This window comes from Cupriavidus sp. GW822-FHT03E04 (assembly GCF_058801495.1).
In genome coordinates, this window is record NZ_JBXANI010000013.1 from 227,163 (window position 1) to 273,222 (window position 46,060).

Sequence of the window (46,060 nt, forward strand, 5' to 3'; positions counted from 1 at the left end):
TCCTGCTCAATAGCAACCAGGCCATGCTGCTCGTGGTGCTGATTGCAGCGTGGAAGCAGATCAGCTACAACTTCCTGTTCTTCCTGGCCGGCTTGCAGAGCATCCCTAAATCGCTGATCGAGGCAGCCGCCATCGATGGCGCGGGGCCTTGGCGCCGGTTCTGGTCGATCATATTCCCGTTACTGTCGCCGACCACGTTCTTCCTGATGGTGATCAACGTGGTGTACGCCTTCTTCGACACCTTTGCCATTATCGACGCGGTGACCCATGGCGGCCCCGTCAACGCTACCAATACGCTGGTCTACAAGGTCTACCAGGATGGCTTCCGCGGACTCGATATCGGCGGCTCGGCCGCGCAGTCGGTTGTGCTGATGGGGATCGTGATTGTTCTCACGGTGGTGCAGTTCCGCTACGTGGAACGCAAGGTGCAGTACTGAAGGATTGGCAAAATGGTAGAACGACGACCCTTTCTAGATTTTCTCTCGCACCTGATGCTGGTGCTGGGCGTAGTGGTAGTGGCTTTCCCCGTCTATGTCACGTTTGTTGCCTCGACGCTGACAGCCGAGGAGGTGCTGCAGGCACCGATGACGCTGCTGCCGGGCAGCCATTTTCTGGAGAACTATCGCACCGTGCTGGTAGCCGGCGTGGGCAATGCCGCCTCGCCTGTCTCCACCATGATGTTGAACAGCTTGATCATGGCGCTGGGCATCGCGCTGGGCAAGATCACGATCTCGATCATCTCGGCTTTCGCGGTGGTGTACTTCAAGTTCCCGCTGCGCAAGACCTTCTTCTGGATGATCTTCATCACGCTGATGCTGCCGGTGGAAGTGCGGATCCTGCCGACCTACAAGGTGGTGTCCGATCTCGGCATGCTGGACAGCTACTTCGGCCTGACCATCCCGATCATCGCCTCGGCAACCGCGACCTTCCTGTTCCGCCAGTTCTTCCTGACCATTCCGGATGAGCTGGCCGAGGCCGCGCGCATCGACGGCGCGGGGCCGCTGCGCTTCTTCAAGGACGTGGTGCTGCCGCTGTCCAAGACCAGCATCGCGGCGCTCTTTGTGATCCAGTTCATCTACGGCTGGAACCAGTACCTGTGGCCGCTCCTGATCACCACGCAGAAGTCGATGACGCCGGTGGTGGTGGGGGTCACGCAGATGATCTCCCGCTCCGGGGATGCCGCGACCGACTGGAACCTGGTGATGGCCACCGTGATGCTGGCCATGGTGCCGCCCGCGATCGTGGTGGTGCTGATGCAGAAGTGGTTCGTCAAGGGCCTGGTCGAAACCGAAAAATAAGCGGGCGGGGCGGGGCGCTCATAGGATGACGTGCCCGCCACGCTTGCCCAGCGAGAAAGAATAGCAATGGCAAAACTGTCGCTTCGCAACGTACAGAAGACTTACGCCGGCAACGTCAAGGTTGTGCACGGCATCGATATGGAAATCAACGACGGCGAGTTCATCGTCATCGTCGGCCCCTCGGGTTGCGGCAAATCCACGCTGCTGCGCATGGTGGCCGGGCTGGAGGCCATCAGCGGTGGCGAGGTGCATATTGGCGACAAGGTCGTCAATCACCTCGAGCCCGCCGAGCGGGACATCGCCATGGTGTTCCAGAACTACGCGCTCTACCCGCATATGAGCGTGTACGACAACATGGCCTACGGGCTGAAGATCCGCGGCATGGACAAGAGCGAGATCGAGCAGCGCGTCAAGCACGCCGCCGGCATCCTGGAGCTGGCGCCGCTGCTCGAGCGCAAGCCGCGCGCGCTGTCGGGCGGCCAGCGCCAGCGTGTGGCCATGGGCCGCGCGATCGTGCGTGAGCCTGCCGTGTTCCTGTTCGACGAGCCGCTGTCCAACCTCGACGCCAAGCTGCGCGTGCAGATGCGCCTGGAGTTGAAGGAGTTGCACCGCCGCCTGCGCACCACCAGCATGTATGTGACCCACGATCAGGTCGAAGCCATGACGCTGGCGGACCGCATGATGGTGCTCAATGGCGGGCGCGTGGAGCAGATCGGCACGCCGCTGGAAGTCTATGCACGCCCGGCCAGTACCTTCGTGGCCAGCTTTATCGGCTCGCCGCCGATGAATCTGGTTCCGGTGGCGCGGACCAATGGCGGGCAGGGCGAAGCGCAGATGCGCGTGGAGCAGAAGCCGGGTGCCCAAGGCGTACCCGCCACCCTCGGCCACTTGCCAATGGGCCTGCACCTGCCCGAGCGCGCGCTGCTCGGCCTGCGTCCGGAGCATATCGAGCCGTGTGCGGCGCATGAGGCGATCGCCGAGATCGAGGTCCGCCTGGTCGAGGCGCTTGGCGCCGACTCCTATGCGTATGGCACACTGGGCGGCCAGCCGGTAGTGGTGCGGCTGGACAGCAATATGCCTGTGCGCAGCGGCGATCGCCTGCCGATCACGGCCACGGCCGAGCACCTGCATTTCTTCGACGCCGATTCCGGCAAGCGCATCGAGGCCTGACATGACCCTAGCCGCCTGGCCCTATCCGCGCCATGTCGCCCATCGTGGCGCGGGCAAGCTCGCACCCGAGAACACCCTGGCGGCATTCCGCCACGGGGCATCGTTTGGCTACCGCATGTTCGAGTTCGACGTGAAGCTGTCGGGCGACGGACGCCCGGTGCTGCTGCACGACGCCACGCTGGACCGCACCACCAACGGCCAGGGGCGGGCCGATGCGCTGACGCTGGGCGAGATCGCCATGCTGGACGCGGGCAGCTGGCACAGCCCTGCCTATGCCGGCGAACCAGTGCCCACGCTGGCGGCGATTGCTCGCTATACCCGTGCCAACGGCTTCTTCGTCAATATCGAGATCAAGCCCGTGCCCGGCGCGGAATGGCGCACCGGCGCGGCGGTAGCCCTCGACGCGCAGGCACTGTGGGCCGGCAGCGATGTGCTGCCGCTGCTGTCGTCATTCTCGGAAGAGTCGCTGGAAGCGGCCCGCAAGGCCGCGCCTGGCCTGCCGCGCGCGCTGCTGCTGGACAAGCTGCCGCCCGACTGGCTGGAGCGGCTGCGCCGGCTGGACTGCGTGGCGCTCGATGCCAACCATCGCGAGCTTACCGCCGAGGTCATCCAGGCGGCCCATGCGGCCGGTTTCCGGGTGGCCTGCTATACCGTCAATGACCCGGTGCGCGCGACGGAACTGCTGACTTGGGGGCTGGACACACTGATTACCGACGCGGTCGACCTGATCGCACCGCGTCAGGGCTAGTCCGCCCGGTGGTGCCGGCGCGGCCTGTTCATGCAGGCTGCGCCAACGCTTCGCGCACCGCATCGTCCACGCTCCAGCCGCGCCATATTTCCTCGGGCAGGGCGGGGTTGCGCGCATGCGCCAGCAGGTCGCGCACCTCGTCCTTGACCCGCGCGAGCCGTAGCGGCATGCCGTGGGCCTTCGCGAACACCGCCAGTTCGCCCAAGGCTTCAAGGGCAGTGCCGTCGAGGTCCGACGATTCTTCCAGGCTGAGTATCAGGCCGTACTGGGGATGCTCGCGCGCCAGCGCCTGGCGCACGGTGCCCAGCACGCTATCGACGTTGCCGAAGAAAAGCGGTACCTCCGGGCGCGCGATCAGCAGTCCCTTGGGCGCGGTGGCCTCGGGGTGGCGCGCCGTGTCGACGAAGTCGTGGCCATCGGCCCAACGCCCCAGCCAGCTCACCTGCGGGCGCGACAAGCGCTGCAGCAGCATCGCCAGGCTGACCCCGATTGCCAGCAGCAGCCCATGCAGCACGCCCAGCAACAGCACGCCGGCAAAGGCGGTCACCGCGACCAGGCGGTCGCGCCGCCAGTCGAAATAAGGCTTGAGGCTGCCCGGGTTTAGGCTGTGCCCGACCGCGCGGATCACGATGGCCGCGAGTACCGGTTCTGGCGTGTGCGAGATCCAGGGGAGCAGGGTGCATACCGCGGCAAAGACCACGGCACCCGCAATCAAGCCGGCACGGCGGCTTTGCGCGCCGGCTGCTTCGTTAGCCGAGGTGCCGGAAAAACCCGCGCCCACCGGCATGCCCTGGAACAACCCCGAAGCGAGGTTGGCCAGCCCCAGCGCTGCCAGGTCGCGGTTGGGCGAGACGATGTCGCCGTGGCGCATGGCAAAGGTGCGGATCGAGCCGTAGCTCTCGGCGTACAGGATCAGGGCCAGCGCGGCGGCCAGTTCGCCCACCCGCATCCAGTCGGCCGTGCTCAGTTCCGGCACCCGTGGCGCCGAGAACTGCAGGGCGATGTTGCCGACGGCTGCCACGCCATGCGCCTGGGTCCAGCCGCTGAGGTCGAGCATGATGCCGGTGGCGATGACCAGTAGCGCGCCCGGCATGGCGCGCCAGCGCGCGAACACGTGCAGCAGCGCCAGCGCAACCAGTGCCACCGCCGCGCCTGCCAGGTTCCAGTGGCGCCAGCTGGCGAGCAGTTCCCAGGCCAGGCGCAGGAAGTCGCCGTGCGCCGGATGCACGTCCAGGACCTTCGGGCATTGCTTGAGCACGATGGTCAGCGCCAGTCCCAGCGCGAAGCCGCGCAGCACCGGCTTGGCGATCAGGTTGGAGATCGCCCCCAGGTGCGCCAGCGATGCCAGCAGGAACAGCACCCCCGCCAGCAGGATCACGGCGGCGCCGAGGGCGATGCGCAGTCCGGCGTCGCCCTCGGCGGCAGCCGTGGTGGCTGCCAGCAGCACCGCGGCAGACGACGAGGTGGCCGAAACGATCGCAAAGCGGCTGCTGCCAAGCAGGCCGTAGACCAGCAGGCCTGCGAACAGCGCGATCACGCCGGCTTGCGGCGGCAGCCCGGCAATGCCGGAATAGGCCACGGCCTCGGGCAGCAGCAGCCCGGCGATGGCCAGGCCGGCCACCAGGTCCGCGCGCCATGTGGCGGAAGCGGCGCCCGACGCCGCGGCGTCGGCGGTGGGGGCGGGCATCATTGACGGGGCCGGGCGCTGGCCCGCAGGGGGTGTGGCAAGAGATGCACGGATCGCTCCTTTGGTTTCCGGCTCCATGCTATCGAACGCATGGGTTTCGTCATCTGCTTCGGGAGGTGGTCTTGGCCGCTTCGCAACACTGCGGATCGGCCCGCGCGCGTTACGGCAAAATTCCCTCGGCTCACGCGGCAAACGTGCTATTCTTATGCGAGTGAAGACTTAGGTCCTTCCACGCACAACTGACCCTTTCAGGGCGACTGAACAGATCGGCACCCGCTGCGGTGCCGTTTGCATAATGATGCATTTAATGTGTTTCAGTTGCTGCCCAGAAAGAGTTGTTTGCAATCCGCTAACCGGTCAAGCCGTGTCGCGGAAGGTTGATGAACCCGCTTTATTCCGGCATTCCCGGATAATAGTGAGCGCCCCATGATGCAGCAGTATCAGAGCAATTCGTACCTCTTCGGCGGCAATGCCCCCTATGTAGAAGAGCTGTACGAGGCCTACCTCGAAAATCCCTCCTCGGTTCCCGATAACTGGCGCGCGTACTTCGACGCGATGCAGAACGTGCCGGCTGTCGATGGCTCCAACGCCCGCGATATCCCCCACGCTCCCATCGTCGCCTCGTTCGCAGAGCGCGCCAAGGCGGGTCCGATCAAGACTATTGTTGCCTCGGCCGACTCCGATATGGGGCGCAAGCGCGTCGCTGCCACGCAGCTGATCGCCGCCTACCGCAACATCGGTTCGCACTGGGCAGACCTGGATCCGCTCAAGCGCCAGGAGCGTCCGCCCCTGCCAGACCTCGACCCCGCGTTCTACGGCTTCTCCGAAAGCGATCTCGACATCGTCTTCAACGCCAGCAATACGTATTTCGGCAAGGAATCGATGAGCCTGCGCGAGCTGCTCAACAACCTGCGCGAAACTTACTGCAGCAGCATCGGCGCCGAGTTCATGTACATCAGCGACCAGGCGCAAAAGCGCTGGTGGCAAGAGCGCCTGGAAACCACGCGTTCCAAGCCGGTGTTCACCCTCGAAAAGAAGAAGCACGTGCTCGACCGCCTGACCGCGGCTGAAGGCCTGGAGCGCTTCCTCCACACCAAGTACGTTGGCCAGAAGCGCTTCTCGCTGGAAGGCGGCGAAAGCTTCATCGCTGCCATGGACGAACTGATCCAGCACAGCGGCAGCAAGGGCGTGCAGGAAATCGTGATCGGCATGGCCCACCGCGGCCGCCTGAACGTGCTGGTCAATACACTGGGCAAGATGCCGGCTGACCTGTTCGCCGAGTTCGAAGGCAAGCACGTCGATGACCTGCCGGCCGGCGACGTGAAGTACCACAAGGGCTTCTCCAGCGACGTCTCCACCGAAGGCGGCCCGGTCCACCTGTCGCTCGCCTTCAACCCGTCCCACCTGGAAATCGTCAACCCGGTCGTCGAAGGCTCGGTCAAGGCCCGCCAGGAACGCCGCGGCGAGCCCGCAGGCCATGCGGAAGTGCTGCCGGTGCAAGTGCACGGCGACGCGGCATTCGCAGGCCAGGGCGTGGTGATGGAAACGCTGAACCTGGCGCAGACCCGCGGCTACGGCACGGGCGGCACGATGCACATCGTGATCAACAACCAGATCGGCTTCACCACCTCGGACCCGCGCGACTCGCGTTCCACGCTGTATTGCACCGACGTCGTCAAGATGATCGAGGCACCGGTGCTGCACGTCAACGGCGACGATCCCGAAGCCGTGGTGTTCGCCATGCAGTTGGCCGTGGACTTCCGCATGGAGTTCAAGAAGGATGTCGTGGTCGACATCATCTGCTTCCGCAAGCTGGGCCACAACGAGCAGGACACGCCGGCCGTCACCCAGCCGCTGATGTACAAGAAGATCGCCCAGCACCCGGGCACGCGCAAGCTGTACGCTGACAAGCTGACCGCGCAGAACCTGGTGGCTGCCGACTTCGGCGACCAGCTGGTCAAGGAATACCGTGCCGCGATGGACGCGGGCAAGCACACGGTCGACCCCGTCCTGTCGAACTTCAAGAACAAGTTCGCCGTGGACTGGATGCCGTTCCTGAACCGCAAGTGGACCGACGCCGCCGACACCGCCGTGCCGGTGACCGAGCTCAAGCGCCTGGCCGAACGCATCACCGCCATCCCCGAACACCTCAAGCTGCACCCGCTGGTCGAGAAGGTGGTGAAGGATCGCGCCAACATGGGCCGCGGCGACCAGCCGCTGGACTGGGGCATGGGCGAGCATCTGGCCTTCGCCTCGCTGGTGGCTTCGGGCTATCCTGTGCGCATCACCGGCCAGGACGCCGGCCGTGGCACCTTTACCCACCGCCACTCAGTGCTGCACGACCAGAACCGCGAGCGCTGGGATGCCGGCAGCTACGTGCCCCTGCAGAACGTGTCGGAAAACCAGGCACCGTTCACGGTGATCGACTCGGTGCTGTCGGAAGAGGCTGTGCTCGGCTTTGAATACGGCTTCTCCACCGCCGAGCCGAACGCACTCGTGATCTGGGAAGCCCAGTTCGGCGACTTCGTCAACGGCGCCCAGGTGGTGATCGACCAGTTCATCTCCTCCGGCGAAGTGAAGTGGGGCCGCGCCTCGGGCCTGACCCTGATGCTGCCGCACGGCTACGAAGGCCAGGGTCCGGAACACAGCTCGGCGCGCATCGAGCGCTTCCTGCAGCTGTGCGCGGACCACAACATGCAAGTCTGCCAGCCGACCACCCCGGCCCAGATCTTCCACCTGCTGCGCCGCCAGATGATCCGTCTGTTCCGCAAGCCGCTGGTGATCATGACGCCGAAGTCGCTGCTGCGTAACAAGGAAGCGGTTTCGCCGCTGTCCGACCTGGCCAAGGGTCACTTCGAGACGGTCATCCCCGATCACGAAGAGCTGAACGCCAGCAAGGTCAAGCGCGTGATCATGTGCTCGGGCAAGGTCTACTACGACCTGGTCAACACCCGCAAGGAACGCGGCGCTACCGACACGGCCGTCATCCGCATGGAACAGCTGTATCCGTTCCCGCACAAGGCAGTGGCAGCCGAGCTGAAGAAGTACCCGAACGCCAACGAAATCGTGTGGTGCCAGGACGAGCCGCAGAACCAGGGTGCCTGGTTCTTCGTCCAGCACTTCATCATGGAAAACATGGCAGAAGGCCAGAAGCTCGGTTACGCGGGTCGTCCCGCCTCGGCATCGCCGGCGGTGGGCTACTACGCCAAGCACAACGAGCAACAAAAGGCGCTGCTGGATGCGGCGTTCTCCAAGCTCAAGGGCTTTGTCCTGACCAAATGATCGTGGCCAGCATGGCGGCGCGCGCGAAGAGCGCGCACCGCCATGTTTTTTGCCACCTGCCTTAAGCAAAAACGAATACATCAAGGAAATTCCAACCATGGCTATTGTTGACGTCAAGGTTCCGCAACTCTCTGAATCGGTTGCAGAAGCAACCATGCTGAACTGGAAGAAGAAGCCGGGCGAAGCTGTTGCCCAAGACGAAATCCTGATTGAAATCGAGACCGACAAAGTCGTGCTCGAAGTGCCGGCTCCGTCGGCTGGCGTGCTGTCGCAGATCATCCGCAACGACGGCGATACCGTGGTTGCCGACGAAGTGATCGCCAAGATCGACACCGAAGCCACCGCTGGCGCCGTCGCTCCCGCCGCTGCCGCACCGGCACCCGCTGCCGCTGCCCCGGCCGCCGCAGCTGCTCCGGCAGCAGCCGGCGCCGTGGCCATGCCTTCGGCAGCCAAGCTGATGGCCGAAGGCGGCCTGTCCGCTGGCCAGGTTGCAGGCACGGGCAAGGATGGCCGCATCACCAAGGGTGACGTGCTGGCCGCGACCGCCGCACCCGCTCCCGCACCGGCCGCCAAGGCAGCACCGGCTCCGGCCGCTGCCAAGCCGGCGCTGCAGCAGGTTTCCGCCCCGATGGACTTCGCCGCCCTGGGCGACCGCCCGGAAGAACGCGTGCCGATGAGCCGCCTGCGCGCCCGTATCGCCGAGCGCCTGCTGCAATCGCAAAGCACCAACGCGATCCTCACCACCTTCAATGAAGTGAACATGAAGCCGGTGATGGACCTGCGTAACAAGTACAAGGACCGCTTCGAGAAGGAACACGGCGTGAAGCTGGGCTTCATGTCCTTCTTCGTCAAGGCCGCGGTTCACGCGCTGAAGAAGTTCCCGCTGATCAACGCATCGATCGACGGCAACGACATCGTCTATCACGGCTACTTCGACATCGGTATCGCGGTGGGCTCGCCGCGTGGCCTGGTGGTGCCTATCCTGCGCAACGCCGACCAGATGAGCCTGGCCGACATCGAAAAGAAGATCGCTGAATTCGGCGCCAAGGCCCGCGACGGCAAGCTGTCGCTGGAAGAGCTGACCGGTGGTACGTTCTCGATCTCCAACGGCGGTACCTTCGGCTCGATGCTGTCGACGCCGATCATCAACCCGCCGCAATCCGCGATCCTGGGCGTGCACGCCACCAAGGACCGCCCGGTGGTGGAAGACGGCCAGATCGTGATCCGTCCGATGAACTACCTCGCCATGTCCTACGACCACCGCATCATCGACGGCCGCGAAGCCGTCCTGGGCCTGGTCGCCATGAAGGACGCGCTGGAAGATCCGGCACGCCTGCTGCTGGACCTGTAATCATCTGCAAAGCCTGAGGTCTTGCCCGCATTTCCTCCGCCGCGCCTGTCATCGGGTGCGGCGCTGGCGGGCATGACGGACCGAAGAGTTGAAAGCGGCCTGGCGGGCGACGTTGCCCCGCCGTGGCTGCAAAAGGAATCTCCATGAGCAAACAATTCGACGTGCTGGTGATCGGTGCCGGCCCCGGCGGCTACATCGCCGCCATTCGTGCCGGCCAGCTGGGCCTGAATGTGGCCTGCTGCGAAGGCAATGCCTACGACGATCCCAAGGACGAACCGCGCCTGGGCGGCACCTGCCTGAACGTGGGTTGCATCCCCTCCAAGGCATTGCTGGCATCCTCGGAAGAGTTCGAGAACGTACAGCATCACCTGGGCGACCACGGCATCACGGTTGGCGATGTCAAGGTCGACGTGGCCAAGATGCTCAAGCGCAAGGACGATATCGTCGGCAAGATGACCAAGGGCATCGAGTTCCTGTTCCGCAAGAACAAGGTCACGCTGCTCAAGGGCTACGGCAAGTTCGTCGGCAAGACCGCCGAGGGCTTCCAGGTCGAGATCGCCGGCAAGGCAGGTACCGAAGTCGTGACGGCCAAGCAGGTCATCGTCGCTACGGGTTCCAAGGCGCGTCACCTGCCGGGTATCGCGGTGGACAACGTGCTGGTCAGCGATAACGAAGGCGCGCTCAAGTTCGCCGGCGTGCCGAAGAAGCTGGGCGTGATCGGCGCTGGCGTGATCGGCCTCGAGCTGGGTTCCGTGTGGCGCCGCCTGGGTGCCGAAGTGACCGTGCTGGAAGCGCTGCCGTCGTTCCTGGGCGCCGCCGACGAAGGCGTGGCCAAGGAAGCGCAGAAGCTGCTGACCAAGCAAGGCCTGAAGTTCAGCCTGGGCGTGAAGGTCAATGAAGTCAAGACCGGCAAGGATAACGTCACCGTCAGCTACACCGACAAGGACGGCGCTGCCCAGACCCTGGAAGTCGATCGCCTGATCGTGTCGGTTGGCCGCGTGCCCAACACCGACAACCTCGGCCTCGACGCCATCGGCCTGGCGGCCGACCCGCGCGGCTTCATCGAGGTGGATGACCACTGCGCGACCAAGGTGCCGGGCCTGTGGGCCATCGGCGACGTGGTGCGTGGCCCGATGCTGGCCCACAAGGCAGAGGACGAAGGCGTGGCGGTTGCCGAGCGCATCGCCGGCCAGAAGCCGCACATCGACTACAACTGCATTCCGTGGGTGATCTACACCTTCCCGGAAATCGCATGGGTGGGCAAGACCGAGCAGCAGCTCAAGGCCGAAGGCCGCGAGTACAAGTCCGGCCAGTTCCCGTTCATGGCCAACGGCCGTGCACTGGGCATGGGTCATTCGGATGGCTTCGTCAAGATGCTGGCCGATGCCAAGACCGATGAGATCCTGGGCGTGCATGTGGTTGCCGCGAACGCGTCGGACCTGATCGCCGAAGCCGTGGTGGCGATGGAGTTCAAGGCTGCCAGCGAAGACATCGGCCGCACCTGCCATCCGCATCCGTCGATGTCGGAAGTCATGCGCGAAGCCGCACTCGCTGTCGACAAGCGCCAGCTCAATATGTAAGGCATAAGCCTTCGTATTGTTGAGTACCGGCGCGCCGCTCCAGCGGCGCGCCGTTTTCGCTTTCGGGGCGGCAGGGGCAGATGGCCCTGTCACGCGCCTCGATCCTCATTCAAGCCGGCGCCTCCCGGCATCCAGCGCAAGCAGTCAGCATGAACGTCCGTGAGTACTACGAGCAGGAACTGAAGCAACGTGGCTACACCACCGACCCCGCGCAGTTGCGCGCCGTCGAGCGCCTGCAGCAATGCTATGACGAGTGGGTGGCCTACAAGAGCCGGCGCAACAGCACGCTGAAAAAGCTGCTGGTGCACCCGGACGTGCCCAAGGGCGTGTACCTGTGGGGCGGGGTCGGCCGCGGCAAGTCCTTCCTGATGGACAGCTTCTATACCTGCGTACCGGTGGTGCGCAAGACTCGGCTGCATTTCCACGAATTCATGCGCGAGGTGCATCGCCAGCTCGAAGAGCTGCGCGGGCGCCCGGATCCGCTGGACGAACTGGCCAAGCGCATCGCGCGGCGGTTCCGCCTGATCTGCTTTGATGAGTTCCATGTCAGCGACGTGGCCGATGCGATGATCCTGCACCGCCTGCTGCAGCAGATGTTCGAGAATGGCGTGCAGTTCGTGATGACGTCGAACTACCGGCCGGACCTGCTGTACCCGGACGGCTTGCACCGGGATCGCGTGCTGCCGGCCATCGCGCTGCTGCAGCACAAGCTCGACGTGCTCAATGTCGATGCCGGCATCGACTACCGCAAGCGCGCGCTGGAGCAGGTGGAGGCGTATCACACGCCGCTGGGACCCGAGGCCAGCTCGGCCCTGCGCCATGCCTTTACCGGTATTGCCGGCGTGGCCGACGAATCCCCCATCCTGCATATCGAGCACCGCGAACTGCGCGCGCTGCGCAAGGCGGGCGGGGTGGTCTGGTTCGATTTCAATACGCTGTGCGGTGGCCCGCGCTCGCAGAACGACTACCTGGAGCTCGCCACCGAGTTCCACACGGTGATCCTCTCCGACGTGCCCAGGATGACGCCGCGCATGTCGTCGGAGGCACGCCGTTTCACCTGGCTGATCGACGTGTTCTACGACCACAAGGTCAAGCTGCTGATCTCGGCGGAAGTGCCGGCGGATGAACTCTACACCGAAGGCCAGATGGCCAACGAGTTCAGCCGCACGGTGTCGCGCATCATCGAGATGCAGTCGCGCGAATACCTGGAAGCGCCGCGCCGTACGGTCGACACCTCTCTGACCTGATGCCCTGCGCAGGCGGCGCGCCGTGCGCCGTCTGGCCACCCGCTTGATCTGTATCAAGGCGGCTTGCCACCGGGACTCTTACCATGCAGATGGTAAAAAAGAGTCCCGATGCCGACTTCCCCAGCCCCAGCCTATTCCGCCCGGTCCCTGCCCAATCCGCCGCCTGCACGCGCAAGCGGCGTGCCTGCGGCCGCCGGGCGTGCGGGCTGCTTCCACTGCGGACAGCCGCTCGTGGCCGGCGAGCCGCCCTTGCATGCCAGCATCGACGGCGAAGAACAGGCGTTTTGCTGCGGTGGCTGCCAGGCCCTGGCGCAGACACTGCACGCAGCCGGGTTCGGCCATCTCTATGGCGACCAGGCCCGCTTTGCCCGGCCGATCGACGACGCGGCGCGGCGCGAGGCCGAGCCTGTCTGGGCCGCCTACGACACCGAGGAGTTACGGGCCCAGTTCGTGCGCCCGCTGGACGAACGTCGGGCCGAGATCACGCTGGCGCCGGAGAATATCCGCTGCGCCGCCTGCGCCTGGCTGATCGAGCAGCACCTGGGCAGCCTGCCCGGTGTGGAATCGGTGATCGCCAACGTGGCCACGCGCCGCGTGGTGGTGCGCTGGCGCGCGGCCGAGCAGCCGGTCTCCGCCTTGCTCGCTGCGCTGGCGGGGATCGGCTACCTGGCGTGGCCGTTCGAGGTTTCGCGCTCGGACCGGCAGGACCGTCATGCGCGCCGTGGCCTGCTGATGCGCATGGCGGTGGCCATGCTCGGCATGATGCAGGTGATGATGTACGCATGGCCCATCTATACCCATGAAGCCACCATCGATCCGGGCCAGTTGCAGCTGATGCGCTGGGCCAGCCTGGTGCTGACCTTGCCTGTGGTGCTGTACTCGGCCTCGCCGATCTTCGCTGGGGCGTGGCGTGGGCTGCGGCAGCGCCACCTGGGCATGGATGTGCCGGTGGCGCTGGGCGTGGGGGCGGGCTTTATCGCCAGCACCGTGGCGACGCTACGCGGCACCGGCGAGGTGTACTTCGATTCCGTCACCATGTTTGTCGCGTTCTTGCTGCTGGCGCGCTACCTGGAGTTGCGCGTGCGCCAGGCATCGCGCAGTGGTGCCGAGATGCTGGCGCGGCAGTTGCCCGCCACCTGCGAGCGCCTGCGTGCCGAGGGCGGCGCGGGCGAGCGGGTGCCGGTGGCACGCCTGCGCGCTGGCGACCTGATCCGCGTCAAGGCGGGCGAGGTGGTACCCGCCGATGCCACGGTGATCGCCGGCGCAAGCGAGCTCGATGAATCCATGCTGACCGGCGAGAGCCGGCCGGTGCCGCGCAGCATCGGGGATCCCGTGCTGGCAGGTTGCTTCAACACCGCGAGCCCGCTTGAGTTGCGCGTGGCCAAGGTAGGGGCGGGCACCCGGCTGGCGGAGATCGTCGCCGTGCTGGACCGCGCGCTGGCCGAGAAGCCGCGCCTTGCCACCGTGGCCGACCGCGTGGCGGGCTGGTTCGTCGCCATCTTGCTGGTGCTGGCGGCCGTCACCGGCGCCGTCTGGTGGGCCTGGATCGATCCCGCGCGCGCGTTGCTTGTGACGGTGGCGGTGCTGGTGGTGAGTTGCCCGTGCGCGCTCTCGCTGGCCACGCCGGCGGCGCTGGCCGCGGCCGGGGCCGCGTTGTCGCGCCGCGGCTTGCTGCTCACGCGCGGCCACGCGCTGGAGACCCTGGCCAGCGTCACGGACGTGATGCTCGACAAGACCGGCACGCTCACGCAGGGGCGTTTCGCACTGGTGCGCACGCAGTCCAGCGGCGATGCCGATGCCGCTACCTGCCTGCGCCTGGCCGCGGCCATGGAACGCTCCGGCGAGCACCCGATCGCGCGCGGCATCGTCGACGCCGCGCAAGCCCAAGGCCTTGCGCACGAGACGCTCGCCATCGACGGCATGCGTAATGTGCCGGGGCAGGGCCTTGAAGCCGATCTGGATGGGCAGCGTTACCGCCTTGGCCGGCGCGAGTTCGTGGAGGCGCTGTGCGAGCACGGCAGCGCCGCCAGCTGGCACGCAGAACTTGCCGGCAGCGAGCGCCGCGGCGCCACGCTGGTATGGCTGGGCAGCGCCGCCGGTGCGCTGGCGGTGTTCGAGTTGGCCGATGTGGCGCGTGAGCAATCCGCGCGCTTGCTCAGCGAGTTGCGCGCGCTCGGCGTGACCTGCCATCTCGTCTCGGGCGATACGCCGGCCACCGTCGGCTGGTGGGCCGATCATTTCCAGATCCCGCGCCGCGAGGGCGGTGTCACGCCCGAAGGCAAGCGCGAGTACGTGGCGCGCCTGCAGCGCGGCGGCGCCGTGGTGCTGGCGGTGGGCGACGGCATCAACGACGCGCCGGTGCTGGCGCAGGCGCAAGTCTCGATCGCCATCGGCAGCGGCGCGCCGCTGGCGCAGGCCGGCGCCGACGCGGTGCTGACCCATGGCCGCGTGGCGGAGATCGCGAACGCGCTCAAGATGGCCCGCCGTGCGCGCAGTGTGGTGCGCCAGAACCTCGCCTGGGCCTTTGCCTATAACGTGATCGCCATTCCGCTGGCGGCAACCGGCTATGTCACCGCCTGGATGGCGGGCATCGGCATGTCGGTGTCGTCGCTGCTGGTGGTAGCCAACGCCTGGCGCCTGCTGCGCGCCGGCAAGCCCGGAGATTGACGCCATGGACATGCTCTACCTGCTGGTGCCGATGAGTCTGGTGCTGGTCGCGGTGATCGCCGGCGCGCTCTGGTGGGCGCTGCACGCCGGGCAATACGACGACCTCGACCGGCCCGGCGAGGCCATTCTGCTCGACAACGATAAGCCCTGAGTGATCACGGCAATGCGGCCGTGCCCGTGCGCGGCCGCGTTGCCGTGTGTGCGGATGTGAGACGCCGTTGCACCTGAGTTCCCATGCTTTCCGGTGCGCTTGATACAGATCAAGACAGCTTGCGCGCGCTTTTCCTACAGTCACAACATCAATTCATGTTTATCCAATCTGGGGGTCTGAATGGCTGTCACCGCCGCGTATTCTCGCGCCGACACCTTCAATTACGGCGTTGTGCGGCAGTTTGCCGTCATGACGGTAGTCTGGGGGATTGTCGGTATGGCCGTAGGCGTTCTGCTCGCGGCACAGTTGATCTGGCCGGAGCTTAATTTCAACACGCCATGGCTGTCGTTCGGACGCTTGCGCCCGCTGCACACCAATGCGGTCATCTTCGCCTTCGGCGGCAGCGCGCTGTTCGCTACTTCGTACTACATCGTGCAGCGCACCTGCCAGGCGCGGCTGTTCTGCGGCCCACTGGCGGCCTTCACGTTCTGGGGCTGGCAACTGGTGATCGTGGCCGCGGTCATCACGCTGCCGCTGGGCATCACCAGCTCGAAGGAATACGCCGAGCTCGAATGGCCGATCGACATCCTGATCACGCTGGTCTGGGTGGCTTATGCCATCGTGTTCTTCGGCACCATCATGAAGCGCAAGACCCGCCATATCTACGTGGCCAACTGGTTCTTCGGCGCGTACATCCTGACCATCGCCATCCTGCATCTCGTCAACAACGCCGAGATGCCGGTGGGCATGTGGAAGTCCTACTCGGCGTATGCCGGCGTGCAGGACGCCATGGTGCAGTGGTGGTACGGCCATAACGCGGTGGGCTTCTTCCTGACCACCAGCTTCCTGGGCATGATGTATTACTTCATCCCCAAGCAGGCCGGCCGCCCGATCTATTCCTACCGCCTGTCGATCGTTCACTTCTGGGCGCTCAACTTCACCTATATGTGGGCTGGTCCCCACCACCTGCAGTTCACCTCGCTGCCGGACTGGGCGCAATCGCTCGGCATGGTGTTCTCGCTGATCCTGCTGGCGCCTTCGTGGGGCGGCATGATCAACGGCATCATGACCTTGTCGGGTGCCTGGCACAAGCTGCGCACCGATCCCATCCTCAAGTTCCTGGTGGTGGCGCTGTCGTTCTACGGCATGGCGACCTTCGAGGGCTCGATGATGTCGATCAAGACCGTCAACGCGCTGTCGCACTACACGGACTGGACCATTGGCCACGTGCACTCCGGCGCGCTGGGCTGGGTCGCGATGATCTCGATCGGTTCGCTCTACTACCTGATCCCGCGGCTCTTTGGCGAGAAGGAGATGTACAGCGTGCGCCTGATCGAGCTGCATTTCTGGATCGCTACCATCGGCGTGGTGCTGTACATCGCCTCGATGTGGATTGCCGGTGTGATGGAGGGCCTGATGTGGCGCGCCACCCAGCCCGACGGCACGCTGACCTACGCCTTCGTGGAAGCGGTCAAGGCCAAGTACCCGTTCTACCTGATCCGCTTGCTGGGTGGCTTGTGCTTCCTCTCAGGCATGCTGCTGATGGCATACAACGTGGCCAGGACCATCATCGGCAAGCCTGCCGTGGATGCACTGATCCCGACCAGCGTTTCCGCCTCCGCCCATTGATCATTCCAGGATAGAAACGATGTCCGAAAAACGAAGCTTCTTTACGCACGAGACCCTGGAGAAGAATATCGGGTGGCTGATCATCTGTACCATCCTGGTGGTCAGCATCGCCGGGCTCGTCCAGATCGTGCCGCTGTTCTTCCAGCACTCCACCACCGAGCCCGACGCGGGTATCAAGCCGTACTCCGCGCTGCGCCTGATGGGCCGCGATATCTATATCCGCGAGGGCTGCGTGGGCTGCCATTCGCAGCAGGTGCGCACCTTGCAAGGCGATGTCGAGCGCTATGGCCACTACTCCACGGCGGGCGAATCGGTCTACGACCATCCCTTCCTGTGGGGCTCCAAGCGTACCGGTCCCGACCTGGCGCGCGTGGGCGGACGCTACTCCGATGACTGGCAGCGCATCCACTTGCGCAATCCGCGCGACGTGGTGCCCGAATCGGTGATGCCGTCCTACCCGTGGCTGGAGAAAACGCCGTTGCAGACCAACGATGTCCGCGACCGCATGCGTGCGCTGCGCCGTCTCGGCGTGCCGTACACCGACGCCGAGATTGAGCAGGCGCCTGCCACGCTGGCCGGCAAGACCGAGGAAGACGCGATGGTCGCCTACCTGCAGGAGCTTGGCATCGCCAAGCGCAATGTGCGTGTCGATACCGCGGCTGCCGCGCAGCCCGCGGCCACGCCGGCCAAGGAGTAAGCCATGGCAATGATCACCGCGTTTTCCACCGTGGTCTCGATGGCTGCCTTCATTGCCATCTGCTGGTGGGCCTGGTCGTCAGGGCGCAAGGCCGCCAACCAGGAGTCGGCCATGCTGCCGTTCGCCTTGCCCGACGAGCCGCTGGCCGCACGCCAAGACGCCAGGCCCGATGCCGGCCACCGCGTCGCGCGTCATGCCGGCGGCGCAAACAACACCAAGCAGGAACACTGAGTCATGAGCGACTTCTTCACGGATTTCTGGAGCTACTACATTGCCGCCATCGCGCTGGTCGGCATCGTCTGGTGCGTGTGGCTGCTGTTTTCCCAGCGCAAGGTCACCAAGATTGTGGGTGCGCCCGAGGACACCGGCCACGTGTGGGACGGCGACCTGCGCGAGCTGAACAACCCGCTGCCACGCTGGTGGATGTGGATGTTCCTGCTGGCATGCATCTTTGGCCTGGGTTACCTAGTGCTGTACCCCGGCCTGGGATCCTACGCCGGCGTGCTCAAGACCTCCAGCCGGGTTGAGCTGGAGGCGCACCGCCAGGCGGCCGAACAACTGCAGCGCGAGGTCTATGGCAAGTACATGCAGATGGACGTCAAGCAGGTGGCGGCCGACCCGGCGGCGCGCGAGATCGGGCAACGCCTGTTTCTCAACTACTGCGCGCAATGCCACGGCTCCGATGCGCGCGGCAGCCGCGGCTTTCCCAACCTGACCGATAACGACTGGCTGTACGGCGGGGAGCCCGAGACCATCACGCAGACCATTACCAAGGGCCGCAACGGCGTGATGCCGTCGTTCGCCTCGACCATCGACGGCAAGCTCGCTGGCGACGTGGCGCAATACGTGCGCTCGCTGTCCGGCCTGTCTTACGACCCGATCCGCGCCTCGCGCGGCGAGAGCACGTTCAAGTCCACCTGCGCGGCCTGCCATGGCTCCACCGGCAAGGGCAACCAGGCGCTTGGCGCGCCTAACCTGTCGGACCGCGTGTGGCTGTACGGCAGCTCGGAGGCGAACATCGTCGACGCCATCCTGAAGGGCCACAACAACCATATGCCGGCGCACGAGGAAATCCTCACGCCGGAGCGTATCCGCATGTTGACGGCCTATGTCTGGGGCCTGTCCAACACCGGCGGCGCAGGCGAGGGGGCGAAGCAATGAGCCACTGCGCTTATGCTTGTCAGCCGGGCCCGCACCGCGGCGGGGGTGTTCGCCCATGAACGCCCCCGGACCGGAGCCGCTTGAAAGGAACGGGGCCGCGTGGGCGCCGCTGCGAGCGCCCACGCCTGATTCGGCGGACGCGGAAACGTCGGACGAGACCCTGTACGAAGTCCGCCGCAAGATCTATCCGCGCTCGGTGTCGGGTGCGTTCTCGAGCTGGCGGGTCTGGATGGTGGTCCTGACCCAGCTGTTCTTCTATGGCATGCCCTGGCTGCAGTGGAATGGCCGCCAGGCCATGTTGTTCGATCTCGGCGCGCGCAAGTTCTATATCTTTGGCCTGGTGCTGTGGCCCCAGGACGTGATCTACCTTGCCGTGCTGCTGGTGATCTCCGCGGTGTCGCTGTTTCTCTTCACGGCGATCGCGGGGCGGCTGTTTTGCGGCTACGCTTGTCCGCAGACGGTGTACACCGAGATCTTCATGTGGATCGAGCGGCATGTGGAAGGCGACCGCTTTGCCCGCATCCGCCTGGACGGCGATCCTTGGAGCGTGCGCAAGCTGCGCCTGAAGGCCACCAAGCACACGCTCTGGATCGTGATCGCGCTATGGACGGGCTTTACCTTCGTCGGCTATTTCTCGCCCATTCGCACGCTCGGCGCGCAGGTGCTGAGCCTCTCGCTGGGTCCGTGGCAGACGTTCTGGATGCTGTTTTACTCGTTTGCCACCTGGGGCAACGCCGGCTTCATGCGCGAGCAGGTCTGCAAGTACATGTGCCCGTATGCGCGCTTCCAGAGCGTGATGGTGGATCGCGACACCTATGTGGTCACCTATGACGTGGGCCGCGGCGAGCCGCGCGGCAGCCGCTCGCGCAAGGCGGACCACAAGGCCGCCGGGCTGGGCTCGTGCGTGAATTGCAGCATCTGCGTGCAGGTCTGTCCTACTGGCATCGATATCCGCGATGGCCTGCAATACGACTGCATTGGCTGCGGCGCCTGTATCGACGCCTGCAACCAGGTCATGGACAAGATGGCTTACCCGCGCGGGCTGATCCGCTATACGTCCGAGAACGCCATGCGCAGCGCGCTCTCCGAGACCGTGGCGCGCAAGCGCCTGGTGCGGCCGCGCACGGTGATCTACTCGGTGATCTGGCTGGCGCTGGTAGCCGGCTTCATGGCCTCGCTGGCCATGCGCACGCCGCTCAAGGTCGATATCATCCGCGACCGCGGCGCGCTGGGGCGGGAAGTGGAAGGGCGCTGGATCGAGAACGTGTACCGGCTGCAGCTGATCAACACGACCGAGGCGCCAATGCGCGTCGCCGTCAGCGCGGGCAGCGATGAGCTCAAGGGCCTGGCCGTGGAATATGATCACGCTGCCGGCAACCTGGAGCCCACGTCCAATCGCCTGATTCCCATCCGGGTGCGCGTGCCTATCGAGTCCGCGGCGCAGGGCACGCACAAGATCGAGGTCACAGTGACCGCGGTGCCCGACGAGGGCGCGGGGAGCCATGGCGCGGAGATTCGACAGAGCACCAGCTTTATCGTGCCGCGCAATCTATGAGGCGGCAGAGACGCTGGTTGCACCAATCCGTACGCAACATACGCGATCTAGATCTAGAGGAGGCCAGATGACGCAGCAAAGTAATCCCTGGTGGAAGGAGCCATGGCCGTGGCTGCTGATGAGTGGGCCGTTCGTGGCCATGGTGGCCTGCGGGGTCACGATCTGGCTGGCCATGACCCATCCGGATCCGCCCATTGAGGAAGGGGTGGCGCGCCACGGACTGGTGGTTGAGAAGGCGGGCAGCGCGGCACGCCAGGCAGCGCCGGTCGCGGCGCAAGCGAGGTGATCATGAGGCTACGCTGGCTGATGTGGGTGCTGTGGCCCGCTTTCCTGGTCGCCGGGCTGACGACCGCGCTGGTATTCTCCATGGTCGATCCCGGCGACCTGCGCTTCTTCGGCCAGCCGGTCGAGGCATCGCGGGAGGCGGTCTACACCGTGGGTTTCCTGATCGCGTGGGTGCTGTGCGCGCTGTCGAGCGGCTTGACGCTGTACACCATGCCCACGCGGCTGGCGGACACGGACGAGCTGGAGTGATTGCGATGCGCGCCTTGCCGGTTCAGGCCAGCAGGCGCGGCATCGCGGCGAGCCGCCGCGGGCGAGGGCGGCGCGCGACGTGCAGGTCAGCAGGACTTGTTGACGATCTGCTTGATCCCCACCATGTCGACCAGCTTGACGTGGCGCTGGCGGATCTGGATCAGGCCGGCTTCCGCAAAGCGCGAGAACAGGCGGCTGACGGTTTCGAGCTTGAGCCCCAGGTAGCTGCCGATTTCCTCGCGGCTCATGCGCAGCACGAACTCGGAGGCCGAATAGCCGCGCGCGGACAAGCGCTCGGACAGGTTGATCAGGAAAGCGGCAAGCCGCTCCTCGGCGCGCATCGATCCGAGCGTGATCAACATGACCTGGTCCTGCGAGATCTCCTTGCTCATCAGGCGCATGAACTGATGCTGCAGCGACGGCAGGACGTTGGACAGCGTCTGGAGATCGCCAAAGCGTACCACGCAGACTTCGGTATCTTCCAGCGCGGTGGCGTCCGACGCATGCTGCATCTCGCCAAGGCCGTCGAGGCCGACGACTTCGCCGGGAAGGTGGAAGCCCGTGATCTGCGAGCGGCCGTCTTCCATTGTCAGGTGGGTCTTGAGCGTGCCGAAGCGGATCGCGTAGACGGCGGTGAGAGGATCGCCGAGGCGGTACAGGGTTTCGCCCTTGCGTACGCGCACCCGGTCCTGGACCAGCGTATCCATCTTTTCGAGGTCCTGCTGCGACATGCCGACGGGCAGGCAGAGCTGGCCGAGCGAGCAAGTGGAGCAGCGGGGCGACATCTCGGTAATGGGAATGGTGGTGAGCAATTGGGGCCTGTCGGTTTAGCGCAGTCAGTCAAGCGCGATGTGGCGGGCGCATTGAGTTGAGAGCTTGACGTTGAGAGTCGTCGGTTGGAAGCGCTATCCACATCGGCCTGGCGCGCGGGTCTTGCGGCAGTGCGCTATCTGTGCAGCGCGGCTTGCCGTGCCCGTCGTCATGTTGTGCGAGCGCGCTGGTGTGCGCGGGCGCAAGGCCTCATGTTGATAGCGCCTCTTGGAGCTGCGGGGGCGCGTTCGCCGCATTTTACCGCGCCAGACGTTGCGATTGTGTGATTGGGAGGAGAAGTTGACCATAGGCGTGCTTATCAGCGTATTTACCTTGGCTTTGCTGGGCGGCGTGCACTGCGCCGCCATGTGCGGCGGGATCGCGCTGGCGGCGGAGCAGGGCGGCGTTGCGCGCGTGCCTGCCACGGTGCTCCGGCGTCCCGGCCATTGGTTGCTGGAACTGCTTGTCATGCATGCCGGGCGGCTGAGCATGTATGCGGTGCTGGGAGGCTTGCTGGGCGCCCTTGGCGCCGGCGTCTGGAAGACGCAGTACCTGCCGCTGCAGCGCTGGCTGTTCGGGGTCGGCAGTGTAATGCTGGTGCTGTCGGGCTTGTGGATGTTGCGCGGGCGCACCATGGGTACGGGTTGGCTGGAGCGGCTCGCCGCCCGGGGCGCGGGTGGCTTGCTGCGCGGCCTTGGTGCCGTCGGGGCGCGCTTGCCGGCTGTGGCCCGGGCGTATGGGCAGGGCCGGTTGCTGCGCCGCTACGGCATGGGGCTAGCCTGGGGGCTGGTCCCGTGCGGCATGGTGTACGGTGCTCTTGCCATGGCGTTGCTGGCCGGCAATGCCCCGTCGGGCGCGCTGGTGATGGCCGTGTTTGGCCTGGGCACCCTGCCGAACCTGCTGGTGATCTCGGGCCTGTCCGGCTATCTCAGGCAGCTTTCGCGGCGCCCGGCGTTGCGGGCTGGCGCTGGGCTTGCGGTGGTGGCCTTTGGCTTGGCCGGGGTGGCGCGCGCGCTGCTTTTGCCTGAGACGCTTGCCGCGCATGGATTCTGCCTGGTCTTCTGAAGCGCTGCTTCGTGGTGTATCTGTCACTTCTTCGCTGAGGTAGCTGTGCGAATCGGTTGCAGGTTTGCCAGGGAATGCCATACAATCGCAAGAACAGCGATATCGCGCACGTATTTCATCGTGGCATCGTCAGGTAGCATCCGCTGCTCAGGGATGCATGCCAGGAACACCCAGGCAGGCATCAGCGCCAGGGACCGTTCCCCATCCGCCGTCCGGTTCAAAAGATTCGGTTCAAAAGACCAGCTACGGCAGGGCGGGGTGAAATAGGCCAGCAGGCCCGATATCCGTATTTTCTTGCACCCGGCGCGTTCGATGATAAACGCCGCGCCGGACAGGTCCGCCACATCAGGGGGAAGGCGCGACGCAAGGGCTCCGTCGACTGGCAGATAATGCCGGTGGCCGGGCGATCTCCTGCCGGTCAGGTCCGGCACCCGATGCAATAAAAGAAGGCGCACGGCTGGCATGCATCAAGCATGCGGTTGGCTGCGCGGCCAGATGGCGGTGGCAATCCCTACCGCTGAACCCGCAATCTCCAGTGCGCCCGGGATCAACCGGGGCGCAGGTGCAAAGACAGGCTGCACGCAATCAACATGAATACCCAAGAGGCGAAGATCGTCCTCGAGACCGCGCTGATCTGCGCGCAGGAACCCTTGCGCGTCAATGACTTGCGCCGGCTGTTTGCCGACGACGTCGGTGCCGACACCATTCGTGTGCTGCTCGAAGAGCTGCGCCGCGACTGGGAGCAACGCGGCGTGGAACTCGTGGCACTGGCCAGTGGCTGGCGTTTCCAGAGCCGCCCTGTCATGCGTGAATACCTGGATCGGCTGAATCCTGAAAAGCCGCCCAAGTACTCCCGCGCCGTGATGGAGACGCTGGCGATCATTGCCTACCGGCAACCGGTCACGCGGGGCGATATCGAGGAAATCCGTGGTGTCGCGGTCAGCACCGAAGTCGTGAAGAAGCTCGAGGACCGCAGCTGGATCGAGGTGATCGGCCACCGTGACGTGCCCGGGCGGCCTGCGCTTTATGCCACCACCAAGAACTTCCTTGATGACCTTGGCCTGCGCACGCTCGATGAATTGCCGCCGCTGGAGGACATCCAGGCCCAGGCGCAGGTCGCGCTGCTGAATCAGGAGCCGATTGACTTCGAGGCGCTGGGCAAGGTGCCGGCGGATAGCGACGAAGAGGCATTCGCGGAACCTGGCGCTGATCAGGCCGGCGCTGCCGCGCTGGTTGCGGCGGATGCCGGAGAGGGTGAACCGACCTCTTCCGGCGTGGTTGCCCACGACGGTCTTGCGGCCGGCGCCATGGATGGCATCGCCGATTTGGTGGATGCGTTTGAAAGGAAGGAGGCCTTGGCGCAAGCGGAAGCCGGGTTCACACCCGCGCCCGAGGCCGAGGCGGAAGTGCCGGCGACGCCCGGGCCAGGCAGTGAGCCAGGGAGCGAGCCGGTGTCCGCCGAGCCCGCCGGCGCGCTGTCTGGCGACATAGCCGCGGAGCAAGCCGTCGAAGACGGTGAAACAAATGAGCAAACGGACACGCCCGCCAACGGTTACCACGTACAAGTGGCCTCCGGCGAGCAGGCGTCCGAAGTCCCGGGGGCGTCCACGACGAATCCGGCGCACCCCAGCGAGCACGACGAGCACGACCAGCGCGTGTCCAACTGAACACCATGCAACATCCGAATGTGAATACCTTGTCCGATTCTGATCAAGACGTCCGCCAGGCGGATACGCCGGCCGGCGATGCCGGCAATGGCGCCGAAGGCGGCGCCGGCACCGATGGCGCGCCGCGCCGCAAGGGCCTGCGCCGTGGCTTGCGCAATCTGGTGGCCACGCGCCGCCAGGCCGCGCAGGACCGCGACGGCGACCGTGCCGCGGACGGCGGGGCGGCAATCCCTGCGGGCGGCCCCGATGCGGACGCCGCGCAAGACGTGCGTGGCGACGGCGCAAGGAAGGGACGTACGCGTGGCAAACGCAAGCTCGCGGAAGGCGAGGCTGTGCAGGCCGGCGAGCAGCAGGGCGAACGCCCGGCGCCGCGAGGCCGCCGGAACTTCAGCGGTGACAATGCCGAAGGCGCAAGCGAAGCTGGCGGAGAAGCCACGGGCGAGCGCCAGCGTGACGGCGCGCGCGCCAACCCGAACGGGAATGGCGCCCGCAAGCGCAAGCCGCAGCAAGGCCAGCAGCCGCAAGGCGCGGCTCGCCGTGGTGGCGCCGAAGGGCAGCAAGGTGGCCCGCGCCAGCAAGGCAAGGGTAACAAGGGCAAAGGCGGCGCGCAGCGCCCAGCCGCGGGTGTGCCTGAGAAGGCGCCCGCCGCCGCGAGCGGTGAGGACCTCTTCCGCTTTGTCATTTCCGGTCAGTACGACCAGGAAGAGTCGAGCGGTCCGCAGGCCCGGGTCAAGCCGGTGCGCGAGCTGTCTGCAGACGATGATGCGCCCAAGCTGCACAAAGTGCTCGCCGAGGGTGGACTGGGCTCGCGCCGGGAAATGGAAGAGCTGATCCTGCAGGGCCGGGTTTCGGTCAATGGCCTGCCTGCCCACATCGGCCAGCGCATCCTGCCGGCCGACCAGGTCCGGGTCAACGGCAAGCTGATTCATCGCCGTGTGTCGTCCAAGCCTCCGCGCGTGCTGCTGTATCACAAGCCGTCCGGCGAAATCGTCAGCCAGTCGGATCCGGAAGGCCGTCCGACCGTGTTCGACAGCCTGCCGCGCATCAAGGCAGGGAAGTGGGTGGCCGTGGGCCGCCTCGACTTCAACACCGAGGGCTTGCTGATCTTTACCTCCTCGGGCGATATCGCCAACAAGTTCATGCATCCGCGCTACGGCGTGGAGCGCGAATATGCGGTGCGCACGCTGGGTGAGCTGGCCGAGGCCGATCGCCAGCGCCTGCTGCATGGCATCAAGCTCGACGATGGCGAGGCTAATTTTCTGCGCATCGCGGACGGTGGTGGCGAAGGCATCAACCACTGGTACCACGTGGCGCTGACCGAAGGCCGCAACCGCGAAGTCCGCCGCATGTTCGAGGCCGTCGGCCTGACCGTGTCGCGCCTGATCCGTACCCGTTACGGCCAGTTCCTGCTGCCGCGCGGCCTGAAGCGCGGCCGCTGGCAGGAACTCGCGGCGGACGACGTGCGCGCGCTGATGGCATCCATCGGCCTGAAGGCGCCGTCCAAGGGGGATAGCGGTCCCCGCGGCGGCAGCAAGGTGGGTGGCCGGCAGCAGCGCACCGAGGCAGCCATTGCCGGCATGCCGATGCCGACCGGCATGGACGGCCTGCCGCGCGTCAACCGCGGCAACGGCCCGCGCGGCAGCGGTGCTGGCCGCGGCCAGCCGGATCCGATGCAAACGTCGATGGGCTACATCGGTGGCCCGACCCTGCTGACGTCCCATACCACCAAGCTGGGTGGTGGCGCGGCGGGTTCCCCCCGCGGCCCGGGCGGCCCGGGCCGCGGCGGCCGCAGTGGCGGCCGTGGCGCTGGCATGGGCGGCGGCATGGGCGGTATGGGCGGTATGGGCGGTATGGGCGGCGGTCAGAATCGTTCCCAGCGCCGCGGTGGTGGCGAAGCCAATGGGAATGTGATGCCGCAGGCCGGCAAGCCCAACGGCAATCGCCGTCCTCGTGGTGGTGGCCGCGACGGCAATCGTTGAGCGATGCGAGGCAGGGTGCCTTGGGCGGGCCTGGCAGGGAAAAGAGCGGCGCAGGCCGCATCCCTGTCTTGCCAAAGCTGGGTGCCTTTGCCTTTTGCACCGCGACAGCGTATAATCAAAGTCTATTCAAAAGTCATCCTGCAAAAGGGTGGGCGAATGATGGGCATTGCGCCCATTTTTTTTTTGCTTCGCCCGTTTCGTGTGCTTGCCGTGTTTCGCGGCGCGCCGGTCGGGATGACTGGCAGGCAAGCTGGCTGAAGCCGTCAACCAAGACGGCCGTGCCGATGGGCTGGGTCTGCCACGGTATTGATGGCCATTATTCGGGAATACAGTGCATCTGGCAGATTTGATCGAAACCACCCTGAACGGCATGGGGTACGAGCTGGTTGAGCTCGAGCGCGCTCCAGGCGGACTCATGCGCGTCTATATCGATCAGCCTGAAACCGGCATCGTCATTGAGGATTGCGAGAAGGTAAGCCGTCAGCTTACCCACGTGCTCACCGTCGAGAACATCGACTACGAGCGCCTCGAAGTGTCCTCGCCGGGGCTGGACCGGCCGCTCAAGAAACTGGCTGACTTCGTCCGCTTCGCGGGCCAGGAAGCCAGGGTTACCTTGCGCCTTCCGGTCAACGGGCAGAAGAACTTCGTCGGCATCTTGCAGACGCCTACCGGTGAGCCGGGGGCAGAGCAGATTGGCCTCGAGTTCGAAGGCCAGAACGGCACGGCGCTGCTGGAATTCACCATATCCGATGTTGATCGCGCACGCCTGGTGCCGGTGATCGACTTCAAAGGAAATCAGAAAAAAGGGAACAAGCAATGAGCCGCGAAGTTCTGTTGCTCGTCGATGCGCTTGCGCGTGAGAAGAACGTCGACAAGGATGTGGTATTCGGTGCGCTGGAAGCGGCACTCGCTTCGGCAACCAAGAAGCGTTTCGAGGAAGATGTGGATATTCGCGTCGCCATCGATCGTGAGTCCGGTGAGCACGAGACGTTCCGCCGCTGGCTTGTAGTCCCCGATGAACAGGGCCTGCAGGAGCCGGACAAGCAAATCCTCATGTTCGAGGCACGCGAGCAGGATCCGGACATCCAGCTGGATGAGTTTGTCGAAGAGCAGATCGAGTCGGTCGAGTTCGGCCGTATCGGTGCGCAAGCCGCCAAGCAGGTGATCCTGCAGAAGATCCGTGACGCCGAGCGCGAGCAGATCCTCAACGATTACCTTGATCGTGGCGAGAAGGTCATGACCGGCACGGTCAAGCGTGCCGACAAGAAGGGCCTGATCGTCGAGTCCGGTCGCGTCGAAGCGCTGCTGGCCCGCGACCAGATCATCCCCAAGGAAAACCTGCGCACCGGCGACCGTGTCCGCGCATATATCCTGAATGTGGACCGCACGGCACGCGGTCCGCAGATCGAGCTCTCGCGCACCGCGCCCGAGTTCCTGATCAAGCTGTTCGAGAACGAAGTGCCGGAGATGGAGCAGGGCCTGCTGGAAATCAAGGCAGCCGCTCGCGACCCCGGCGTGCGCGCCAAGATCGCCGTGGTGGCGCATGACAAGCGTATCGATCCGATCGGTACCTGCGTCGGCGTGCGCGGCACGCGGGTGACCGCGGTGCGTAACGAGATTGGCGGCGAGGCGGTCGACATCGTGCTGTGGTCGGAAGACCCGGCGCAGTTCGTGATTGGCGCCCTGGCGCCGGCACAGGTACAGTCGATCGTTGTAGACGAGGAAAAGCACAGCATGGACGTGGTGGTCGACGAGGAAAACCTCGCCGTCGCCATCGGCCGCAGTGGTCAGAACGTACGCCTGGCGTCCGAGCTGACCGGCTGGCAGATCAACATCATGACGCAGGAAGAATCGGCACAGAAGCAAGCCGAGGAAAGCGACGTGGTGCGCAAGTTGTTCATGGCCAAGCTGGACGTGGACGAAGAAGTGGCTGACATCTTGATCGACGAAGGTTTCTCCACGCTGGAAGAAGTGGCCTATGTGCCCATCAGCGAGATGTTGGAAATCGACGCCTTCGATGAAGATACCGTCAACGAGCTGCGCAACCGCGCCCGCGATGCGCTCTTGACGATGGAACTGGCCCGGGAAGAAAAGGTGGAAGAGGTGTCGCAGGATCTGCGCTCGCTCGACGGCCTGACCCCGGAACTGATCGGCAAGCTGGCCGAAGGCAATATCCACACGCGTGACGAACTGGCCGAATTGGCCGTCGACGAACTCGTCGACATGGTTGGTCTTGGCGAGGATGATGCCCGCGCGCTGATCATGAAAGCACGGGAACATTGGTTTAACTGAGGGACACGCTCACGTAGTGCTTTTCCAGGCTGCTTGAGCGCGCATTCCACACACAATTGTCCCGACGTATAAACCGAGCATTGAAAGGGTTTGAATGGCAAGCACAACAGTTGCCCAACTGGCCGCAGAACTGAGCCGCAGCGCAGCTGCCCTGCTGGAACAATTGCAGGCAGCTGGGGTGGGCAAGGTGACGCCTGACGACATCATCACCGAATCCGACAAGACCAAGTTGCTGGATTACCTCAAGCGTTCCCACGGGGCGGCCGATGACAGCGCGCGCAAGAAGATCACGTTGACCAAGCGTGAGACCTCCGAGATCCGCCAGGCTGATTCCACCGGCAAGACTCGCACGGTGCAGGTCGAGGTGCGCAAGAAGCGCGTCCTGATCAAGCGCGACGAGGCTACCACCGATGGCGCCGATGGCCACGAAGTGGTCGAGCTTCCGGTCGATGCGGCCGAGCAGGCACGCCAGGATGAGGAAGATCGTCAGCAAGCCGAGTTGCTGGCACGCCAGGAAGCCGAGTCGAAGGCACGCCAGGAAGCGGCCGAACGCGAGGAGGTCGAGCGTCGCGCCAAGCAGGAAGCGCTGGAGGCTGAAGAGCGCCGCCAGGCTGAGCTCGCCGCCCGCAAGGCGGAAGAGGAAGCTGCCGCCCTGCGCGCCGCCGCTACGGCCAAGGCGCCGGAAGACGACGATTCGCGCAAGAAGGCCGAAGACGAAAAGGCTCGCCTGGCCGCCGAACGCGCGGCCGCGCAGAAGGCCGCCGACGACGCCAAGCAGGCTGCCGACAAGGCGCGTGCCGAACAGGACGCAGCGCGCAAGCGCCGCGAGGCCGCCGAAGCCGAAGCCCGTGCCATTCAGCAGATGCTGAATGCGCCGGCGCGCGTGCTCAAGGCGCCGTCGGAACGCAAGGCTGAAGAAAAGAAGGCCGAGCAAACCGGCACACTGCACAAACCGGTCAAGCCGCCTGGCACCGAAGTCAAGAAAGACGAGAAGAAGCCCGCAACGACCACGGCCACCGCTACCACCACCGTCGACAAGAAGACCGGCAAGGTAGTGAAGGCAGGGACTTCCTCGACCTGGCAGGATGAAGGCTCGAAGAAGAAGGGCAGCGGCCTGAAGACCCGCGGCGATTCGTCCGGTGGCGTTGGCGGCTGGCGCGGCGGTCCGCGCGGCCGTGGCAACCGTCACCAGCAAGACGATCGCGGCACGAATTTCCAGGCGCCGACGGAACCGGTGGTGCGCGAAGTACACATCCCCGAGACCATTTCGGTGGCCGACCTGGCGCACAAGATGGCCGTCAAGGCTTCCGAGGTCATCAAGCAGATGATGAAGCTCGGCCAGATGGTGACCATCAACCAGGTGCTGGACCAGGAAACCGCCATGATCGTGGTGGAAGAAATGGGCCACAAGGCGTTTGCCGCCAAGCTTGACGATCCGGAAGCGCTGCTGGTCGTGGGTGGTGAAGACCACACCGACGCCGAGCAGCTGCCGCGTCCGCCGGTGGTGACCGTGATGGGTCACGTCGACCACGGCAAGACCTCGCTGCTGGACTACATCCGTCGTGCCAAGGTTGCGGCGGGCGAAGCCGGCGGTATTACGCAGCACATCGGTGCCTACCATGTGGAAACCGAGCGCGGCGTGATCACCTTCCTGGACACCCCGGGTCACGAGGCCTTCACGGCCATGCGTGCTCGCGGTGCCAAGGCAACCGACATCGTGATCCTGGTGGTCGCGGCCGACGACGGCGTGATGCCGCAGACGAAGGAAGCCATTGCCCACGCCAAGGCGGCGGGCGTGCCCATCGTGGTCGCGATCAACAAGATCGACAAGCCCGAAGCCAACCCGGACCGCGTCAAGCAGGAACTGGTGGCCGAGCAGGTGCTGCCGGAAGAGTACGGCGGTGATTCGCCGTTCGTCCCGGTATCCGCCAAGACCGGCGCCGGTATCGACGACCTGCTCGAGCAAGTATTGCTGCAGGCCGAAGTGCTGGAACTGAAGGCACCGGTGGACGCCCCGGCCAAGGGCCTGGTGGTGGAAGCCCAGCTGGACAAGGGCAAGGGCCCGATCGCAACCATCCTGGTCACCAGCGGCACGCTCAAGCGTGGCGATGTGGTGCTGGCTGGCAGCGCTTATGGCCGCGTTCGCGCCATGCTGGACGAAACCGGCAAGCCGACCAAGGAAGCCGGTCCCTCGATTCCGGTCGAGATCCAGGGCCTGTCCGAAGTGCCGGCAGCTGGTGAAGAAGTGCTGGTGCTGCCGGACGAGCGCAAGGCGCGCGAAATCGCGCTGTTCCGTCAAGGCAAGTACCGCGACGTCAAGCTGGCCAAGCAGCAGGCGGCCAAGCTGGAAACGATGCTGGAACAGATGAGCGAAGGCGAAGTGCAGACGCTGCCGTTGATCGTCAAGGCCGACGTTCAGGGTTCGCAGGAAGCACTGGTGCAATCGCTGCAGAAGCTCTCCACCGAAGAAGTGCGCGTACAGATCGTGCACGGCGGCGTGGGCGGCATCTCGGAGTCGGACGTCAACCTGGCTACGGCCTCGAAGGCGGTCATCATCGGTTTCAACGTGCGTGCCGATGCTGGCGCGCGCAAGCTGGCCGAGAACAACGGCATCGATATTCGCTACTACAACATCATTTACGATGCGGTAGACGAGATCAAGGCGGCAATGTCGGGCATGCTGGCACCGGAAAAGCGCGAAGTCACGCTGGGTACGGTCGAAGTGCGCCAGGTCTTCCGCGTGCCGAAGATTGGCGCGGTGGCTGGTTGTATGGTCACCGACGGGCTGGTCAAGCGTACCGCCCTGGTACGGGTGCTGCGCAACAACGTGGTCATCCATACCGGCGAGCTTGATTCGCTCAAGCGCTTCAAGGATGACGTCAAGGAAGTCAAGCAAGGCTTCGAGTGCGGTTTGTCGATCAAGAACTTCAACGACGTTCAGGAAGGCGACCAGCTCGAAGTGTATGAAATCACCGAGGTGGCGCGCACGCTGTAAGGCGTGTTGCGGGCGGCGGGCCAACTGGCCCGCCGCTGCCCTTCTCGACAGCAAGCGTATTGAATGGCCAAGAAAGGCAATATCTCCTCTCGTAATCTCCGGATTTCCGACCAGATCCAGCGCGACCTGGCCGAGATGATCCAGCGTGAGCTGCGCGATCCCCGCCTGGGGCTCGTCACACTGCAGTCGGTCACGCTGACCCCCGACTACGCGCACGCCAAGGTGTACTTCACCGTCCTGGCGGCTGATGCCACGGAAGTGGAGGGCATCCTCAACGAAAAGTCCGGTTACCTGCATTCGCTGCTCTACAAGCGGTTGCATATCCATACCGTGCCGACGCTGCGCTTCTTCCACGATACCTCGGTGGAACAAGCGATCGAGATGTCCAAGCTGATCAAAGAAGCCAACTCCACACGCGCAAAAGAAGACTGATAGACGGCCCGTAACCACGGGCCGTTTTCTTGTTCGCGCTGGTTGCTTCGCGTCTCCTTTGTCCCTGTCTGTCGCGCCCGGCCCCGAAGCTTTGCCGGCGTCACATAGCTCCCCGTCATGACCCATCCCAACACCAATCGCCCGCCCCGGCAACCGCGCCGCGAGGTGCATGGCGTGCTGCTGCTCGACAAGCCGCTCGGCCTTTCGTCCAACGATGCGCTGGTGCGTGCCAAGCGCATGCTGCGCGCGCTAAAGGCCGGACACACCGGCACGCTCGACCCGCTGGCCACCGGCTTGCTGCCGCTGTGCTTTGGCGAGGCGACCAAGTTCTCGCAGGACCTGCTCGAGGCCGACAAGACGTACGAAGCCACTGTGCGGCTGGGCCTCAAGACCGCGACCGGCGACGCCGAGGGCGAGGTAATCGCCGAGCGTCCGGTAACCTGCGATATCGCGGCGCTACGCGCCGCAATGCTGCGCTTCGCCGGCGAAATCGAGCAGGTGCCGCCGATGCATTCCGCACTGAAGAAGGACGGGCGTCCACTGTACGAATACGCACGTGCCGGCCAGACGGTGGAGCGCGCCGCGCGCCGCGTCACCATCCACGAAATCATGCTGCTCGATTGCGGGCTGCCGCAGGTGCCCACCTTCAGCATGCGCGTGACCTGCAGCAAGGGCACTTATATCCGCACCCTGGCCGAGGACATCGGCGAGGCGCTTGGGTGTGGCGCCCACCTGACCGGCTTGCGCCGTACGGCGGTAGGCGACCTGAGCCTGGAAGGCGCGGTCACGCTGGAGCAGATTGAGCAGCGCTCCGACGAGGAGCGCCCCGGAATGCTTGCGCCGGTCGATGCGCTGTTGCAACGCTGCGTAGCGGTGACGCTCGACGAGGTCGCGATGGCGCGCTTCCTGCAGGGCCAGCGCATCGCGCAGCGCGACCTGCCGGCGGGCGTGGCGCTGGCGGAAGACGAACTCGCCAGTGTCTATGGCGGCGAGCCGCGCCGCTTGCTTGGCGTGGCGCGCATGCGTGAAGGCGCCTTGCGGCCCGAGCGGCTGGTCAAGCTCTAACGCGGCCAATGCGGCTGCATCGGGCACGAAATCCTGACGGCTTGAGCCTGGGGTGAGGGGGCAGGGCCAGAAAGCACGAGGCCGATGCCTGTGACGGCATCGGCCTCGCTGTGCGGCGCGTGTACTGAGTGCAACTAATGCAGTTAGTGGGCCCCGGCCGCGGAGGCGTCCAGATCGCCTCCCTTCTTGGGCTTGGTCAGCCAGACAAAGACAATCAGCACGAAGAACAGCACGCCCGAGATCCAGAAGATATCGTTGGCGCCCAGCATGGCCGCCTGCTGCGAAATGCTGCGCTCGATCTGGCCGTTGGCCTGGGCCTGGCTCATGCCCATCTGCATCAGGTGGTTGAGCTGGTCGAGATAGGTCGGGTTGTACGGGTTGACCTGTTCAACCAGTTGCGCGTGATGCAGCGCCGTGCGGTTTTCCCAGATGGTGGTCGAGATCGACGCACCGATCGCACCGAACGTGATCCGCACGAAGTTGGACACCCCGGAGGCCGACGGGATCTTCTCCGGCGGCTGGCCCGACAGGATGATCGAGGTCAGCGGAATGAAGAACATCGCCATCGCCGCGCCCTGGATCAGCGTGGGGATCATCAGCGTGCGGGTATCGACCTGCAAGGTGAATCCCGAGCGCATCAGGCTGACCACGCCAAAGGTGACGAAGGCCATGGTCGCGACCCAGCGCGCATCCATCTTGGGCAGGTTCTTGCCGATCAGCGGCGACAGCAGGATGGCGAAGATCCCGACCGGCGCCATCACGATGCCGGCATCCGTCGCGGTATAGCCGACGATGGTTTGCAGCCATAGCGGCAGGATCACCAGGTTGCCGAAGAACAGGCCGTAGGCCACCGAGATGGCCACCACCCCCGCGCTGAAGTTACGTCCCTTGAACAAGGTGATATCGACGATCGGATGCTTCTCGTAGCTCTCCCAGATCAGGAAGAACAGGAAGCCCACAATGGCCACCACCGTCAATACGACGATCGAGGTCGAGTGAAACCAGTCGAGCTCCTTGCCCTTGTCGAGCATGAGCTGCATCGAGCCTACCCAGATCACCAGCAGCGCCAGCCCGATCCGGTCGATCGGCAGGATCTTGATCGGCGTCTCGCGGTCGCGGTAGATCGCCCAGGTCGCATAGGCGGCGCCCAGGCCCACCGGGATGTTGATGTAGAAGATCCACGGCCAGGTCATGTTGTCCGAGATCCAGCCGCCCAGCAGCGGCCCCATGATCGGCGCCACCAGCGTGGTCATGCCCCATAGGGCGAGCGCCATGGTGCTTTTCTGCGGCGGATAGCTCGACAGCAGCAGCGATTGCGACAGCGGAATCATTGGCCCTGCCACTGCGCCCTGCAGCACGCGCGCGGCCAGCAGCACTTCGAGGTTGGGCGCGACACCGCACAGCCACGACGAGATCACGAACAGCAGGATCGAAGTGATGAACAGCCGCACCGCCCCGAAGCGCGTGGTCATCCATCCGGTCAGCGGCACCGAGATGGCGTTCGCCACCGCGAACGAGGTGATGACCCAAGTGCCCTGGTTGGGTGCCACGCCAAGGTCGCCCGAGATGGCCGGGATCGATACGTTGGCGATCGAGGAGTCGAGCACGTTCATGAACGTGGCCAGCGACAGCGCGATCGTGCCGACGATCAGCTTTGCGCCCGACAACGGCACTGGCGCGGCGGGGCGCGCCGCTGGCGCCGTCGGGCCGGGCGAGGCGCCGTCGCGCGCGGGGAGGGAGGTAGCCATGTTCAGGTGTTGGCGGGCTTGGCGGCGGCCGGCGCCGACGAGACTGGCGCTGCCATGGGCTCGGTCGCCTGGCGGCCGCCGTTGTTCAGCGAGATGATGCGGGCGATCAGCGCGTCGGCGTCCTGCGCGACCTTCTCATAGACGTCGGTCTGCATCGGGCGCGCAACCGTGGCGTTGGTCATGGCCGCGCCTTCTTCCTTGCGCACATCCACCGTCACGTTCATCGACAGGCCAACCCGCAGCGGGTGGTCCTTGAGCTGCTGCGGGTCCAGCGCGATGCGCACCGGCAGGCGCTGCACCACCTTGATCCAGTTGCCGGTGGCGTTCTGCGCCGGCAGCAGCGAGAAGGCCGAGCCGGTGCCGGCCGAGAAGCCTTCCACCTTACCGTTGTAGGTCACCTTGGAGCCGTACAGGTCGGCCTCCAGCGTGACCGGCTGGCCTACGCGCATATGCGTGATCTGCACTTCCTTGAAGTTGGCGTCGATCCACACCTGGTCCAGCGGCACCACGGCCATCAGTGGTGCGCCCGGGGCCACGCGCTGGCCGACCTGCACCGAGCGCTTGGCCACGTAGCCGGTCACCGGCGCGGGCAGTGTCGAGCGTGCGAACGCGAGATAGGCGGCGCGCAGGTTGGCGGCGGCGCGCTGCACGTTGGGGTGCTTCTCCACCGTGGTCTGGTCGGTCAGCACCTTGTTGGATGCCAGTTGCTCGCGCGTGGCCAGGAGCGCCGATTGCGCGGCCGTGAGGGCGGTCTGTGCGTGGGAGATTTCTTCGCCCGAAACCGCGCCGGAGCCGGCGATGGCCTCGCGGCGCTTCAGATCTTCACGCGCCTTGGCCACGTCGGCTTCGCGCATGGTCACGTTGGCCGCCAGCGAGCCGTTGTTGACGTAGAGCGTGCGCACTTCACGCACGGCTTGCGCCAGTTGCGCCTCGGCCTGCTCCATGGCGACCTGCGAGTCGGCGCGGTCGAGCTGGATCAGGGGCTGGCCCGCGGTGACCAGTTGCGTGTCGTCGGCCGCGATCGAAATCACGGTGCCGCCGACCAGTGGGGTGACCTGCACCACGTTGCCCGCGACATACGCGTCGTCGGTGCTCTCGAAGTGGCGCGCGTACATGCCCCAGTAGATGCCGTAGGCCACGCCGGCCACCACGACCGCGGCGGTCAGCGAGAGCAGCAGGCGCTTGCGCTTGCCGTTGTTGTTGACGGGAGCCGCCGGGGAGGCGGGAGTCTGGGCCGCTTGCTTGTTATCGCTCATGATCGTCTTTTAAGAATGCTGTCGGTACTGCTCGTTGTTTTTCCGGCCGCTTGGCCGTAGTCACCTAACCGTTTAGCCGCGTGCCTCGGCTGGCTTCTGCGCATCCGTCGCGGCGCTTTCGGCTTGTTCCTGGTAACCCCCGCCGAGCGCCTTCATCAGGCCCATCTGCAGGTCCAGGCGGCGCGCCTGCAGGTCGGTGGCAAGGCGGCGTTGCTGCAGCACGTTGCTTTCGGCATTGAGCACCGTGAGCTGGGTGCCCAGCCCGGCCTTGTAGCGGATGGTGGACAGTGAGTAGGCGCGCTCGGCGAGAGCCAGCGCCTCGCGCTGGGCCGTGATCTGCGTGTCCACGCTGCGGATGCTGGCCACCGTGTCGGCGGCTTCGCGCAGCGCATCGACCAGCGCCTGGTTGTAGTTGGCCACGGCGAGGTCGTATTGCGCGTACTTGCCCTTCAGGTTGGCGCGCAGCTTGCCGCCCTCGAAGATCGGCAGGCGGATCGCCGGGCCGATGCCAAAGGTCCGGCTGATGCCCATCAGCAGGTTGGACGGGTCCAGCGACGCAACGCCGGCAAAAGCGGACAAGGTGACGGCCGGCAGGAATTCCGTGCGCGCCACCTCGATATCCTTGCTGGTGGCCTCCACGCGCCAGCGTGCGGCAACCAGGTCCGGGCGGCGGCCCAGCAGGTCGATGGTGAGGTTGTCCGGCAGCAGCGGCGTGCTTTGCGCCAGGATGGTCGGGCGCTGGATCGCCAGGCCGCGGTCCGGGCCCTTGCCCAGCAGCGCGGCGAGCTGGTTGCGCGCCAGCAGGATGTCTTCATCCACGCGCAGCAGGTCGGTCTGTGCCGATGCCACCGTGCCGCGCGCCTGCGTGGTTTCGACCTGGGTGTCCAGGCCGGCATTGAGCCGGTCGCGTGACAGGTCGCTCAGGCCGCGGCGCTGGGCGATGGCGCGCTCAGCCACGTCGCGTTGCGCGTACAAGGCGGCCAGGCGTGCATAGGTGCGGGCGACCGACGTAGTCAGGATCAGGCGCGAAGCCTGGCTTTCGGCCTCGGCGGCGCGGTCGTCGGACAGCGCGGCTTCGAGCGCCTTGCGGTTCTTGCCCCAGAAGTCGAAATCATAGGAGAGCCCGGCTTGCAGGCGTGACTGGTTCTGCCACGAGCCGGCCAGCGGCGTGCCTTCGAACAGGTCCGTTTGCGAGAAGCGCTGGCGCACCAGGCTGCCGTCAAAGTCGACGTGCGGGTACAGCGCGCTGCGCGTGGCGTCCGCCATCGCGCGGGAAGCTTCCACACGCGCGAAAGCGGCTTGCAGGCTGGGGCTGTCCTTTACCGCCTCGTCGACCAGGGCGCGCAGTTGCGGGTCCTTGAACTGGTCGACCCAGTCAAGCGAAGGCCACTGGCCATGCTGCGAGGGCAGCGCCTGGGCGCTGGCGAGCGAGGCCGGCGCGGTAACGGTCTGCGTGCTGTGCGAGTTGCCGAACGCGGCGCAGCCCGTCAGCACCGCGGCCGCCAGTGCGGTCAGCACCAGCGTGCCGGTCCGGCGGCCCGCGGCGCGCGCGCGCGGCGACAAAGCGGAAAAAGAAGAGAGAGCTTGGTTCATCTGGGTGCCCTGCGATAGAGCGTTAGTGTTTGTTCTTGTATTTGAGAGATCGTGGCGCCGCTGGCGTCACTGGCCGCCAAGCCTGGCCGCTACCCGCTGTTGTTGCCGATGATCCGGTGCAGCATCGAGCGGAAGGTCTGTAATTCGGCTTCGGAGAAGCCGCGGAAATGCCGGTTCAGCACGCGGCAATAGATCTGAGGCAGCTGGTTCACGAGGATCTGGCCGGCGGGCGTGATCGACAGGTCGACCACACGCCGGTCGGCATCGCTGCGCTGACGCTCGATCAGGCCGCGCTTTTCCAGGCGGCTGAGCAGGCGCGTGACCGAACCCATATCGCAATTGAGCTCCCGGCCAAGGTCAGTCACCGTGCTGCCACGGCCGGCGGCCAGCATCATCAGGCAGGTGGCCTGGGCGTGCGTGATGTCCAGGCCATCGACCTCCTGCTCCACGCCGTGCGACAGCACGTTCTTGGCGCGTGCCATCAGATAGCCGATGCTTTCGCCCATGCGGTACTCGGCCGGGTCGAACGGGAAGGCTTCGTCGGAAATGGGCTGGCTCTGCTCGGACATCTCGGCTCGGTGCTTGTCGGTGCAATGTTTGCCGTGGCAACTATATGTTCACGTTCGCCGATCCGCAAGGACGTCAATTTGCTATTGCGGATATCGCAATAATTGGGTATGTGACGGGGTGACGGCTTGGGAAGCTTCCCAATGTCGTCCTCGGGTTTTGCGCCGCAGCATGCTATAATTTCGGGTTATCTTTTGATGCTCAGCCCCAAAGCGAGACGCTGCAATGACCCGCGCCATCCGCAATATCGCCATCATCGCTCACGTCGATCATGGCAAGACCACTCTGGTCGACCAACTCCTGCGCCAGGCAGGCACCTTCCGCGACAACCAGCAAATGGTCGAGCGCGTGATGGACTCGAACGACATTGAAAAGGAACGCGGGATCACCATCCTCGCGAAGAACTGTGCTGTCGAATACAACGGCACCCACATCAATATCGTCGATACCCCTGGCCACGCCGACTTCGGCGGTGAAGTGGAGCGCGTGCTGTCGATGGTTGACGGCGTGCTGCTGCTGGTTGACGCTGTCGAAGGCCCGATGCCGCAGACCCGTTTCGTCACGCGCAAGGCGCTGGCGCTGGGCCTGAAGCCGATCGTGGTGATCAACAAGGTCGACCGTCCGGGCGCGCGTCCGGAATGGGTGATCAACCAGACGTTCGACCTGTTCGACAAGCTGGGCGCCACCGATGAGCAGCTCGATTTCCCGGTGATCTACGCATCCGGCCTGAACGGCTACGCCGGCCTGACCGACGACGTGCGCGAAGGCGACATGAAGCCGCTGTTCGAGACCGTGCTGGCCAAGGTGCCGGTCCGTGACGACAACCCGGACGGTCCGCTGCAGCTGCAGATCATCTCGCTCGATTACAACAGCTATGTCGGCAAGATCGGCGTAGGCCGCATTTCGCGTGGCCGCGCCCGTTCGCTGCAAGACGTGGTGGTCAAGTTCGGCCCGGAAGGCAACCCCATCAAGGGTCGTATCAACCAGGTGCTGAAGTTCCAGGGCCTGGAGCGCGAAATCGTGGCGGAAGCCGAAGCCGGTGACATCGTGCTGATCAACGGCATCGAAGAACTGGGCATTGGTTGCACCGTGTGCGCACCGGATGCGCAAGACGCGCTGCCGATGCTGAAGGTGGACGAGCCCACGCTGACCATGAACTTCTGTGTCAACACGTCGCCGCTGGCCGGCCGTGAAGGCAAGTTCGTGACCAGCCGCCAGCTGCGCGAACGCCTGGACCGCGAACTGAAGTCGAACGTGGCGCTGCGCGTGGCCGAGACCGGCGACGACACCATCTTCGAAGTGTCGGGCCGCGGCGAGCTGCACCTGACCATCCTGCTGGAAAACATGCGCCGCGAAGGCTACGAGCTGGCCGTGTCGCGCCCGCGCGTGGTGTTCAAGGAAATTGACGGCGTCAAGCACGAGCCGTATGAACTGCTGACCGTGGACGTCGAAGACGGCCACCAGGGCAGCGTGATGGAAGAGCTGGGCCGCCGCAAGGGCGAATTGCTCGACATGGCGTCCGACGGCAAGGGCCGCACCCGCCTCGAGTACCGCGTTCCGGCCCGTGGCCTGATCGGCTTCCAGGGCGAGTTCCTGACGCTGACCCGCGGCACCGGCCTGATCAGCCACATCTTCGACGACTACGCGCCCCTGCGCGAAGGCGGCCTGGGTGAGCGCCACAACGGCGTGCTGATCTCGCAGGACGACGGCGACGCCGTGGCCTACGCGCTGTGGAAGCTGCAGGATCGCGGCCGCATGTTCGTCAAGCCGGGCGATGCACTGTACGAAGGCATGATTATCGGCATCCACAGCCGCGACAACGACCTGGTTGTGAACCCGATCAAGGGCAAGCAGCTGACCAACGTGCGCGCCTCGGGTACCGACGAAGCCGTGCGCCTGGTCACGCCGATCCAGATGTCGCTGGAATACGCTGTGGAGTTCATCTCCGACGACGAACTGGTGGAGATCACGCCGAAGAGCATCCGCCTGCGCAAGCGTCACCTGAAGGAGCACGAGCGTAAGCGTGCTTCGCGCGAATCCGTGTAAGCGTTTTCGTCCCAGGCTACTTTGCCAGCAAAAAAACCGCGCCTTGTGCGCGGTTTTTTGTTGTCTGCTTTTCGTGGCGCCTTCGGCTATCCAGCCTATTCGGCCTATTCAGCCATCATGCGTCCTGGCTGTGGTCCGTCCCATATGCGGTGCCGGCCATCGGCACGTCCCTGGCCGCCAAGTCGCGCGGATGACGCCACTCGGGCGGTTTCCAGAGGTGCCGCAGGTCGCGATGACGCCACGCGTCGGCGAACATGCCGCGCCATTCATGGAAGGTGAGAGTGATCGGGTTATGGCTGACGATGCGACGCGTAATGCCGTATTCGGGCGGCGCCTCTTCGGGCACGAAGGAGCCGAACATGCGGTCCCACACGGTCAGCACGCCCGCATAGTTGCGGTCGATGTACTGCGGATTGCGCGCATGGTGTACCCGGTGTACTGACGGCGTATTGAACAGCCATTCAAGCCGGTGCCAGCGGCCGCCCAGCCGGGTGTGCACGAAAAACTGGAAGGCCAGGTTCAACCCCACCGCCAGGATCACCCAGTCGGGCGTGAAGCCAATCAGCGCCAGCGGAATCCAGAACAGCCACATGCCCGAGAGCGGATACGTCAGGCTCTGGCGGAACGCCGTCGAGAAATTCATGCCCTCCGAGGAATGATGGGTGACGTGCGAAGCCCACATCCAGCGCACCCGATGGCTAGCGCGATGAAACCAGTAGTAGAGGAAATCCTGCAGCAGCAGCAATAGCAGGAACGACCAGACCGTCTGCGGCATCGCCCTCAGGCCATGCTGGTAGCTCCACGTGTAGACCGTGCGCACCATCAGCCACAGGAAGAACGCGTCCGACGCCTGGTGCATCAGCGCCAGCGCAGCGTTGGACGCGGTATCGCGCAGGGTGTAGATGGTGGGGGCGCGGCGGGCCCAGTACCAGGCCTCCGCGCCGATGGTCAGCAGGAAGACTGGCGCGAATGCTAGCAGGATCAAGCCGGGATCGATTGTTGACGGTGTCATGCGCAAAGTGTTGCCTGATTCTGTCGGTTTTGTCTGGAGGCGATCCTCTATACGGTCGTGCGGTGTTGCCAAATGCGTACGCTAGCGCACCCAAAAATGCTCCCTGCGCACATTCGCATTCCTGATTATTTTGCATGACTGAATATCCGCATGCGCGGGGTCAAGGAGCGGTGAGGGGCGCCGTTATAGCGGGGCGGCCAAAAACGGAGCCGCATCAGCACTAAATCCAACGGGGAGCCCTCATGTTTCGCAACACTACGATCGGTACAAGATTGTGGATTCTGACTATCGTCACCAATGCGCTGTTGATGATTGTCGGTGCCGTAGGCTGGCTTGGCATGTCGCGCAGCAATGACGCCACGCGGCAGATCTACCAGCATCAGCTCTCCGCCGCGGTCAACCTGGCCGAGGCGCGTTCCAACCAGTTGCTCGTGCGAGTCTTGCTCGACCAGGCCACCTTCGCCGCCGATCCCGCCGACGCTCGCGCGCGCGCTGATACCGCCGAGGGTTTTGCGCGCCAGTCCGATGCGGCCTGGAAGGCCTATCTGGCGCTGCCGCGTTCGGCCAAAGAAGCCCGCGCGGCCGCGGACGTCGCCGCCAAGCGCGAGGCGTTGTTCACGCAAGGTGTGTCGCCGATGATCGCCGCGCTTAAGCAAGGCGACCGCGAGGCGGTGATGCGCGCCGTGCTGGAAACCATTCCCAAGCTCGATATCGCTTTCACGGCCGTCAATACCGAGTTGGGCAAGCTGCAGCTCGCCGGCGCGCTGGAGGTCTATCACGGGTCGCAGGAGCGCTACACCACGCTGCGCTCGCTGTCGATCGGCGTGCTGGGGTTTGGCTTGTGTTTCAGCACGGTGGTGGCCTGGCGCCTGCGGCGTTCCATCGTGGGTCCGCTCGATACGGCCATCGCCCGCTTCGAGCGCATCGCCGCCGGCGATCTTGGCGCGAAGGCGGATGGCGCTGGCTCCGGCGCCGAGGCGGAGCGCAGCGAGACTGGCCGCATGCTCGCCATGCTCGGGCGCATGCAAGAGAGCCTGGCCGCGATGGTGAGCGACGTGCGTGGCGGGGCCGATTCCATTGCCGCCGCCAGCAAGCAGATTGCCAGCGGCAACAGCGACTTGTCGCAACGCACGGAGCAGCAGGCCGCGTCGCTCGAGGAAACGGCGTCCAGCATGGAGGAGCTCACGGGCACGGTGCGCCAGAACGCGGATAGCGCGCGCGAGGCCAATGACCTGGCCAGCAGCGCCACCGGCCTGGCGGAGCGTGGCAGCGACGCGGTGGCGCGCGTAGCCAGCACCATGCAGGCGATCGACGCCAGCGCCAACAAGATCGTCGACATCATCGATGTGATCGAGAAGATCGCATTCCAGACCAATATCCTCGCTCTCAACGCGGCGGTGGAAGCCGCGCGGGCCGGCGAGCACGGACGAGGCTTTGCGGTGGTCGCGGGCGATGTGCGCGATCTCTCGCAGCGCTGCGCGGGCGCGTCCAAGGAGATTCGCACGCTGATCGGCGACTCTGTGTCGCGCGTGCGCGCCGGCGGCGAGATGGTCGAGCAAGCGGGGCAGGTGATGCAGGAAATGGTGGGTGCGGTGCGCCGCGTGAGCGGCATCATGGGCGGCATTAGTTCGGCATCCGATGAGCAATCGCGCGGCATCGAGCAGGTCAACCAGGCGGTGGCGCAGATGGACGGCATGACCCAGCAGAACGCCGCGCTGGTCGAGCAGGCCGCTGCGGCAGCGGCTTCGCTGGAGGACCAGGCGCAGCGGCTCACCGGGCTGATGTCGGCATTTCGGGTGGCCTGAGCGCAGTGTCTCGGACGCCGCTCAGGGGGGTGCGGCGCGCAGCTTGGCTGGTGTAAAGTTGCGGGTTGCATTCGCGGAGAAAAGAGACATGACTGACTTGGTCACAAGCGAGATCCGGGGTGGCATCGGCTACCTGACGCTGAACCGGCCCCAGGCGCTCAACGCACTGTCGCTCGAGATGATTCGCGCCATCACCCAGGCGCTCAACGCATGGGCGGTGGCGCCCGAAGTGGCGGCCGTAGTCATCGCCGGCGCGGGCGGCAAGGCTTTTTGCGCCGGAGGCGACATCCGCTTTTTCCACAAGGCCGCGCTCGCCGGCGATCCGGCGCTCGATCAGTTCTTCGTCGAGGAATACGCGCTCAATCACTTGATCCATACCTACGCCAAGCCTTACATCGCGCTGATGGACGGCGTGGTGATGGGCGGGGGCATGGGCATCTCGCAAGGCGCACGCCGCCGTCTGGTGACCGAGCGGACCAAGATGGCAATGCCGGAGACCAATATCGGCTTGTTCCCGGACGTGGGCGGCGGCTGGTTCCTGTCGCGCACGCCCGGCCGCCTGGGTGAATACCTGGGCCTGACCGGCGCCATGATTCATGCTGCCGACGCACTGTACGCAGGCCTGGCGGATGCCTACCTGCCGGGCAATGCCATGGCGGAACTGGTGGAGGTGCTGCGCGCGCGTCAGTTTGCCGATGGCGACGCCGTGCTCGCCTGCATCGACGAGGCCACCGCGGCGCACCGCGCCGCCTGCCTGCCGGGCGAAAGCCAGCTGGCCAAGCTGCAGGACGAGATCGACGGCCTGTTTGCCGGCGCCTCGGTGACAGGGATCGTGGCAGCGGTGAGCGATGCCGGCTCCGACTGGGCCGCGCAGACGGCCGCCATGCTGCGCGCGCGTTCGCCGCTGATGCTCAACGTCACGCTGGAGCAGATCCGCCGCGCCCGCACCATGGCGCTGAACGACGAGCTGCGCATGGAGCTGGACATGATGTACTACGTGTTCCGCCATGGCGACGGCGTCGAGGGCATTCGCGCGCTGGCAGTCGACAAGGACCACGCGCCGAAGTGGCAGCCAGCGCGCCTTGATGAGGTCACCCGCGAGCGCGTGCACGCGTTTTTCGACAGCCCCTGGGCACATGGTGAGCATCCGCTGGCGGCGCTGTAGGCTGGCGACTGGCGGTTCCTTTCGCGCAAATGGATTAGAGTGACGCTTGGAGCGGCCCCGCGGCGCAACAATGCGGTGCGCGAGCGCCGGCTCCGCCCACCCATAGTGCTGTGAACGAGAAAGGAATCGCGATGAGTACTCCACGTGATGTAGCCGTATTGGTAGGCAGCCTGCGCAAGGACTCCTTCAACCGCAAGCTGGCACTCGCGCTGGCCGCGATGGCGCCGGCCGGGCTCAAGCTCGAAATCGTCGAGATCGGCCAGTTGCCGCTGTACAACCAGGACGACGACGCCAGCCCGCCCGCGCCATGGGTCGCCTTTCGTGACCGCATCCGGCGCGCCGACGCCGTGCTCTTCGTGACACCCGAGCACAACCGCTCGGTGCCGGCCGCGCTCAAGAACGCCATCGACGTCGGCTCGCGCCCCTACGGCCAGAGCGCCTGGGACGGCAAGCCCGGCGGCGTCATCAGCGCCTCGCCTGGCGCTGTCGGCGGCTTCGGTGCCAACCACCACCTGCGCCAGTCGCTCGTCTTCCTCAATATCCCGGTCCTCCAGCAACCGGAAGCCTACATCAGCGGCGTCGACAAGCTCTTCGACGAGCAGGGCGGCATCGCCAGCGAGTCCACCCGCGGCTTCCTGGGCAAATACCTGGCTACCTACGCCGCCTGGATCGAGCGCAACGCGGCTCGTTAAGGGGCAAAGTAACCAGCAAAGTAATCGCCAACGCTCCCAAAACCCATCCCCCAAAAACACTGACGCCCGTTGCCGACAGGGCAACGGGCGCGGAGGGCAGAATATCGCTGCCTTGCGCTTCTGATTCGACTTACTTGCGCTTGATGTCCCCGGCCGGCCGCGACTGCGTGCCTGCCAGCGGTTGGCCTGGAAAGCCCTCCGGATAGCTGATGACGCGCAAGGCTCCCCCGAGCTTGCGCGACGTCCATGCATGACCGGCGCGCGTTCTCGCGCCGCCTGTGATTGCCACCATGGCTTCTCTGTCAAGATCCACGCTGTCCGGCAAATCCTTGATGACGATGACGGCCATGACTTCCTCCTGCAGGGTGGCGAAGGCCGGCTCGGCCGGGGTTCGCCGGGTGGGTGCGCGCGATGCGGCAAGCCCAGCCAGATCAGTATAGGCCACGGGTTTTACCTCCGGGGCAGTGCCAGCTCGTGCGCAACAGCCGTGGAAACCCTTGGGTTTCCACGGAGCGGGGCGCATCTCGCTCAGACCGCGGCGTGGGTGGCGGCCCACTGCGACGGGTTGACGTCGATGCTCAGCGGGCCGAAGCCGGAGCCGATCACGCCGACGTTGTTGAGCGTGTTCACGTTGATGCTCTGCAACTGGGCGATGTTCTGGTTGACGTTGACATTGACGTTGGCCACCGGGCCCAGTCCTTGCAACCAGGAATTGCCGCCGCGCACCGCGGCCAGGGACTTGCTGTCGAGGTCTTGGTTCAGGGCGAGGTCGCGCACGATGATGGATGACATGATGGTTCTCCTAGACTTCACTTGACTTGATTGCTGGAACTTGATCGCTGGAAATGGCGGGTACTGGCTGGCAGCGCAGGCGGCGGTGCCGCCTCTTGCCGGTGCCGGGACCATTCAATAAATGTTGTTGCTGGCGTTCTGGGTCGACGTCACGTGGGACTTGATGTCGTCGGCAAAGGCCGTGTTGTTGCCGTTCATGTTCACGACGTTCTGGGTCTGGCCGATCAGCTGCGAAGCATTGAAGTTCGAGTCGATCTTGGTCAGGCTGAAGACGGGCATGAAGGGCACGAAGCCGCCGCGCACGGCGCGCATGGCGCGGGCG

At 65.2% G+C, this 46,060-nt stretch carries 39 protein-coding genes and 1 pseudogene (1 of these 40 running past the window's edge); 29 read left to right on the forward strand and 11 right to left on the reverse strand.

All coding sequences use genetic code 11. The annotated features are described in order from the left end of the window. The 4 genes from ugpA to ugpQ all read left to right on the forward strand — a co-directional run. Nucleotides 1-437, forward strand: partial view of a sn-glycerol-3-phosphate ABC transporter permease UgpA gene (gene ugpA / locus AC1RQC_RS20705; protein ID WP_174423278.1) — the end only. Its footprint begins 445 nt before the window's first position; the window shows 437 of its 882 coding nt (coding positions 446-882); the start codon falls outside the window, past its left edge; it ends in the stop codon at nt 435-437. Nucleotides 438-449: 12 nt separating this feature from the next. Beyond that, the gene (gene ugpE / locus AC1RQC_RS20710) at nt 450-1,298 is read left to right on the forward strand and encodes a sn-glycerol-3-phosphate ABC transporter permease UgpE (protein WP_492372413.1); all 849 of its coding nucleotides are present in this window, start codon (nt 450-452) and stop codon (nt 1,296-1,298) included. Nucleotides 1,299-1,364: 66 nt separating this feature from the next. Continuing rightward, nucleotides 1,365-2,468 (forward strand): sn-glycerol-3-phosphate import ATP-binding protein UgpC, encoded by a 1,104-nt coding sequence (locus tag AC1RQC_RS20715; RefSeq protein ID WP_492831408.1) that lies wholly within the window; start codon nt 1,365-1,367, stop codon nt 2,466-2,468. A gap of 1 nt (nt 2,469) precedes the next feature. Next, the gene (gene ugpQ / locus AC1RQC_RS20720; RefSeq protein ID WP_492372411.1) at nt 2,470-3,216 is read left to right on the forward strand and encodes a glycerophosphodiester phosphodiesterase; all 747 of its coding nucleotides are present in this window, start codon (nt 2,470-2,472) and stop codon (nt 3,214-3,216) included. 28 nt (nt 3,217-3,244) lie between these two features. Here the strand turns inward: ugpQ and AC1RQC_RS20725 are convergent, their stop codons facing one another. Further along, nucleotides 3,245-4,906: a SulP family inorganic anion transporter gene (locus tag AC1RQC_RS20725; RefSeq protein WP_492831409.1), complete on the reverse strand. Its 1,662-nt coding sequence runs from the start codon at nt 4,904-4,906 to the stop codon at nt 3,245-3,247. Between the two features lie 423 nt (nt 4,907-5,329). Here AC1RQC_RS20725 and AC1RQC_RS20730 point away from each other — a divergent pair, with 423 nt between their 5' ends. From AC1RQC_RS20730 to AC1RQC_RS20790, 13 genes and pseudogenes are all read left to right on the forward strand, one after another. Continuing rightward, nucleotides 5,330-8,185, forward strand: a complete 2,856-nt coding sequence (locus tag AC1RQC_RS20730; protein WP_441640966.1) for a 2-oxoglutarate dehydrogenase E1 component — start codon at nt 5,330-5,332, stop codon at nt 8,183-8,185. 97 nt (nt 8,186-8,282) lie between these two features. Continuing rightward, nucleotides 8,283-9,536, forward strand: coding sequence for a 2-oxoglutarate dehydrogenase complex dihydrolipoyllysine-residue succinyltransferase (gene odhB / locus AC1RQC_RS20735; RefSeq protein WP_492831411.1), 1,254 nt, complete (start codon nt 8,283-8,285; stop codon nt 9,534-9,536). Between the two features lie 143 nt (nt 9,537-9,679). Next, nucleotides 9,680-11,116, forward strand: a complete 1,437-nt coding sequence (gene lpdA / locus AC1RQC_RS20740) for a dihydrolipoyl dehydrogenase (protein WP_492809176.1) — start codon at nt 9,680-9,682, stop codon at nt 11,114-11,116. A 149-nt stretch (nt 11,117-11,265) separates the two neighbouring features. After that, on the forward strand, nt 11,266-12,363 hold the full coding sequence (gene zapE / locus AC1RQC_RS20745) for a cell division protein ZapE (RefSeq protein WP_043347352.1): 1,098 nt from the start codon (nt 11,266-11,268) through the stop codon (nt 12,361-12,363). Between the two features lie 108 nt (nt 12,364-12,471). Beyond that, a complete protein-coding gene (locus AC1RQC_RS20750) occupies nt 12,472-15,030 on the forward strand; it encodes a heavy metal translocating P-type ATPase (protein WP_492372407.1) in 2,559 nt (852 codons plus the stop codon). Nucleotides 15,031-15,034: 4 nt separating this feature from the next. Then, the gene (gene ccoS / locus AC1RQC_RS20755; protein ID WP_006162067.1) at nt 15,035-15,181 is read left to right on the forward strand and encodes a cbb3-type cytochrome oxidase assembly protein CcoS; all 147 of its coding nucleotides are present in this window, start codon (nt 15,035-15,037) and stop codon (nt 15,179-15,181) included. Between the two features lie 180 nt (nt 15,182-15,361). Continuing rightward, the gene (gene ccoN / locus AC1RQC_RS20760) at nt 15,362-16,810 is read left to right on the forward strand and encodes a cytochrome-c oxidase, cbb3-type subunit I (RefSeq protein WP_043347346.1); all 1,449 of its coding nucleotides are present in this window, start codon (nt 15,362-15,364) and stop codon (nt 16,808-16,810) included. Nucleotides 16,811-16,829: 19 nt separating this feature from the next. Beyond that, the gene (gene ccoO, locus AC1RQC_RS20765) at nt 16,830-17,507 is read left to right on the forward strand and encodes a cytochrome-c oxidase, cbb3-type subunit II (protein WP_150990991.1); all 678 of its coding nucleotides are present in this window, start codon (nt 16,830-16,832) and stop codon (nt 17,505-17,507) included. A gap of 3 nt (nt 17,508-17,510) precedes the next feature. Beyond that, nucleotides 17,511-17,645: pseudogene (locus AC1RQC_RS20770) on the forward strand (cbb3-type cytochrome oxidase subunit 3); the annotation flags it as partial. A 96-nt stretch (nt 17,646-17,741) separates the two neighbouring features. Then, nucleotides 17,742-18,668, forward strand: a complete 927-nt coding sequence (gene ccoP / locus AC1RQC_RS20775) for a cytochrome-c oxidase, cbb3-type subunit III (RefSeq protein ID WP_492372406.1) — start codon at nt 17,742-17,744, stop codon at nt 18,666-18,668. 55 nt (nt 18,669-18,723) lie between these two features. After that, nucleotides 18,724-20,223, forward strand: coding sequence for a cytochrome c oxidase accessory protein CcoG (gene ccoG / locus AC1RQC_RS20780; RefSeq protein WP_492372405.1), 1,500 nt, complete (start codon nt 18,724-18,726; stop codon nt 20,221-20,223). 67 nt (nt 20,224-20,290) lie between these two features. Further along, nucleotides 20,291-20,509: a membrane protein gene (locus AC1RQC_RS20785; protein WP_043347331.1), complete on the forward strand. Its 219-nt coding sequence runs from the start codon at nt 20,291-20,293 to the stop codon at nt 20,507-20,509. A 2-nt stretch (nt 20,510-20,511) separates the two neighbouring features. After that, entirely contained in the window at nt 20,512-20,757 is a 246-nt protein-coding gene (locus tag AC1RQC_RS20790) for a hypothetical protein (RefSeq protein ID WP_253927466.1), read from the forward strand. Nucleotides 20,758-20,843: 86 nt separating this feature from the next. On the opposite strand, the gene fnr is transcribed toward AC1RQC_RS20790, so the two are convergent. Further along, complete coding sequence (fnr, locus tag AC1RQC_RS20795) at nt 20,844-21,569, reverse strand: fumarate/nitrate reduction transcriptional regulator Fnr (protein ID WP_150990999.1); 726 nt, start codon at nt 21,567-21,569, stop codon at nt 20,844-20,846. A gap of 298 nt (nt 21,570-21,867) precedes the next feature. Here fnr and AC1RQC_RS20800 point away from each other — a divergent pair, with 298 nt between their 5' ends. Next, on the forward strand, nt 21,868-22,632 hold the full coding sequence (locus tag AC1RQC_RS20800) for a sulfite exporter TauE/SafE family protein (protein WP_492809177.1): 765 nt from the start codon (nt 21,868-21,870) through the stop codon (nt 22,630-22,632). A gap of 23 nt (nt 22,633-22,655) precedes the next feature. Here AC1RQC_RS20800 and AC1RQC_RS20805 read toward each other — a convergent pair whose 3' ends face one another. Further along, complete coding sequence (locus AC1RQC_RS20805) at nt 22,656-23,096, reverse strand: hypothetical protein (RefSeq protein WP_492809178.1); 441 nt, start codon at nt 23,094-23,096, stop codon at nt 22,656-22,658. A 126-nt stretch (nt 23,097-23,222) separates the two neighbouring features. Here AC1RQC_RS20805 and scpB point away from each other — a divergent pair, with 126 nt between their 5' ends. The 7 genes from scpB (at nt 23,223) to truB (ending at nt 33,062) form a co-directional block, all read left to right on the forward strand. Continuing rightward, nucleotides 23,223-24,299 carry an SMC-Scp complex subunit ScpB gene (gene scpB / locus AC1RQC_RS20810; RefSeq protein WP_492809179.1) on the forward strand — a complete coding sequence of 359 codons (1,077 nt, stop codon included), beginning with the start codon at nt 23,223-23,225 and terminating at the stop codon, nt 24,297-24,299. A gap of 5 nt (nt 24,300-24,304) precedes the next feature. Continuing rightward, a complete protein-coding gene (rluB, locus tag AC1RQC_RS20815; RefSeq protein ID WP_492884424.1) occupies nt 24,305-26,278 on the forward strand; it encodes a 23S rRNA pseudouridine(2605) synthase RluB in 1,974 nt (657 codons plus the stop codon). Nucleotides 26,279-26,609: 331 nt separating this feature from the next. Continuing rightward, nucleotides 26,610-27,098 (forward strand): ribosome maturation factor RimP, encoded by a 489-nt coding sequence (gene rimP, locus AC1RQC_RS20820; protein WP_043347318.1) that lies wholly within the window; start codon nt 26,610-26,612, stop codon nt 27,096-27,098. Continuing rightward, a complete protein-coding gene (gene nusA, locus AC1RQC_RS20825; protein WP_043347317.1) occupies nt 27,095-28,570 on the forward strand; it encodes a transcription termination factor NusA in 1,476 nt (491 codons plus the stop codon). The genes rimP and nusA overlap by 4 nt, the downstream gene beginning before the upstream one ends. Before the next feature lie 94 nt (nt 28,571-28,664). Then, nucleotides 28,665-31,565 (forward strand): translation initiation factor IF-2, encoded by a 2,901-nt coding sequence (gene infB, locus AC1RQC_RS20830; protein ID WP_492372401.1) that lies wholly within the window; start codon nt 28,665-28,667, stop codon nt 31,563-31,565. Between the two features lie 63 nt (nt 31,566-31,628). Continuing rightward, nucleotides 31,629-31,997: a 30S ribosome-binding factor RbfA gene (rbfA, locus tag AC1RQC_RS20835; RefSeq protein WP_492372400.1), complete on the forward strand. Its 369-nt coding sequence runs from the start codon at nt 31,629-31,631 to the stop codon at nt 31,995-31,997. 117 nt (nt 31,998-32,114) lie between these two features. Then, nucleotides 32,115-33,062 carry a tRNA pseudouridine(55) synthase TruB gene (gene truB, locus AC1RQC_RS20840; RefSeq protein ID WP_492884426.1) on the forward strand — a complete coding sequence of 316 codons (948 nt, stop codon included), beginning with the start codon at nt 32,115-32,117 and terminating at the stop codon, nt 33,060-33,062. Nucleotides 33,063-33,205: 143 nt separating this feature from the next. On the opposite strand, the gene AC1RQC_RS20845 is transcribed toward truB, so the two are convergent. From AC1RQC_RS20845 to AC1RQC_RS20860, 4 genes are all read right to left on the reverse strand, one after another. Then, entirely contained in the window at nt 33,206-34,810 is a 1,605-nt protein-coding gene (locus AC1RQC_RS20845; RefSeq protein ID WP_492372398.1) for a DHA2 family efflux MFS transporter permease subunit, read from the reverse strand. Nucleotides 34,811-34,812: 2 nt separating this feature from the next. Then, nucleotides 34,813-36,066: an HlyD family secretion protein gene (locus tag AC1RQC_RS20850; RefSeq protein WP_477134416.1), complete on the reverse strand. Its 1,254-nt coding sequence runs from the start codon at nt 36,064-36,066 to the stop codon at nt 34,813-34,815. Between the two features lie 72 nt (nt 36,067-36,138). Next, nucleotides 36,139-37,659 carry an AdeC/AdeK/OprM family multidrug efflux complex outer membrane factor gene (locus AC1RQC_RS20855; protein WP_492884428.1) on the reverse strand — a complete coding sequence of 507 codons (1,521 nt, stop codon included), beginning with the start codon at nt 37,657-37,659 and terminating at the stop codon, nt 36,139-36,141. 89 nt (nt 37,660-37,748) lie between these two features. Further along, complete coding sequence (locus AC1RQC_RS20860) at nt 37,749-38,228, reverse strand: MarR family winged helix-turn-helix transcriptional regulator (protein WP_052494620.1); 480 nt, start codon at nt 38,226-38,228, stop codon at nt 37,749-37,751. A 223-nt stretch (nt 38,229-38,451) separates the two neighbouring features. On the opposite strand from AC1RQC_RS20860, the gene typA reads away from it, so the two are divergent. Next, complete coding sequence (typA, locus tag AC1RQC_RS20865) at nt 38,452-40,272, forward strand: translational GTPase TypA (RefSeq protein ID WP_174428207.1); 1,821 nt, start codon at nt 38,452-38,454, stop codon at nt 40,270-40,272. A gap of 115 nt (nt 40,273-40,387) precedes the next feature. On the opposite strand, the gene AC1RQC_RS20870 is transcribed toward typA, so the two are convergent. Continuing rightward, a complete protein-coding gene (locus AC1RQC_RS20870) occupies nt 40,388-41,284 on the reverse strand; it encodes a sterol desaturase family protein (RefSeq protein WP_492884430.1) in 897 nt (298 codons plus the stop codon). 242 nt (nt 41,285-41,526) lie between these two features. Here AC1RQC_RS20870 and AC1RQC_RS20875 point away from each other — a divergent pair, with 242 nt between their 5' ends. The 3 genes from AC1RQC_RS20875 (at nt 41,527) to AC1RQC_RS20885 (ending at nt 44,946) form a co-directional block, all read left to right on the forward strand. Then, nucleotides 41,527-43,089 (forward strand): methyl-accepting chemotaxis protein, encoded by a 1,563-nt coding sequence (locus tag AC1RQC_RS20875; protein WP_492884432.1) that lies wholly within the window; start codon nt 41,527-41,529, stop codon nt 43,087-43,089. A gap of 88 nt (nt 43,090-43,177) precedes the next feature. Further along, nucleotides 43,178-44,254, forward strand: a complete 1,077-nt coding sequence (locus tag AC1RQC_RS20880; RefSeq protein WP_492372394.1) for an enoyl-CoA hydratase/isomerase family protein — start codon at nt 43,178-43,180, stop codon at nt 44,252-44,254. A 131-nt stretch (nt 44,255-44,385) separates the two neighbouring features. Continuing rightward, entirely contained in the window at nt 44,386-44,946 is a 561-nt protein-coding gene (locus AC1RQC_RS20885) for an NADPH-dependent FMN reductase (protein ID WP_492372393.1), read from the forward strand. A gap of 130 nt (nt 44,947-45,076) precedes the next feature. On the opposite strand, the gene AC1RQC_RS20890 is transcribed toward AC1RQC_RS20885, so the two are convergent. From AC1RQC_RS20890 to AC1RQC_RS20900, 3 genes are all read right to left on the reverse strand, one after another. Further along, nucleotides 45,077-45,295: a hypothetical protein gene (locus tag AC1RQC_RS20890; protein WP_174428212.1), complete on the reverse strand. Its 219-nt coding sequence runs from the start codon at nt 45,293-45,295 to the stop codon at nt 45,077-45,079. 179 nt (nt 45,296-45,474) lie between these two features. Beyond that, a complete protein-coding gene (locus AC1RQC_RS20895) occupies nt 45,475-45,738 on the reverse strand; it encodes a hypothetical protein (RefSeq protein ID WP_253933418.1) in 264 nt (87 codons plus the stop codon). 114 nt (nt 45,739-45,852) lie between these two features. Then, nucleotides 45,853-46,060: hypothetical protein (locus tag AC1RQC_RS20900; RefSeq protein ID WP_492884434.1), on the reverse strand; the 208-nt coding region annotated here is incomplete at its 5' end.

Coding starts and splice junctions, on each gene's coding strand:
- AC1RQC_RS20845 (WP_492372398.1), bottom strand. CDS start 34,810: ATGGCTACCTCCCTCCCCGCGCGCGACGGCGCCTCGCCCGGCCCGACG.
- infB (WP_492372401.1), top strand. CDS start 28,665: ATGGCAAGCACAACAGTTGCCCAACTGGCCGCAGAACTGAGCCGCAGC.
- AC1RQC_RS20715 (WP_492831408.1), top strand. CDS start 1,365: ATGGCAAAACTGTCGCTTCGCAACGTACAGAAGACTTACGCCGGCAAC.
- ugpQ (WP_492372411.1), top strand. CDS start 2,470: ATGACCCTAGCCGCCTGGCCCTATCCGCGCCATGTCGCCCATCGTGGC.
- AC1RQC_RS20875 (WP_492884432.1), top strand. CDS start 41,527: ATGTTTCGCAACACTACGATCGGTACAAGATTGTGGATTCTGACTATC.
- AC1RQC_RS20790 (WP_253927466.1), top strand. CDS start 20,512: ATGAGGCTACGCTGGCTGATGTGGGTGCTGTGGCCCGCTTTCCTGGTC.
- typA (WP_174428207.1), top strand. CDS start 38,452: ATGACCCGCGCCATCCGCAATATCGCCATCATCGCTCACGTCGATCAT.
- AC1RQC_RS20805 (WP_492809178.1), bottom strand. CDS start 23,096: ATGCCAGCCGTGCGCCTTCTTTTATTGCATCGGGTGCCGGACCTGACC.
- ccoP (WP_492372406.1), top strand. CDS start 17,742: ATGAGCGACTTCTTCACGGATTTCTGGAGCTACTACATTGCCGCCATC.
- AC1RQC_RS20730 (WP_441640966.1), top strand. CDS start 5,330: ATGATGCAGCAGTATCAGAGCAATTCGTACCTCTTCGGCGGCAATGCC.
- scpB (WP_492809179.1), top strand. CDS start 23,223: ATGAATACCCAAGAGGCGAAGATCGTCCTCGAGACCGCGCTGATCTGC.
- AC1RQC_RS20860 (WP_052494620.1), bottom strand. CDS start 38,228: ATGTCCGAGCAGAGCCAGCCCATTTCCGACGAAGCCTTCCCGTTCGAC.
- ccoN (WP_043347346.1), top strand. CDS start 15,362: ATGGCTGTCACCGCCGCGTATTCTCGCGCCGACACCTTCAATTACGGC.
- AC1RQC_RS20855 (WP_492884428.1), bottom strand. CDS start 37,659: ATGAACCAAGCTCTCTCTTCTTTTTCCGCTTTGTCGCCGCGCGCGCGC.
- AC1RQC_RS20750 (WP_492372407.1), top strand. CDS start 12,472: ATGCCGACTTCCCCAGCCCCAGCCTATTCCGCCCGGTCCCTGCCCAAT.
- nusA (WP_043347317.1), top strand. CDS start 27,095: ATGAGCCGCGAAGTTCTGTTGCTCGTCGATGCGCTTGCGCGTGAGAAG.
- AC1RQC_RS20850 (WP_477134416.1), bottom strand. CDS start 36,066: ATGAGCGATAACAAGCAAGCGGCCCAGACTCCCGCCTCCCCGGCGGCT.
- ugpE (WP_492372413.1), top strand. CDS start 450: ATGGTAGAACGACGACCCTTTCTAGATTTTCTCTCGCACCTGATGCTG.
- rluB (WP_492884424.1), top strand. CDS start 24,305: ATGCAACATCCGAATGTGAATACCTTGTCCGATTCTGATCAAGACGTC.
- lpdA (WP_492809176.1), top strand. CDS start 9,680: ATGAGCAAACAATTCGACGTGCTGGTGATCGGTGCCGGCCCCGGCGGC.
- AC1RQC_RS20895 (WP_253933418.1), bottom strand. CDS start 45,738: ATGTCATCCATCATCGTGCGCGACCTCGCCCTGAACCAAGACCTCGAC.
- odhB (WP_492831411.1), top strand. CDS start 8,283: ATGGCTATTGTTGACGTCAAGGTTCCGCAACTCTCTGAATCGGTTGCA.
- ccoO (WP_150990991.1), top strand. CDS start 16,830: ATGTCCGAAAAACGAAGCTTCTTTACGCACGAGACCCTGGAGAAGAAT.
- AC1RQC_RS20890 (WP_174428212.1), bottom strand. CDS start 45,295: ATGGCCGTCATCGTCATCAAGGATTTGCCGGACAGCGTGGATCTTGAC.
- AC1RQC_RS20785 (WP_043347331.1), top strand. CDS start 20,291: ATGACGCAGCAAAGTAATCCCTGGTGGAAGGAGCCATGGCCGTGGCTG.
- ccoS (WP_006162067.1), top strand. CDS start 15,035: ATGGACATGCTCTACCTGCTGGTGCCGATGAGTCTGGTGCTGGTCGCG.
- AC1RQC_RS20870 (WP_492884430.1), bottom strand. CDS start 41,284: ATGACACCGTCAACAATCGATCCCGGCTTGATCCTGCTAGCATTCGCG.
- AC1RQC_RS20885 (WP_492372393.1), top strand. CDS start 44,386: ATGAGTACTCCACGTGATGTAGCCGTATTGGTAGGCAGCCTGCGCAAG.
- rbfA (WP_492372400.1), top strand. CDS start 31,629: ATGGCCAAGAAAGGCAATATCTCCTCTCGTAATCTCCGGATTTCCGAC.
- truB (WP_492884426.1), top strand. CDS start 32,115: ATGACCCATCCCAACACCAATCGCCCGCCCCGGCAACCGCGCCGCGAG.
- AC1RQC_RS20725 (WP_492831409.1), bottom strand. CDS start 4,906: ATGATGCCCGCCCCCACCGCCGACGCCGCGGCGTCGGGCGCCGCTTCC.
- ccoG (WP_492372405.1), top strand. CDS start 18,724: ATGAACGCCCCCGGACCGGAGCCGCTTGAAAGGAACGGGGCCGCGTGG.
- zapE (WP_043347352.1), top strand. CDS start 11,266: ATGAACGTCCGTGAGTACTACGAGCAGGAACTGAAGCAACGTGGCTAC.
- AC1RQC_RS20880 (WP_492372394.1), top strand. CDS start 43,178: ATGACTGACTTGGTCACAAGCGAGATCCGGGGTGGCATCGGCTACCTG.